Raw genomic sequence first — 57,671 nt, 5'->3', positions numbered from 1 at the left:
TTACGCTGAAATTTCAGGGAGTTACCTGTAATACGACGTGGCAACATTTTGCCCTGATCGTTCAGAAATTTCTTCAAAAACTCCGCGTCTTTGTAATCTACATACTTGATGCCCATTTTCTTAAAACGGCAGTATTTCTTCTGGCGTTTTTCAGTTTTTACGGCTGTTAAGTATTTGATCTCTTGTTTAGGTTTAACTGCCATAATTTTAAGCTTCAGTGGTTTTAGATTCAGCATTCGCACCATAGTTCTTGCGATTGTTATACGCTACAGCGTATTTGTCAAGCGCAGTCGTCATGTGACGTAATACATTTTCATCGCGGTTCAGCTGGATTTTCAGCTTCTCATTGAGGTCGGTTGGCGCAGTATATTCCAGAACAACATACATTCCTGTAGTTTTTTTCCGGATAGGGTACGCCAGTGATCTTAATCCCCAGGGATTTTCGTGCGTGATTACTCCGCCGTTATCTTTAATGATATCAGCGAATTTCTTTTGGGCGGCTTTGTAGTCGTCCTCAGAAAGCACAGGGGTAAAGATCACCATCAATTCGTAGTTCATAATTCCCTGTTTTTTGTTAGGTTTAATAAAAAAATTCGGACCGCAAAGATAAAGAACTATTCCCAATTTTAGGAGATAACCGGGTTTTATTATGGAATATTCTTTGTTTTCTATCTTGTATTTTGATTATCAGATAATTATATATTAATTTGGATTCTGGTGCCGAAGTTATTAGGAGGCAATCGCCAACGAAGGTGGCGATTGGGGAGGGCCCGCGCGTAGCGCGGTGCCAGCAGACTGCCAGCAACATAAAACGAATCCTTTGCTGCTTTGCGTGAAAAAATCCCGCCTCGCGTCAACTTGTCAGCCCCGCGGCGCTGGCACAACCTTTGACTCTCATCTCCCCGAAATATAAAATTTACTTTTCCCATGCAAAAAGGCGCTATACGTGTACAAACGGAAAATATCTTTCCGATCATTAAGAAATTCCTGTATTCCGATCATGAAATCTTTATCCGTGAGCTGGTGAGTAATGCCGTTGATGCTACCCAAAAACTCAGAACCCTGGCTAGTGTAGGTGAGTTCAAAGGCGACCTGGGCAACATCGATATCGAAGTAAGGCTGGATAAAGAGAAAAAGACAATCACCATCGCAGATCATGGTGTGGGTATGACTGCGGAAGAAGTGGACAAATACATTAACCAGGTGGCTTTCTCCGGTGCTGAAGAGTTCCTGAAAAAATACAAAGGCCAGGAAAGCGGAACCAACATCATCGGGCACTTCGGCCTCGGTTTCTATTCTTCCTTTATGATCAGCAACCAGGTGGAAATCTTCTCCAAGTCATGGAAAGAAGACGCACCAGCTGTTCGTTGGGAGTGCGACGGCAGTCCGGAATACAGTCTCGAAGAAACTACCAAAACAGAACGTGGTACTGAAATCGTGATGCATGTAAACGAAGAAAGTGAAGAATTCCTTGACGAAGGCCGCATCCGTTCCATCCTCACCAAATTCTGTAAATTCCTTCCGGTTCCGGTTAAATTTGAAGGAGAACAGATCAATAACGTAGCTCCTGCCTGGACTAAAAAGCCCAGCGAGCTCACCGCAGAAGATTACCAGAACTTCTATAAAGAATTATATCCCTTCGCAGAAGCACCGCTTTTCTGGATTCACCTGAACGTAGATTATCCTTTCAATCTCACCGGTATCCTGTATTTCCCTAAAATCAGCAAGAGCTACGAAATACAGAAAGATAAAATCAACCTGTACTCCAACCAGGTATATGTTACCGACGAAGTAAAAGATATCGTTCCGGAATTCCTGATGCTGCTGCATGGTGTGATTGATAGCCCGGATATCCCGCTCAACGTTAGCCGTAGCTACCTCCAGGGCGATCCGAATGTGAAAAAAATCAATGGCTATATCACCAAAAAAGTAGCGGATAAACTGGATGAAATGTTCCGCCAGGACCGCAAATCATTCGAGGAAAAATGGGAGTCCATCGGCCTGTTCGTGAAATACGGGATGATGACGGACGACAAGTTCCTCGATAAAGCCAATAAATTCCTCCTGCTGGAAGACGTTGCCGATGGCAAATTCTATACCCAGGAAGAATACCGCACTGCCGCTGCTGCCCTGCAAACCAATAAGGAAGGCAAGCTGGTAGTACTCTATTCTACCAATCCGGTGCAGCAGGACAGCTACATCCAGGCTGCCCAGAAAAAAGGCTTCAAAGTAATAAAAATGGAAACGCTGGTAGATGCCGCCTTCATCAACAACATCGAGATGAAGTGGGACAATGTACAGTTTACCCGCGTAGATGCCGATATCGCTAATAACCTGATTGATAAAGACGAAAATGAAGATACCCTCCTGTCTAAAGAACAGGAAGATACCCTAAAAAATCTCTTTACCCAGGAGGTTAATCAGCCCAATATTAAGGTAGATATGAAAGGCCTTACTGCTGATCTCCAGCCGGTGATCGTTACCCGTCCGGAGTTCATGCGCCGTATGAAAGATATGGCCAGTATGGGCGGTGGCGGAATGAACTGGTATGCCAATATGCCTGATGAAATCAATATGACCATCAACGCTAACCACCCGGTATACCTGCAAATTCTCCGTGAGAAAAACAACGGCCTGCAGCAAAAACAGATTAAGAATCTGGCGGACCTCGCATTGCTGTCGCAAAACCTGTTGACCGGCGCAGATCTTACTGCTTTCGTAAACAGAAGTGTAGAACTGATGAGTGCAGGAGAAGGGGAAGAAGAAGCATAATTTTTATTGTATAGTTATATTAACAAAGCAGAAAGGAACCTTCGGTTCCTTTCTGCTTTGTTATTTATGGCCGCTAATGGCGGCCTTAAACAATCGAATACAAGCAGAGTGTAGCGCACTTCGCACTGCAAACTGCACATGCTTACCGCATACCGCTTATCGCATACCGCTTATCGCATACCGCTTACCGCGCACCGCACACGGCTTACGGCTTACCGCTTACCGCTTACCGCTTACCGCTTACGGCTTACCGCTTACCGCATACCGCTTACTGCGCACCGCTTACCGCACACCGCGTACCGCTTACTGCTTACCGCACACCGCTTACCGCGCACCGCGCGGAACCACCCTACCGACACCGAAGGTGTCGGCTAACCTTTAAAATCACTTAAAAAAATATTCTACTAACTTATATGTATATACGAAATCGTACAACCCTGCCTTTGAACTTAAAAAACATGCAGATTATTTTCCTCTTATAAACAATCACTATATGTGCGCAAACCCGCATAAAATAAAAGGCTCCCGCCTCGCGTTAATTCCTTTATTTGCACCCCGCTGCGGGTAATTCACACCGCAGGAAAATATTGTAAAACCTGGTCCCGGCAACTGCCGGGACCTTTTCATTTGTAGCTGTTATATGAAAAAAAGAACAATTAAAAATTTATGCCATGTCTTTGTGCTGTTATCCATAGCACTGTTTTCCTGCTCTAAAAAAGAAACCTCCAAGCCAGCCAAGCCGGTCGATGAAGTATTTGATACGCAGCCCTTGGGAACCACCACACAAAAAATCAATACTGGTGGTAATATCAGTGATTACCTGCTGTATATACCGGATGAGTACAACAACAAAAAAGATTACCGATGGCCACTGGTTATATTCCTGCATGGAGTAGGAGAGATTGGTACCAACGTAGACATTCTTAAGAATGTAGCCTTGCCAAGGGTAGTAAAAGGGAAACCCTTTGTAATGGTGGCACCGCAGTGCAACAATACCTGGTGGAACAGGGAGGTGTTACAAAAGTTTTATAAGGAGATGATTGCAAAATATCATGTGGACACCAACCGGGTAATCGTGACAGGGTTGAGTATGGGAGGAATTGCCACCTGGGACTGGATCTGTGCCTATCCTAAAAATTTCGCGGCAGCAGTGCCTATCTGCGGTACCGGTTATGCGAATCTTATGCCAGCGGTGAAAACTTTACCCATATGGGCTTTCCATTGTGCGGATGATCCAACTGTAAGTGTAAATGGCTCGCGGGAACCAGTAAAAGCACTGCAAAGCATAGGAGGAAATATTAAGTATACCGAATATCCGACCGGTGGGCATGACGCCTGGACAAGGGCCTATGCTACCGCGGATTTATATACCTGGATGCTGAATCAGCACCGCTAGTAACAGTGAATCTCTTTACCATATCAATAAACCATTATCCGGCGCTCAGTAATGAGCGCTTCCCTACACCATAACGGCCCATAACAGGGCTGTTATGGTACTTATCACTTATCGGATGTCAATTACTTTTAATTGCAGGGTGGTTTGTCCGTTCCACTCGTTTTCATCCAGTGTAAACGTCATATCAAAAGGCTTTTTACTGCTGATAATGTCGAACTTTTCGGCCATGTAAAAGCCAATGCCCGACATCGTTTGGCCGCTATTACCCTGCCTTACGGAGAATTTGATGTGCTCCTCTTTTACCACCTTTGAGTACCCGGTATCCCGCAGGTTCCTGGCAAGAAATACCGGCCGGAGATTTTCAGGTCCCAGTGGTTCGAATTGTTTGAGGATATTATAAAAAGCGGGAGAGATATCACTAAAAAGTATTTCTGTGTCTATCACAATTTCAGGTACCAGCATTTCTGCGGAGATCGTGCTGGCCACCACCTCTTCAAATTTCTCCTGGAATGCCTGTACATTCTCAGGCCTTAGTGTCATACCGGCGGCATAAAAGTGCCCTCCATAGTTTTCCAGCAGGTCTTTACATTTATGCACAGCCTCGTATACGTTGAAACCCATTACAGATCTCGCTGAGCCGGCCACCATATCATTGGACTGTGTGAGGATAACGGTAGGCCGGTAATAAAATTTATCAATCAGCCGCGATGCTACTATGCCTACCACTCCTTTGTGCCAATGCGCCTGGAAAAGTACGGTAGATTTTCTGGCGGCCATCGTTGCATCATTTTGAATCAACGTGATGGCTTCCTGGGTGATAGTGCTGTCGATTTCTTTCCGGTCAAAGTTATCAGCATGCAAAGCTTCCGCTATTACCCTGGCTTTTTCCGGATCATTTTCTATAAAGAGATTTACTGCTTTCCTGGCATCGTCCATGCGTCCTGCGGCATTTACGCGGGGAGCAATCACGAAAACCAGGTTGGAAATGGTAAGCAGGTCTTTTTGTGCATTCAGTTGAATAAGCGCTTTTATGCCCGGCAGCGGGTCTTCGTTCACTTTCTTCAGGCCATGGAAGGCGAGTATTCTGTTTTCTCCCGTCATGGGCACAATATCGGCTGCGATGCTGGTAGCTACCAGGTCGAGATATTTATTGGGTGCGCTTTCGGGGAGCCCGCGTTTTAATGCTATGGCACTCACGAGTTTATAACCTATACCACAGCCACTTAACTCTTTATAAGGGTAGGGGCAATCGTACTGTTTAGGATTGAGTATGGCTACAGCCGGAGGGAGTATTGCATCCGGGAGGTGATGGTCACAGATGATGAATTCAATTCCTGCTTCTTTGGCGGCGGTGATCAGCTCAATGGATTTGATGCCGCAATCCAGGGCGATGATCAGACTGAAATCATTTTCTTTGGCGTAGGCGATTCCCTGTGTGGATATCCCATATCCTTCCCGGTACCGGTGAGGAATATAATACTCAATATGGCTGTAGAGCTGACGGAGAAAATCGTATACGGTGGCTACGGCAGTGGTGCCGTCTACATCATAATCGCCGTATACCAGTATTTTTTCATTACGGAAGAAGGCCAGTTCAATTCTGGCAATGGCCTTGTCCATATCTTTCATGAGCCAGGGGTCGTGCAGGTCTTTCAGTGTAGGTCTGAAAAACAGCCGGGCAGCCTCATAGGTGTGAACATTCCGTTGCACCAGTAATCTGCATAGCAAGGGATGTATGCGGAGGGATGATTGCAGCAGATGTTCCTGATTTGGTTGATAAGCTTTTACTGTCCAGCGTTTTTGCATTATATATGTTCAGGATTCTTTTACCATTATGTGGGCTTTGAGCCTAAGCTTTAAGCGGTCATTGCATTTTACATTTAATATTTTACATTTTCGAATTTCTTTTTAGAAAGTGCGGTCAGTAGTGTAGCGAACCATAGATTCGAGACCGTTTCTGATGGGGGATTCAGGGAACTGGCGAAGAATGGCAAGGGCTTCGTCGCGGTATTCGAACATTTTTTGCTGGGTATATTCAATACCGCCTGATGCTTTAACGAGCTGGATAACTTCTTCTACTTTTTCCTTATTCGTATTTTGATTTTTTACTATATAGATAATTCTTTTTCTAACTTCTGGCGTGGCGTGCTCGAGGGTATAGATGAGGGGGAGGGTCATTTTTTTCTCGCGGATGTCGATTCCTGTTGGTTTTCCGATTTTGGCGGTACCATAATCAAAGAGATCGTCTTTAATTTGGAATGCAATTCCTACTTTTTCTCCGAACAACCTCATTTGTTCTGTTGTTGTGTCATCATTAGTGGCGCTCCAGGCACCGGCAGCACATGCAGAGGCGAGAAGTGAGGCCGTTTTACGGCGGATGATTTCAAAGTATATATCTTCCTTGATATTGAGTTTCCTGGTTTTCTCTATTTGTAGAAGTTCCCCTTCGCTCATGGCCTGCACTGCGTCGGAAATGATCTTTAAAGCTCTGAATTCGTTGTTGTTAAGGGAGAGAGATAATCCTTTGGCGAGGAGGTAGTCGCCTACCAGCACCGCAATTTTATTTTTCCAGAGGGCATTGATGGAGAAAAAACCGCGGCGTTCGTTGGCGTCATCCACTACATCATCGTGTACGAGCGTAGCGGTATGGAGTAATTCCACAAACGCTGCAGCCCTGTGGGTACTTTCGGTCAGATTATCTGCGAAAAGCCGGGCAGAGAGTAACACGAACATGGGACGCATCTGCTTCCCCTTTCGCTTAACAATATAATGCATCACGCGGTCCAGCAGCGGTACATTACTTTTTACCGCTTCCGCGAATTTGAGCTCAAAATCTTGTAATTCCTTACCTATCAGGTATTTAATATCATCCATGGACTAAAATCAAAAGGATTGCTAAGCTAGGTTTAAAAAGTGAAACTTTAACATTTTGGCCTTTAATTTGTATATGGAGTATAACAAACCTTTAACAGCAGCAAAAGGTTTTGTTAACACGAGGATTGCAATACTTTAACTTACGCGTATTTAAGGTATATAAATACTTTTAGTTACGCGCTGCTTTTTAAGCACTTATCAATGAAAATAATATTGCAAGAAAAATTTGATTATTCGTTAATGATTTTTACCTTTGCTTGGTAAAAAACGGGTTATTAGTAAATTTTTAACAGTTTTTAAATAAAAAACAATTATGGCAAGCAAAAAGTACTTTTTACTGGCAGGCGCTGTGAGTTTATTAGCCGCGTCTTCTGGTTTTGCACAGGTTCAACCAACCGGCTATGATGCACTGGATTCGTCCAAAGTGTCTAGCAAGAAAATGGTACAACAGAATAACTTCATGAACCACACTTCCAACTTCCCTGCTAAACCTAGGGATATGTGGGAACTGGGTTTCCATGGTGGTCTGCATTTAATTAGCGGTACCATTCCTGCTCAACCAGGTTTTGGTGGTGGTATCTCCCTGAGAAAATCTCTGGGTCATACTTTCTCCCTGAGAGCTGAGTATACCGGTTCATTTGACTACGGTCAGGATTACAAACTGCGTCCGGTTCCTGCAACTGCTGACCCAGTTAACCCTTGGCTCCCTACCGCTTCAAGAAACGGTAACCAAATCATCGGTAACTACAAATCTGCTAACCACCAGCTGTCTTTAGACGTGCTGATGTCGCTGAGCAACATCATGTTCTACAAAGCTGAACCTAAAGCTAACTGGTACGTATTGGCTGGTTACTCTATCGTTCTGGCTGATGTGGACGTTGATGCATTGGACGGTAACGGTAATCCTTATGTTTACGACCAATCTCGTCTGACTGGCAAACGTTCTGACATTAAAGATTACATCAAATCTGTACAGGACAAAAAATACGAACAAAATGCGCCTGCACAGGGCAACCGCGTAACTATCGGCCGTAAGGACGATAACCAGTTGCTCCGTCACGCACTGGATCTGGGTACTGGTGTTGCGTTTAAAGTTTCTAAACGCTTCAACATCGGTATCGAAGAAAAAATCACCATGCCTTTTGATGCTTACCTCGATGGTTATGCTGGTCCTGGTGGTTCTTCCAAAGATTTCTACTCTTACACTAGTGTACGTCTGAACTTCAACTTAGGTAATCCTAACAAACGCGTTCAGCCATTATGGTGGATCAACCCGCTGGAATACGCTTACAGCGAGCTGTCTAACCCACGTCACATGAAACTGCCTAGCCCAGTACTGCCTGATGCAGACGGTGATGGCGTAACTGATCAGTTCGATCGCGAACCTAACACTCCAGCTGGTGCACCTGTTGATTCTCACGGTGTTGCTAAAGATACTGACGGTGATGGCGTTCCTGATTACAAAGACAAACAACTGATCACTCCTACTTACTGCCAGCCAGTTGACGCTGACGGTGTTGGTAAATGCCCAGATCCTGAGTGCTGCAAAAACCGCGTAGAAACTAACTGCGCTAGCCTTGTACTGCCTTCAGTTTCTTTCAAAGGTTCTTCTACCAAAGTAGCATCTGACAACGAAGCAATCCTCGCTAGCGTTGCTGCAACCCTGAAATCTAACCCATCTTGCAACGTTCTGGTTACCGGCCACGCTGGTGCTAAAGGCAAAAAAGGTGGTGTTGATCTGAGCAGCCGTCGCGTTGACGCAGTTATCGACTACCTGGCTGATAAACAAGGTATCGATCGCGGTCGCTTCATCAAACAAAACACTCCTGGTGAGTCTAACACTGTTGATTTAGCTCCTGCTAACTAATCAGTACACTCCCAAAGAATGATAATGCTAAAAAGTCCTCCAGCCACAAGCGGAGGACTTTTTAGTTTCCAATATCTCCACACACTGTACACTTACTGCGCCAATCCCGGGTTGACACCTTAAGTCCATTTTTTCCTTTCCTTTGCTCCATAACCCAAAAACATATAATTTTGGGGGCTTTTTAACAAACTATTTTTAAGTGGGTATAAACATTAACAGGGTCTCCCTGGCAGGTTTAGTCGTAGCGCTCGGAATTATCTACGGCGACATTGGAACCTCTCCGCTCTATGTGTTTAAGGCCATTGTAGGAGGTAATCCTATCAGCGACCTGCTTGTCATTGGTGGTATCTCCTGTATCATCTGGACGCTTACACTGCAAACAACCGTCAAATACGTTATCCTCACCCTCCGGGCTGATAACAAAGGTGAAGGCGGTATCTTCTCCCTCTACGCACTCGTACGAAGGCACGCCAAATGGACGGTTCTCTTCGGTATGATCGGTGGAGCCGCCCTCCTCGCAGATGGTATTATCACACCTCCCATTACCGTTACCTCCGCCATCGAAGGTTTACGTACCCTCGAGGTATTTAAAGATCTTAGCCAGCTTACGATCGTAAAAATAGTATTAGCCATCATCTCCGGCCTGTTCATCATGCAACAGTTCGGGACCGTTTCCATCGGACGCCTGTTTGGCCCCATCATGGTGCTATGGTTCTCTATGCTGGGTATCCTCGGAATCACCCACATCGCAGATGACCTGAGCATTTTCAAGGCTTTCAGCCCCCACTATGCGATCGAACTGCTCACCACCTACCCTAAAGGATTCCTTATCCTGGGCGCCGTCTTCCTTTGTACCACCGGTGCGGAAGCACTCTATTCAGACCTCGGCCACTGTGGTAAAGGAAACATCCGCATCTCCTGGATATTTGTAAAAACCTGCCTGATCCTCAATTACCTGGGTCAGGGTGCGTGGTTACTCACACAAAAGGGTCAGATCATTCCTAAAGATCAGAACCCATTCTTTACCATTATGCCTGAATGGTTCGTCATTTTTGGGGTACTCATCGCCACCATGGCCTCCATTATCGCCAGCCAGGCCCTCATTTCTGGTTCCTTTACCCTCATTTCTGAAGCGATGCGCCTCAATCTCTGGCCTAAGCTGCGGGTAAACTACCCAACGGAAATGAGAGGTCAGTTATATATCCCCGGTATCAACGTAATGCTATTTGTTGGCTGCGCCGCCATCGTACTGATATTCCAGGAATCCTCCCATATGGAAGCTGCCTACGGTCTGTCTATCACCATCTGTATGCTGATGACTTCCTGCCTGTTCGCCTTCTACCTGTATACCCGAAGGGTGTGGATAGGGTGGATACTGCTATACCTGGCCGTTTACTTTACCATCGAGTTCTCCTTCCTTTTCGCTAACCTGGTCAAATTTGCCCATGGTGGTTATGTAACCGTGATCGTAGCGGGAGCATTGTTCCTCGTGATGATGGTATGGTTTAAGTCCAGGAAAATCAAAAACCGCTATGTGGAATTTGTGCGGCTGGAAGACTACCTGCCTATTATGCAGGAACTCAGCAACGATACTACTATCCCTAAATATGCCACTCACCTGGTGTATATGAGCAGTGCCGATAATCCGAAGGAAATCGAACACAAGATTATCTACTCTATTCTCAATAAAAAGCCCAAAAGAGCCGATATCTACTGGTTTGTCCACGTAGATGTGGTAGATGAGCCTTACCTGAGCGAATACTCGGTGCAAACCATCATTCCAAACGAGGTAATCCGTGTGGAATTCCGCCTGGGTTTCAAAGTGGAACAACGCATTAACCTGATGTTTCGCATGGTAGTGGAAGATATGGTGCGTAACAAAGAAGTGAACATCACCAGCCGTTATGAGTCGCTCAGTAAGAACAATGTAGTAGGTGACTTCCAGTTTATTGTGATGGAGAAATTCCTGTCTCACGACAATGACCTGCCACTTTACGAAAGAATGATCATGAAAATGTACTTCTTCCTGAAAAAGATCAGCCTGTCCGAAGAGCGAGGTTTTGGCCTGGACTCCAGCTATGTGACCATTGAAAAATATCCGCTCGTGGTAGCACCGGTGACGAATTTGCAGCTCAAGCGTATCGTACACCGATTCTAGCTTTTCCATGAACGGTAAGCATATTTTGCCCGATATCTTAGAAAAAACGACGTTTTTTTAAGATATTGGGCAAATCTTTTTATGGGAAGTCCGCTGGTACTAACCCAAAGCAATGAAAATCTATTTAGTAATGGTGAACAAAATTTTCGGCGTGCTACTCCTCGTAGCATTGCAACAACACGCATTAGCGCAATCGCCGTTTACCCGCGATTATAAAGAGTTGTCAGACCCTCGCCCGGTTAATGAAGCCTCCTGGCAAGCCTACGATCAGCAAGTACATGTAGCCTTCGGTAATACCGATACCCGTTATGAAAAAAGAAACGCACCAGCTTCCTCCCAAACCGCCGACAGCTGGAAAGGAACCGCCTGGAAAGGGGAAAAAGTACATACACAGTTGCTCATATGGACTGCCAAACCACTGGATAAAGTAACAGTGCAGGTAACCAGTATTGCCGGCGGCCAGTTCAAGTTTCCTGCAAATGCTGCACAGGCAGGGTTTGTACGGTATGTCATGACAGATGAACTCAATAAAAACGGCGGTGGCTGCGGTTACCGTAAGCCACAGGACTTTGACTCTTCCCTCGTGGCAGATGGCATCGACCTGAAAAATTCAAATGCTATAGCCGGTAAAACCACGCAGCCGGTATGGATCAGTATCCAGGTGCCGGCTAATACGCCAGCAGGTACCTATACCGGCACCATAGAGGTGACCGCAGGAAAAAACAAGATCCGCAAACAGTTTCAGCTGGAAGTATTGAACCGTACTTTATCCACACCGGATAAATGGGCCTTCCACCTGGATCTCTGGCAAAGTCCTGATGCTGTGGCCCGGATGTACAACGTAAAGCCCTGGAGCAACGCGCACTTCGCCGCCATGAAGCCATATATGCAAATGCTGGCTGCTGCCGGTCAGAAATGCATTACTGCTACGCTGATTCATGACCCATGGAATAGTCAAACCCAGGATGTGTACGGCAGTATGATCAAATGGACCAAAAAGAAAGATGGTAGCTGGGCTTATGATTACACCATTTTTGATAAATGGGTGACCTATATGATGGGCCTGGGTATCAAAAAGGAAATCAATTGCTACAGCATGATTCCCTGGAACCTGAAGTTTTACTACTTCGACGAAGCCGCCAACCGCGATACATTTATTGTTGCCAAGCCTGGATCTCCTGAGTACAGCGCCCACTGGCAACCAATGCTGAATAGTTTTGTAAAGCACCTCAAAGAAAAAGGCTGGTTTGGAATTACCACCATCGCTATGGATGAGCGTCCGATGAAAGATATGCAGGAAGCGCTGGCGATTATCCGCAAGGCTGACAAGGACCTGAAGTTGTCGCTCGCAGGCAGCCACCACGGGCCGCTGGTAAATGAAATATATGATTACTGCATTGCCTCCGGCGAGTCATTTACCAAAGAGGAAATGGCCGCACGTAAGGCGAAAGGCTGGCCTACCACCTTCTATACCTGCTGCACAGAAGGCTATCCGAACACTTTTACCTTCTCCCCACCGGCAGAATCGGCCTTTATGGGCTGGTATGCAGCGGCAAAAGGATATGATGGTTACTTACGCTGGGCCTTTAACTGCTGGGTGAAGGATCCGCTGACAGATAGTCGCTTCAGGGCTTGGGCAGCCGGTGATACTTATTTCGTATATCCGGGACCGAGATCTTCTATTCGCTTTGAAAGATTAGTGGAAGGTATCCAGGATTTCGAGAAAATCCGGACTTTAAGGGCAGAATTTGAGAAAAATGGAGATAAAAGTAAGCTACAGCAACTGGAGGATTTATTGAAGCCGGTAGAAATAAGCGCATTGAAAACTACGCCTGCGGCGGAGGTGATTAATGCTGCGAAAGCGAAGTTGAATACACTATAAGAGAGTATTTTATTTTTTGCAGGCCCTTTTCAATCGCCTACGGCGATTGAAAAGGGCCTGCCTCGTAACAGGCCGCTGGCCTATTACGAGGCAGGAGAAATTAAAAAAAAATCCTCCGGGGAACCGGAGGATTTTCTTAACACAACTAAAAAACAATCAAATATTTACCGGAAAAGATAAAGGTTACTTTATCAATCGGGTTTCTTTCCATCTAAAAAAGTATTTATAGTATTTATTTCAGTTGGATTATTCTGTCCTGGCTCACCGCTTACGGTGTAGTTGGAGTAGAACTGTTCCGCAGAACCGGCACCATTATCCAGGTTCACGTTACGACGGAGGTAAGCAGGAACGTTTTCAATTTCAGCGTTATTATCCATGTTTTTCACATTGAAGCTGATGCTGCGGAGTTTTGCAACTCTTTCGGCCTGTTTACGTTTCTGTTCTTCCAGATCTTCGTAGGTGTTGTGCATTGGCACTTCTGGTGGCATAGGGGTATGATTGTGCTCATCCTCCTTGTATACCATCTTCATTTCCTGCTTTATTTCCTGTGGTGGGGTAGTACCAGGTTCCACATATATCGGATTTGGAATCGTCGTATATGCGCCGGCGTTACCTGTTTGTGGCTGAATCACGTTGATGTTATTCATGGCCGTGTTTACCGCAGGATTAGGCAACGGCTGCTGTATGGGCTGCTGTTGTACCTGTTGCATTGGCTGCAGGGGTTGTACTGTTTGCTGTGGCTGTGCAACTGGCTGTACCGGTTCAGGTACAGGTTGTACAGGTGTTTGCTGGATATTCAGTACATAATTCTGACGGGAAGGTGCAATCGGTGCCTGTTGATTGGTAGGTTGTACCGATGGCTGTGAATATGGAATTACCGGCTCAGGGTGGTCCATGAGGCGGGGTGCCATCAGGTCCTGAGGTTCCTGAAACAGGAGGCCTTGTGCCTGTTGCATATTCATTTTTCTTTCATCACCATCTTTACCCAGTTGCATTACGATTTTAGGCTCTACTCTTTCAGGGCTGGAGGGTGTCATCTTTTGTTGCTGAATTGGTTTTTGTTCAAAACCGGTAGCAATGATGGTAACGCCCAGGTTTCTGTCGAGTGCCGCATCGTAGCCCACACCGAGGATAACGTCGCAATCCTCACCGGCCTGGCTTTGTACATAAGCCTGGATAATATCCATTTCATCGAGGGTGTGTTCGAATTCACCTTCGGAGGAAGAGATATTGATGAGGATCCATTTAGCGCCGCGGATATCGTTGTCGTTCAGCAATGGAGAGGTCAGCGCATCTTCAATAGCGCGCTGCGCACGGTTTTCACCTTCTGCCAAAGCGGAGCCGAGTATCGCTACACCACCGTTACGCATTACAGTGCACACATCGGCGAAATCGACGTTGATCTGGCCGGTGGAGTTGATAACATCTGTAATACACTTCGCAGCGGTAGCGAGTACGTTATCTGCTTTTTCGAATGCGGCCTTGAATTTAAGGTCGCCGAATTTTTGACGCAGTTTATCATTTGAAATGATCAGCAGGGTATCTACAAATTCTTTCAAACGTGCGATACCTTCATCTGCCTGACCCATTCGTTTTTTTCCTTCGTAAGAAAATGGGGTGGTAACAATACCAACGGTGAGGATACCCAGCTCTTTACATATCCGCGCGATGATAGGAGCGCCACCGGTTCCGGTACCGCCGCCCATACCTGCAGTGATGAAAGCCATTTTGGTGTTCACCTCCAGTATTTTTTTGATTTCTTCAAAGGACTCTTCTGTAGCCTGTTTGCCGATTTCGGGGTTGGCACCGGCACCTAATCCTTGCGTGAGATGGGGGCCCAGCTGGATTTTGTTGGGGACAGGACTATTTGCAATAGACTGCGCGTCGGTATTGCAGATTATAAAATTCACGCCATCAATGCGCTGGCTGTACATATGATTCACCGCATTGCTTCCGCCACCACCAATACCGATGACCTTGATGATAGAAGATTTTTCCTTAGGAAGATCAAAATGTATCATGACTCTGTCTCTTTTATGGGTTAGTACGATTTGTTAATAATGAACACTTAAGAATTAAGTCTGCTTTTACTATGTTGTTACTATGGTTCATTTGCCTAATCATTATTAACGGTCGTTCTTAATTCTTATTTGTTTTGTTTTAGTCGGCGCAATTGTTGTCGGAAGGGCTACTAACACAACAATTGCGCCATCTCTTATAGTTTAGCGTCTTCTTCTTCGGTGAACATGTCAATGATCTTTGTTTTCATCTTGTCGAGGAAATTTTTCAAAGAAGCATTTCTTTCTTTAGCCTTTCTATCCTGGATTTCCTGACTGCTGGGTGCATCTTCTTCTATCCATGCATCCTGTTCTGCCATTGATTGTGCTGCCTGTTCTTTTGCGAGATAGCTGGTATTTATTTTTACGTAGTTTTCTTCCAGCGACTTGCGATCATTTTCATAATCGTTATAGCCTTTTAGAATCAAACCTACGCAGGTAGCATACATTGGTTTGGTCAGTTCGTCGATATGTCCGCTTGCCAGATGCTCGTTAGGGAAACCTATGCGTGCACTTACACCGGTGGTATATTCTGTGAGCTGAATCAGGTGTTTCAGCTGTGAACCTCCCCCGGTAAGTATAATGCCGCCATTGAGCATTTTATTGTCCATACCGATTTGTTTCAGGTGATATACTACGAAATCGAGTATTTCACTCATGCGCGCCTGGATGATATGGGCCAGATTTTTAACAGAGATTTCTTTAGGACTCTGTCCGCGTAAGCCAGGTATAGTGATGTAAGCATTGCTTTTCGCTTCGTCTGCCAGGGCGTAACCGAATTGCACTTTCATCTGTTCAGCCTGGGTTTTAAGTACACCCAAACCGTTTTTTATATCGTTGGTAATATTTTCACCACCATAAGGAATCACTGCTGTGTGTTTCAGTATTCCTTCATAAAATACGGCGAGGTCTGTGGTACCACCACCAATATCTACAATGGCTACACCGGCTTCGAAATCCATATCGCACATTACCGCGGCAGCAGAAGCCAATGGCTGTAACACCAGGTCACGGATTTTCAGACCTGATTTTTCCACGCTGCGGTTGATGTTACGAATGGCGTTTTTATCGCCGGTGATGATGTGAAAGTTTGCACCCACCTTCACCCCCGACATACCAATGGGGTAGGTGATATTCTGCAGACTATCCACAATATACTGCTGCGGGATCACATCGATGATCTGATCGCTTGCAGGAATAACAGTTTTGTACTGATCGTTGATTAACTGATCAATATCTTTCTGGGATATTTCCGCTTCCACATCATTGCGTACTATATCTCCGCGGGTTTGCAAACTTTTAATATGATGTCCGGCAATGCCTACATATACTTCGTTAATCTCCAGGTTGGGGTTGGATGCATAACAATTTTCCAGGGCCTGCCTGATCGCCTTTATTGTTTGGTCGATATTCAGCACCATACCATGCTGAACGCCAAACGATGTGGCTTTACCGAATCCCAGGATTTCCAGTTTCCCGAATTCATTCTTCCTTCCTGCTATGGCAGCAATCTTCGTAGTGCCTATGTCGAGACCTACAATGATGGGAGCTTCCTGATTCATGGCGTTTTTTGTTTTTTTGATGTGTTAACAGATTTATTCCCTGGCTTATACACTGCTTTAGGTTGTTGCTTGGGCTTTTCTGCAGGAGCCTTTTCCTTCTTCTTCACTTCTTTCTTCACTGGCTCCTTTTTCACTCCCTTAGCTTTTGATTCCGTAGAAGGCTTTGCTGCTGCGGGTTTCGGTTTTTCCGCCGCTACTGCCTCTGCTTTTTTGCTGGTAACAGCTGATGCTGAGTCATTGTTTTCATATACAGGCACTTCATCTGCTCCGTTCACTTTCACACTGTCGGAAGTGATGACAGGTTGCAAAGGAGCAACACCATCTTTCCTTGTACACACCACCTGGTCTTCAAATGCTACGTTGATGCGTGAATAATTATTCCAGCCAACTTTATTCAGTCCTTCTTTATAAAATGCCAGTAGTTTGGTGAATTTTTTGTCTATCCCTGTGCCATCACCGATTGCTATTATATGATCTCCAAGTTGCGGGATGAATTCGAACTTGTGATCCGGTGTGATCATCAGTTGTTCTACCTGTGCGGACCAAAACGCATTGCCATTGATATAGGTACCCAAATCTACAATCTGCGCAGTGAGCAGGCTATCTGCCTGCTGCAGCTTTTCCGCATCTGTAGGGAAGCCAGTGAATACCGGTACTTTGGCGGCATATCGGGTAGAAACCGGAATTCTTTCTCCCGTTTCGTCCAGGTAAAAACTATTGCCTGTAAAGGTAAATACTCTTGCTACCGGCTCCCGCTGTTTGATTTTAATATTCAGCTGTTGCTGGTTATCAAAATACAGTTCGGAGTTTTTTACCCATGGATCGGTATCAATCAGCTTTTCCAGCTGTGCCACGTTAATAGATCCAATAGGTTTTCCAACCGGATTAATGCTTTTATCTTTCGTTATCAGGGACTTGATATCCTTTGTTTCGATGAAGAAATTGTCATCTTTTCCTTCGAACTTAACGATGATCTTTTTGCACTTGCTTTCGTCCTTTACATTATTGGCAGCTACCAGCAAAATGACAAAGCCTGTCATCACTCCTACCCAAAGGGTAGCAATGCCCAGCTTCTTCAATATGTTGGTAGTTTTAGACATAAACTATTTTAAAATTTCTTTTATCGGTTCTTTCAACTGGTCAATATCGCCTGCACCTGCTGTGATCAGTAAAGGTGCCGGTGTTGACTTCAGCCATTGTAGTACTTCGTCTTTCTGCAGGATGCGTACCGGTGCGGTAATTTTACCGGCAATCATCTCGCTGGTAACACCCTCGATCGGTAATTCGCGCGCCGGGTAGATAGGTAACAGTATTACCTCATCTGCCAGTGACAGGCTGGAGGCAAAGCCATCTGCCAGATCACGGGTACGGCTAAACAGGTGTGGCTGGAAGACAACCGTAGTTTTTCTTCCCGGAAAGAGCGCTTTGGCACTGGTGATCAGTGCTTTCAACTCTTCAGGATGGTGTGCATAATCATCAATGTAAATCTGATGATCATTTTTTACCACATACTCAAACCTGCGTTTGATGCCTTTGAAAGAACTAAGTGCTGCACGGATTTTATCGGTGCCGATGCCCAACAGGTGTGCTACGGTGACTGCCACCACTGCATTTTCCACGTTGTGCATGCCGCCGATGTGCATTTCCAGATTGTCAATCATCCAGTCTTTATGCATCACATCAAACTCATAACCGCCGTTTTTCATGCGGATGTTTTTGGCGTATGCATCGGCTACATCGTTTTGTAAACTGTAGAGCAATTTGTTGGTTGCGTTCAGTTCATTATCACGGTGAAGGCCGAAACGAGCAATCAGCGTGCCATTTGGTTTAATATTGTGCGTATACTGAATAAAAGCGTCTTCCATTGCCTCCGGTGTGCCATAAATATCCAGGTGATCTGCATCCATGGCAGTCAGTACCGCGATATCAGGACTTAATTTCAGGAAAGAACGATCGTACTCATCTGCTTCAATCACTGCTACCTGTTTATCGCTGCTCCAGAAATTTTTATCATAGTTGACACTGATGCCACCCAGGAAAGCGTTGCAACCATAACCGCTGTCTCTCAGCAAATGAGCGATCATAGTAGAAACTGTGGTTTTACCATGCGTGCCTGCTACGGTGATGGCGAACAGGGAGCGGGTGATTTCCTGCAATACATCGCTGCGTTTTACCACTTCGATGTTGTTATTGCGGTACCAGGTCAGTTCTGTATGTGATGCCGGAATCGCCGGCGTGTATACGACCAGGTTAGTGTCCTTATCCAGCAGGTTCATATCATCTGTATAATGAATTTGCATACCCTCTGCTTCCAGCTGCCTGGTAAGCACTGTAGACGTACGGTCATAGCCACTCACTTTCACACCCTTTTCATTAAAGTAGCGTGCAATGGCGCTCATCCCGATTCCGCCGATCCCAATAAAATAAACCCTATGTATGTTATTCAAATCCATATACTCTCTATAACGGAAGATATACGCTGATATATCTGTTTAAGTTTTTTATTTTCAATATTTTCTGGAGATTATTTGCATAATTCTCCTTTTCATTGCATTAGTATAGGTCGATGTTAACCTATCATGGAATGATCCCCAGTACCTGCCGGGCGATGTCCATATCTGCATTCGGATGCGCCATAGTGCCTATGTTATGCTCCATATTCTCCATCAGTGCCTTGTTCTGGAGGAGACTGAAAAGCACGCCTTCCAGCTCTGTTCCTACCGCATCATTTTTGATCAGCAGGCCAGCGTCTTTGTTTACCAGGTTCATAGCGTTGGACGTCTGGTGGTCTTCCGCTGCGAAAGGGTAAGGAACAAAGATGACCGGCTTTTTCACGATGCACAGCTCCGCGATGGCCAGGGCACCTGCCCTGGAGAGCACTACATCTCCCGCCTTATATGCAAAATCCATTACGTTGATAAACTCGTGGACTTTTACATGTGATGCGTAAGGGGCTGCAGCTGCTTTAGCCGTTTCGTAAAACGGCTTTCCCGTTTGCCAGAGTAACTGAATATCTTTCTTTACAAAAGTTGCCAGCAATGGTACCAACGCTTCATTGATGGCTTTAGCTCCCAAACTGCCACCTACTGCAAATACCGTTTGTCTGCCGGTAGTCAGGTCAAAATGTTTCAGCGCATCTTCTTTGGTAACGGCTGATTGGGTGATATTATTCCTTACCGGATTGCCCGTTAATATCAACCTGTCGGCCGGGAAAAAACGTTCCATACCATCGTATGCCACGCATATTTTCTTTGCCTTCTTTCCCAGAATTTTATTGGATTTTCCGGCAAATGAGTTTTGTTCCTGAATCAGCGATGGGATCTGCATACGCTGTGCTGCCCGCAGGATAGGAAAGCTGGCATAACCACCAACCCCAACCACTGCATCCGGTTTGAATGCTCTGATAATGGCCTTTGCATGGCGCAGGCTTTTCCAGATTTTAAAGGGCAGTAATATATTTTTGAAAAGATTGCTTCTGTTGAATCCTGCTATTTCCAGTCCTTCAATGCGATAGCCTGCCTGTGGTACTTTCTCCATCTCCATTTTGCCTTTGGCACCTACGAAGAGGATTTCAGTATCCGGTTGAATCTTTTTCAACGCATTGGCAATAGCAATGGCCGGGAAGATATGTCCTCCGGTACCGCCGCCAGCTATGATAATTTTGCGTTGCATCTGTGTTTTCGTTTCTATTTTGTCTTTGTTATATTATGCTACTGCTTCGTTTTCACGTGCAGCCATTACACGTTCGAGTCTTTCTTTTTCTGCCTGCTTGCCTTCCATTTCTTCCACATTTCTGGCCACACTAAGGATAATACCGATAGAGAGGCTGGTGAAAATCACCGATGATCCTCCCATACTTACCAGCGGCAGGGTAACCCCTGTTACCGGAAAGAGGTGCACATTTACCGCCATATTGGTCAGCGCCTGTATCACCAGTGTTACACTGAGCCCGACGGCCAGGAAGGCACCAAAGGCGTATGGGCATTTCCGGTAGATGCGGATGCTTCTGAGCAATAGCAGCATGTAAGCCGCCAGTATCAGGAAGGCACCTACCAGTCCATATTCTTCAATGATGGTAGCGTAGATATAATCCGAATAGGCATGTGGTAAGAAGTTACGTTGTGTACTGTTACCCGGGCCTTTTCCCATCATACCGCCGCCAGCGATGGCGATGTTCGCCTGTTGAACCTGGTAGGGTGTTTCGGTATGATCATCATGTAAAAAGCTGTCGATACGCTTTTGCCATGTTTTGGTACGCATGTCCATTCCTATCAGCTGGGCTACCAGAAACAGCATTACTACGCCTACCGCTCCTGCTGCCACCATGCCGGCAAGAAATTTTATTGGCACTCTTCCGATGAAGAACAGGATCATGCAGCTGGCACCTAAGAGTAAAGCGGTACTCATATTTGCCGGCATGATCAGCAGGCAGGTAATACCCACCGGAATCACGATCGGAAGAAATCCCTTTTTGAAATCGTTGATGATATGCTGACTCCTGGATAACTGCCTGCTTACATACATGAAGATGAAGAGCTTAGCTACATCCGATGTCTGGAAGGTGAGGTTAATGATCGGGAGACTGATCCACCGGCTGGCCTGGTTGATATTGGAACCGAATGCCAGCGTGTACACCAGCAGTGGTATGGATATCAGGAAGCCTACCTGCGCTACGCGGGAGTAAATCGTATAGTTTACCCGGTGTGCAAAATAGATGATCAGGAGCCCCATCACGAGTACGGAAAGCTGTTTCAGCAGATAATACTCTGTATGTCCGCCTCTTTCGCGATATGCCAGTGATCCGGTTGCGCTATATACCGACAGCAAGCTAACCAGCGACAGGAAAATCACTATCGTCCAGATAACTTTATCGCCTTTGGTTCTATAGAGCAGATTATTCATTTTCGTTTATTAGTTATTGTTACAATACCTCTTACCCATTATATTATAACTCTCTTACCGCATCTTTAAACTGCCGGCCTCTGTCTTCATAATTCTTGAAGAGGTCGAAGCTGGCGCAGGCCGGGGAGAGTAATACCACATCACCTTTAGCTGCGAGCTTGAGTGCGGTGGTTACCGCTTCCTTCATGCTGGTGGTGTTTACCATCACCGGTGTATCGTTGCGGAGCGCTTCTTCGATGGGTTTGTTATCCACACCCAGGCAAACGATGGCTTTCACCTTTTCCTGCACGAGGGAGCGAATAGCGCTGTAGTCGTTGCCTTTATCCACACCACCCATGATCAGTACGATGGGCTTCTCCATGCTTTCCAGTGCAAACCATACGGAATTGACGTTGGTCGCTTTGCTGTCGTTGATGAAGTCCACGCCTTTAACGGTGGTTACATATTCCATTCTGTGTTCCAGGCTTTTGAAACTGGTGAGGCTTTCGCGGATTTTCTCCTTGCGGATGCCCATTGTTTTGCCGGCGATACCGGCAGCCATGGAGTTATACAGATTGTGTTTTCCTTTGAGTGCCAGGTCATAGATACTGACTATCACCGGTTCCTCGTCTACCTTTATGTGCAACTGGTCGTTTTCGACGTAGCCGCCTGCTTTCAGTCGTTTCATGATGGTAAAAGGTATTGATGTTGAATTAATGGGTTGCTGCGGTAAATGCTGCATGATCTCGGGATCATCTTCACAGTAGACGAATGTATCGTCCTGGGTCTGGTTCATGACAATCCTGAATTTAGACTTCACATAATTCTCCATTTTGTACTCATACCGGTCCAAATGATCAGGCGTAATGTTCAGCAGGATGGCTATATTGGGTTTGAACTCCTTAATGTCATCCAGCTGAAAGCTGCTAACTTCAATCACATAATACTCCGCTGGTGCGGTGGCCACCTGGCGGGCATAGCTTACTCCGATGTTTCCTACCATGGCCACGTCATAACCTGCGGTTTTGAAGAGGTGGTAGGTAAGGGCGGTGGTGGTGCTTTTGCCGTTGCTGCCGGTGATGGCAATAATCTTTTTACCTGTCGAAAAACGGTAGGCCAGCTCAATCTCAGAAATTACGGCCACGCCTTTTTCGCGCACCTTTTTCATCAGTTCAGATTTTTCGGGGATACCAGGGCTTTTCACGATTTCGTCTGCGCCTAGTATGATATCCCAGGAATGATGACCTTCTTCGAATGGTATCTGGTTAACCGCCAGTTCCTGCTTATAAATGTCTTTGATCGGGCTTCCGTCTGACACAAAAACTTCATATCCCTGCTGTTTACCCAGCAAGGCCGCGCCAATTCCACTTTCTCCGGCTCCTAATATGATCAGTTTATGTGCCATTTCGTTTAGTCTTCTACGTTATTTGATATATTAATAAATCTCTTATCTCATTTTGAATGTAGCTATGGCAAATACCACGCACATGATGGTTACAATCCAGAAGCGAACGGAAATTTTGCTTTCGTGGTAACCCAGTTTCTGGTAGTGGTGATGGAGGGGCGACATTTTCAGTAGTCTCCTTCCTTCCCCGTATTTCTTCTTGGTGTATTTGAAGTAGGACACCTGCACCATTACGGATACCAGTTCTACCAGAAATACGCCGCAGAAGATAGGGATCAGCAGCTCTTTGCGTACGATGAATGCCAGGGAGGCGATAATACCACCGATGGCGAGACTGCCGGTATCTCCCATAAATACCTGTGCAGGATAAGCATTGTACCAGAGGAAGCCTACGCAGGCCCCTACGAATGCCGCAATAAAAATGGACAATTCCCCGAGGTAGGGGATGTACATCACATTGAGGTATTCAGCAAACTGGATGTTACCGGATACATAGGCGAAGATGCCGAGGCCTACCCCTATAATCGCCGAAACGCCCGTTGCCAGGCCGTCCAGTCCATCCGTTATGTTGGCGCCGTTGGAAACGGCGGTGATCACAAATATTACGATCAGGATATAGAGTACCCAGGTATACTTTTCAGCGCCTGGTATCCAGGAGATCAGTTTGGAATAATTGAACTCATGGTTTTTTACGAACGGAATGGTGGTGATAGGTGTTTTCACATCCACAAACCGGTGTCCGTCGCGGGTTACTCTTTCCGGATGATTTTGTACCGGTCTTTCGTAGGCGGCGATTTTTTTCGGTCCTACTACTTCGCGGGATACTACCACATCGTTATTGAAATAGAGGGTACAGCCTACGATCAGCCCCAGACCTACCTGGCCCATGATTTTAAATCTGCCGGCGAGGCCTTCTTTATTTTTCTTGAAGACTTTAATGTAGTCGTCCAGGAAGCCGATCAGTCCCAGCCACACGGTGCTCAGCAGCATGAGCCAGATGTAAACGTTGGCTACCTGTGCGAATAATAAGGTCGGGATGACGATGGCAGACAAGATGATGAGGCCTCCCATGGTTGGGGTGCCTTTCTTGGAATTTTCTCCCTGCAAACCGAGCTCGCGGATGGTTTCCCCGATCTGGCGGCGCTGGAGCAATCTGATAATGCGTTTACCCAAAAGCAGGGAGATCACCAGCGACAATAGGAGTGCCATGGTAACACGGAAGGTGATGAACTGGAACATTCCACCGCCGATTACGCTGATGTTGAATTCTGTTTTCAGATAATTTAAAAAATAATATAACATACCGTTTTAGTCGTACCTGCTTCGCCCTGCCATAGCGGCGTTGCAGGCTATTAAGTCATTGAGTTATTCAAATAATTTACATCCACTGCACACTTCCTTATTTCTCGAGCATTGTCATCATCTCGTGTAATACCTTTTTATCATCGAAGGGATGTTTGACCCCATGGATTTCCTGGTATTTTTCGTGGCCTTTACCGGCTACGAGGATGATATCATCTTTACCGGCGAGGGACACAGCTGTTTTAATAGCTTCTTTCCTGTCGACGATAGCGATGTATTTTTTTCTGAGATGCACGGGTACGCCTTTTTCCATTTCCTGGATGATGGCGGTAGCGTCTTCGGAGCGTGGGTTATCAGAAGTGAAGATAACCTTGTCGCTGCTTTCCACTGCTACGTCCGCCATGATAGGTCGTTTGGTGGTATCTCTGTCGCCTCCGCAGCCTACTACCGTAATCAGTTGCTCATTGCCTTTGCGGAGGTTTTGTATGGTGGCCAGTACATTTTTCAATGCGTCTGGTGTGTGTGCGTAATCAACGATAGCGATGATCTGGTCTTTGTCGGACACGAAATAATCGAAGCGACCTTCGGCGCCCTGTATATCACTCAGTGCCTGGAGAACTTTGGACTTATCTTCACCCAGTAGTCTGGCGGCACCGTATACTGCCAGCAGGTTATAGGCGTTGAACTCACCGATGAGGCGGAAGTGAACTTCTGTATCATCGATGGACATGATTAGTCCGGTGAGGTTGTTTTCAAGGATTTTCCCTTTGAAATCAGCCAGGGTATGTAAGCTATATCCTGCTTTATGGGCTTTGGTGTTTTGGAGCATTACGTTACCTCGTTTATCATCGAGGTTGGTGAGTGCAAAAGCGGCGTTGGGCAGGTTATCAAAGAACGATTTCTTCACGCGGATGTACTCATCAAAAGTCTTGTGGTAGTCCAGGTGATCGTGTGTGATATTGCTGAATATGCCGCCTGCGAACTGCAGTCCCGCAATGCGGTGCTGGTGGATTGCGTGGGAGCTTACTTCTATAAAGGCGTACAGGCAGCCATCTGCTACCATCCGGGCCAGCAGTTCATTGAGACTGACAGGATCGGGGGTGGTGTGGGTAGATGGGATAACGGTATCGCCTATCTGATTTTGCACAGTGGAGAGTAATCCACAGTGGTAGCCCATTTTGGTGAACAATCGGAACAGCAGGGTAGCGATGGTTGTTTTTCCATTGGTACCGGTTACACCCACGAGTTTTAATTGGTGGGAGGGGTTATCATAGTAGTTGCCGGCTATGATACCACTTGCTGTGGCGCTGTCTTTCACCTGTACGTAGGTGATATTTTCGACCATGGAGGCCGGCATATCTTCACAGATAATGGCGGTAGCTCCTTGTGCTATTGCTTTATCGATATATTGGTGACCATCTGCGTGAACGCCTTTAACGGCGATGAAAGCATCGTTTTTACCAATGGCTCTTGAATCAATTGCAATCGCGTTCACGGTAATATCGGTATTACCCTGAACGGCGGTGATGCCTACGTTGTATAATATGTCGCGCAGCGTCTTCATTAGCTGAGTTCTATTACGATTGTTTGTTCGTTTCCAATTTTAGTTCCTCCGGGGAGTGATTGTGTTTTCACTTTTCCGGCACCTTTAACGACTACACGGAGTCCTGCATTTTCGAGCAGGTACAGTGCGTCTTTGAGTCCCATTCCGGTAACATCCGGCACGGCGCCGCGTTGGTGCGTCACCTGCTGGAAGTTGACTTTCTGGTTAGTCACTTTTGCGCTTACCCAGGCGTTTGCGGCTGGGGTGATGGCGGTGGGGAGCTGCAGGGTATGGAGAATTTCGTTCCATTCTGCGGCTTTCCCTGTTTTCATGGCAAGCATGGTGTCTAGTTTGACATTTGCCTGCATGGGTGCTTGTTTTTCAACAGCGAGTGCATAGATTTTATCTGCCACTTCTCTAAACACAGGACCCGCTACACTGGCGCCGTAAAAGCGGAGTGCATGCGGTTTATTTTTTATTACTACCACACAGGTGTATTGTGGGTCATTGGCGGGGAAGTACCCAGCGAATGATGCCTGGTAGATTTTATCGGCATATCCTCTGCTACCGTTGGCAACGAGGGCGGTACCGGTTTTTCCGGCGAAGGTGTAGTATTGGTTTTGCAGTTTTTTAGCTGTTCCGTTGGTGACTACCCCTGCCAGCATGGATTGTACCTGGCGCAGGGTGTGCTGGGAGCAGATGCTGTCCATTACTACCGTTGGTTCAAATTGTTTTACTACCTGGCCAAATTCCATGATGGAGTTGACGAGGTAGGGTTTCATCATTTTCCCGTTATTGGCCACTGCGTTATACAGCATTGCTGTTTGCAGCGGGCTGATAAGCACTTCATAACCGAAGGCCATCCACGGGAGGGTGGTATTGGACCAGGTACGTGCGGACGTGTTTTTGATGATCGGGCGTCCTTCACCTACGAGGTCGATACCGGTGATAGTATCGAGTTTCAGCCTTTTCAGGTTGTTGACGAAGCTATTCGGTTTTTTGCTGTAGTACTGCACGGCGAGTTTGGCCATACCTACGTTTGAACTGAGTTCGAACGCATGTTTGATGGTTACGTTCTGCGGACCAGGGTGTGGTTCGGAGTCGAATACCGTTCTGCGGCCTACGCGCCATTTACCGCCTTCCATGTCTACCATGGTATTCATGGTGGCGTATTTATCTTCCAGCACTGCGATGACGGTGGCCAGTTTAAAAGTGGAACCTGGTTCACCTACCTGCAGTGCGTAGTTCATGTTTTCCCAGTAGCTGCCGTCCGGTTGTCTGCCGAGGTTAGCCATGGCTTTTATTTTACCGGTTTTCACTTCCATGAGGATACAGGTGCCGTGGTCACATTCATTTTGCACCATCATGTTCATGAGAGCTGTTTCCACAACATCCTGCATGTTTACATCGATGGTGGTAACGATATCGCGTCCGTTTTCTGGTTCGATATCGTAGCCTTGCACGGGAACGTAGGTTCCTCCGGCGATGCGTCGCATGAGTCGTTTACCGGTAACGCCTTTGAGGTATTCGTCGTAGGTTCTTTCGAGGCCTACGCTTTGTGAATTCTCGCGGGCGAGTCCGATGGTTCTGTTGGCGAGCAGTTTAAAGGGGTTGATGCGTTTACTTTTGGTTTCTGCGATCATGCCACCTTTATTTTTGCCGAGCCGGAACATCGGTAATGTTCTCAGGATCTGGTACTGGTTGAACGGTATATCTCTTTTCAGGAGGAAGTACCGGTCTTTGGATTTATACCCTTCTCTGAGCATTGTTTTATATTCCTCTTTGGAGCGGTCGTTAAACAGCTGTGAGAGGGATAGGGCAAGGGAGTCCAGGTTTTCCTTGAAGACTTTTCCTTGTTTATCTCTGAGTCCGTCGGCGGCAAAATCTATTCTGATATCGAAATAGGGGATAGAGGAAGAGAGCATTCTTCCTTCTTCAGAATAGATGGTACCTCTGTCGGCGTCGAGGGCTACGTATCTGGTATGCAGGCTGTCGGCTATACTTCTCCAGTAGCTTCCCTGAACGTTTTGGATATAAAAGACTTTAGCGAGGATAGCGACGCTAAACAGCGCCATGCCGATAACGCATAGATAAACCCGCCATAATATGTCTTTTTTTACATCCACTTTTTTGTTGTTATGCTCCTTTTGGGGAGCTATAATAAAGTATGATACCTGACACTGGCGGTTTTATTGAGATGCTTGCCATATGATATTTACCAGCATCCCCGCCTATACAGATATGTAAGGGCGGGCAGTATCAGGTATCAATGTGTTAATCATTTTTTTCTGTTTCATTTTTCAGCACAATTTTTCGAGGGGGGGAGTTCAGTTGTTTGAGTCCCAGTTGCTCTACGGATTTGCTGACTTCACTCATTTTGCTTTGGAACATGAGCTCACTCTTCACGTTGATATATTCCCACTTGAGCTCTTTAATTTCTTTGCTAAGCTGATTGATACGGCGTATTTTTTTTTCAGCGAGGTGGCTGTTGGCGATATAGATAAGCGCCAGGGCAGCAAGAAACAGGATACGCGGCATGTTCTGCACCAGCATTGAATAGTTGATGCGGAGCCGCCATTCCTTTTTAGGTTCCTGCAAAGGGATATGATCTTCGCTGGGGGCCTCCTGGTTTTTATCGATTATTTCTTCCTCGGACACGCGCTATGCTTTTTAAGGATTATGAAATGGATAGACGCCTACGCCATCATCAGTTAAAGCCTTCACAGTGAATAGGAATGATAGGATTGGAGCTGCGTTGTAAGGCGCGGTGCTACAAGTTTTTTTCGGCTACACGCAATTTTGCACTTCTGGATCTGCTGTTAGTTCTCAGTTCTGCGTCGCTGGCGGTAACCGGCTTTTTTGTGATTAATTTGAACAATTTAGGGGGTGTTTCCAAGCCAAACGGATCGTCTTGTGCTTCCTCGAAACTGCCAGATTTCATAAAGTTCTTAACCATTCTGTCTTCCAGTGAATGGAAGGTGATGATAGCGAGTCTTCCGCCTGGTTTCAATACTTCGGCAGATTGTGACAGTATATCTTTCAAAGCTCCCAGCTCATCGTTAACGGCTATACGCAGTGCCTGGAATACCTGGGCCAGGTATTTCTGCGGATTCCCCTTTACGATGGGTTGGATGACAGATTTGAACTCTGCAATGGTACGCATGGGGTGTGCTTTCCTGTTTTTGACGATGGTTTGGGCCAGTGTTTTCGAGTTAGTTACTTCTCCGTATTCCTGGAACAGGAGATGTAGTTTAGCCTCGGACCAGGTTGCCAGCAATTTTGCTGCGGTGAGGTCGGTTCTGGTATCCATACGCATGTCCAGATCTGCATCGAAACGAATGCTGAATCCTCTTTCTGCAGTATCAAACTGATGGGAGGATACGCCGAGATCTGCCAGTATACCATCGACAGGCTCTGCTTTATGTAATTTCAGGAAACGTTGCAGGTGCCTGAAGTTCTGTTGTACAAAAGTGACGCGGTCGTCTATAATCCGGTTACGGTAGGCATCTTCATCCTGATCAAACACAATCAGTCTGCCGTTTTCTCCTAGTCTTTCCAGTATGGCTCTTGAATGTCCTCCGCCTCCAAACGTCGCATCCACATATGTTCCGGATGGATTGATGTGAAGTAGCTCCGTTGTCTCCTGCAGCAGAACAGGTAAATGATATTGCTGTTCGCCCATACGCTACAGATTTAAATTGTGTTGTTTTGATCTCCTCCTCCCATAACCTGTTGTGCCAAATCACTGAAGGCTGATGGTGAGAAATTTTCAAAGAACTCCTGGTATTTACCACTATCCCAGATCTCGATTTTATTGGTGGCCGCAGCCAGAATAATATCTTTCTCCAGATTGGCGTAAGAGAGCAGGTTTTTAGGTACCAGCAACCTCCCCGCGCTATCCAGCTCCAGTATGGTAGCCCCGTTGAGAAAGTAACGCTTGAATTCCCTCACTTTTGGATCAAAGTCATTCAGCTTACTGATTCTTTCGAAAATGGGCTGCCATTCATTCATCGGATACAGGGACAAACATTTCTCAAACCCTCGGCAAATCACAAACTGTCCTCCGGCACTTTCCTGCACCTGCTTTTTGAATCCGGCAGGTAACAGAAAACGCCCTTTTGCGTCCAGCGTTGCTTCGTATTCACCGAGAAAACCAGTCATACCATGGGGTAAAGTCCTTGAAATCCATTTTCTAACACAAAATAACACTTTTTCCCACTTTTTTACGAAAAAATGCTTTATAAATTTTTTCCACAGGAACAAAAGCCCTTGGGTGTTGATTTTATATGGGATTATGTGTAGGGAGATGTGAATTACGCAGGAGTAAATGTGCGCAATGTGTTAATAAGTTTCAGAGAGGGATGAGCCTGAGGCAAATAAGGCCATGGACCTGCGATTCGGGCGACATAAATTTTTCCATTTTTTTCTGGCCATCTCAAATTATACTTAGTTTTTAATTTTAATTCGTTTTCCGGCCCCGTCAAAATTTTATCATCCAAAAATTTTTTTTGAATATTTCATTTCTTTTTTTAAATCACCATTAAATTTTGCCGGTTTGTCGACTTATTCGTCCCTTTTGCAAAATTTTAACAGCAACGAAAATCTCTCTACCTTACATTTACATTTAATTCTTAATTTTGCCACTCTTTTATGCGGAAATTTTTATTGTTCATTGGTGTCCTTTTGATTGCTGTAATTTCTTTCTCCTCCTGTAACAACGAGTTACGTAGGATAGAAAAAAGCAATAACTTCGAAAAGAAGCTGGCATACGCCGATAAAATGTACCAGAAGAAAAAATACAATACAGCACTCACGCTGTATAGTGACCTCATGCAGGTGTATAAAGGTACCGACAAGTTCGAAGGACTCTACTACAATATGGCTTATTGCTCTTACTACCTGAAAGACTACGTACAGGCCAGTTTTAACTTTAAAAACTACCTGGACCTCTTTCCGAACAGCCCAAGAGCAGTAGAAGTAGACTATATGCAAGCCTACTGCTACTATAAGCAATCGCCTAAAGTGTCGCTGGACCAAACCAACACCACCAAAGCCATTGCCGCCATGCAAACATTCGTTAACAACTACCCTTCCGCCCCTAAAGTGGCTGAAGCTAACCTGGTAATCGAACTCTGCCGCCGTAAACTGGAAAAGAAAGAATTCAATGCAGCCGAACTATATTATAACCTCGGCTACTTCAAAGCAGCTGGTATCGCCTTTAAAGGTCTCATGCGTAACTACCCTGATTCCGATAAATCCGACAGCTATAAAATCATGGCTATCAAGGCTTACTACTCCTACGCCAAAAACAGCGTACTGGATAAACAAAAGGAACGATATGAAACCGTGGTAACTGAATACCTCGACTTCAACGACCACTATCCAAACAGTAAACTTAAGCCTGATGCCGAAAAATTTTATACCTTAGCGCAATCAAACATTAAAACTCTGGAAAATGAGCAAAATAAAGCGAAGTCTAACCAGTAGCCTTAATCCATGGGTAGAAACCAGAAATACTACCGATATTAAGAACAGAACTGGGAATTTATATGAATCTATTGCCGTGATCGCAAAACGCGCCAATCAGATCAATATTTCCGTGAAAGAGGAGCTCCATTCCAAACTGGAAGAGTTTGCCAGTCATACAGACAACCTCGAAGAAGTACACGAAAACAAAGAGCAGATCGAAATCAGCCGCTTTTACGAAAGACTGGCTAACCCAGCGATCCAGGCTACTCACGAATTTCTGGATAATAAAATCTATTTCCGTAAAAACGATGATGACCTGTTCAGCTAATCGTTACGGGAATAAATAAAAATATTAATTTCATGGCGGCAGATATTTTTCTGCCGCTTTTTCGTTTTATACACGTCCATGGACACTACTAAAATATTACACGGCAAAAAAATACTGCTCGGCGTGTCCGGTAGTATTGCCGCCTATAAGGCCGCTACCATCGTACGGCTCCTCGTAAAAGAAGGAGCGCAGGTTAAAGTTGTCATGACCCCGGCAGCCGCCGGCTTCATTACGCCACTCACCCTCGCCACCCTCTCCAAAAATGAAGTGCCCCTGCAAATCAGTGACCACGACAGCTGGAATAACCACGTAGCCCTCGGCAGATGGGCGGATGTCATGCTCATCGCCCCCGCATCGGCCAATACCATCGCCAAAATGGCCAATGGCCTTTGCGATAACCTCCTCCTCGCCACCTACCTATCGGCCACCTGCCCGGTAATATTTGCACCCGCTATGGACGAAGACATGTGGCACCATCCGGCCACCCGCAATAACATCGAAAAACTCATCTCTTATAAAAATATCCTGATCCCGGTAGCCAACGGCGAACTCGCCTCCGGCCTCGTAGGAGAAGGCAGAATGGCCGAACCGGAAGAAATCCTCGTTTTCCTCCGCCGCCATTTCAGCAAGTCCGGCAGCCCTAAGCCACTCGCCGGTAAACTGGCCGTAGTTACCGCCGGCCCTACCATCGAGCATATCGATCCGGTACGCTACATCAGCAACCACTCCAGCGGTAAAATGGGTATCGCCATCGCCGAAGCCCTCGCCGATGCCGGCGCCCAGGTGAAACTGATCCTCGGACCCACCCACCTCAGCACCAACCACAGCAGCGTAGAAATTATCCGGGTGCAGTCCGCCGAAGAAATGTTCCACGCTGTTATCGCCGCATACCCACTGTCAGACCTGGTAGTGGCCGCCGCCGCCGTAGCCGACTACCGCCCGGCACAAGTGGCAGACAAAAAAATCAAGAAAGGAGAAGAACAGCTTAATATCCCGCTGGAAAAAACGCACGATATCCTGCGTACCCTGGGTAATAACAAAGGGCCGCAGCAAATGCTCGTTGGCTTCTCCCTGGAAACAAATAACGAAAAAGAATATGCCCTCAAAAAGCTAAGGGAAAAACACCTCGATATGATCGTGATGAACTCCCTGGCCGACCCAGGCGCAGGTTTTAATTATGATACGAATAAGGTAACCCTCTTCGACCGCAAAGGCCGCGAAAAAAGTTTGCCCCTGAAATCGAAGCAAGAGGTAGCCCAGGACATTGTTTCAGCTATAATTGAACTACAAAATGCTTAAACGCTTTTCCGTAATCCTCCTCCTATGCAGCGCAACCCTGTTTGCCAGCGCCCAGGAGTTCCGCGCCAACGTAACCGTGGTGGCCACTCAACTGACCGGTGTGGATAAAAAGATTTTTACCACCCTGCAAAACTCCCTCAAAGAGTTTATCAACAACCGCCACTGGGCCAGCGATGCCTATTCCCCGGCTGAACGCATCGAATGCAATATCATGCTGAACCTCACCGGTGTGGTAAGCTCCGACATCTATCGCGGCACCCTTACCATCCAGGCCACCCGCCCGGTATACAACGCCAGCTACGTGACCAGCCTGCTCAATATCCAGGATAACAACGTGCTGTTTCGCTACACGGAATTCCAACCCATGGAATTCAACGATAACCGCGTAGCCGGAAGCGACCCGCTGGCAGCAAACCTGACCGCCATCTTCGCGTACTATGCCTATGTGATGCTGGGAATGGATGCTGACTCCTTCTCCCCCAGAGGAGGCGACGCTTTCTTCAAAAAAGCCCAGAACGTAGTCAACAATGCACCTGACGGTAAAGATGTATCGGGATGGAAAGCCTTTGAAAGTCAGCGTAACCGCTACTGGCTTACCGATAACCTGCTCAACGTGAAGTTCAATAACTTCCATGATGTGATGTACCAGTACCACCGTATGGGGCTTGATCTCATGTACGATGACGTAAATACTGGCCGCGGTGCCATCATGAACTGCATTAACCTGCTATACGCTATCTATCAGGATGTACCTAATTCCATGCTCATGCAAACCTTCTATTCCGCCAAAGGAGAGGAATTGCTGAAGATCTTTTCCAAAGCCATGCCACAGGAAAAATCCCGGGCCGCAGAAATGCTGGCAAAAATGGATATCCCTAACGCCGCTAAATACCAGCAGATGCGATAGCACTGCTGCCGCCTATATTATTTTATCAGCAAATGTTGATAGCTTTACGCTTTCTACAACGCAGCCATTAACATGCATTATATTAAGAAACTCAGTGTAGTCGCATTCCTGGTAGTATTGTTCGCCTGCGGCGATAAAGACCGTATCCCCGGGAATATCATGAAGCAGGAAGAAATGAGTGCCGTCCTTGCGGACCTGACCATCGCGGAAGCGTATGGCAATAACCTGGTGATGAATAACAATCCGGGGAGCTACGATTCCTTACGTCAGGAAAAAATTAAAGTCTACTCAAAACAGGTACTGGACCTGCACCAGGTATCTGTGAAAGATTTTTATAACAGCTATACCTGGTACGAGCAGCATCCGGATAAACTCACGGCAGTACTGAACCAGGTGACTGCCAATCTCACCGAAAGAAAAAATAAAGCCCCGGACATGGGCGAGCTGTCGGCCCCGGTGGCCTACCGCCTGCGCACCATTTTCCCGAATGCCGAAAAGGCCATCCTGTTATCGGCCAACAGCGATACCACCAAGCCATTTATCAAACGTCAGAAATAAAAGAAAAACACCAAAACATGAACAAAGTATTCGCAAATGCAGACGAGGCCATACGCGACATAGGAGATGGAGCCGTGCTGATGCTGGGAGGGTTTGGTTTATGTGGTATTCCTGAAAACAGTATTGCTGCACTGGTGCGAAAAGGTATTAAAGATCTTACCTGTATATCCAACAACGCCGGTGTGGATGATTTTGGACTGGGACTGTTATTGAAAACCCGCCAGATCCGTAAAATGATGTCGTCCTACGTGGGCGAAAATGCGGAATTTGAAAGGCAGTTGCTGGCCGGAGAGCTGGAGGTGGACCTGATTCCGCAGGGAACCCTGGCAACGCGCATCCAGATGGCAGGCATGGGCATCCCCGCCTTTTTTACCCCTGCCGGCTATGGCACCGAGATCGCGGAAGGTAAAGAAGTACGCGTATTCGACGGGAAGCACTACCTGATGGAAATGGCCCTGCACGCAGATTTTTCCATCGTTAAAGCCTGGAAAGGTGATACGATGGGCAACCTCGTTTTCCGCAAAACCACCCGTAATTACAGTGTACCAATGGCGAAGGCCGGGAACGTGACTATCGTAGAGGTAGAGCACCTGGTGCAGCCCGGAGAGCTGGACCCGGACCAGATCCATGTTCCGGGAATTTACGTGCATCGTATTTTCCAGGGAAGTAATTATGAAAAAAGGATTGAACGTAAAACGGTAAAAATCTAAACTATGGCGCTTGATAAATATGGCATCGCCAAAAGAATTGCACAGGAACTGCAGGACGGTATGTATGTGAACTTAGGCATCGGTATACCCACACTTGTTTCCAATTATGTGCCGTCGGGTATCAGCATCATGCTGCAGTCTGAAAACGGCATGCTGGGCATGGGCCCTTATCCTACTGAAGAAGAAATAGACGCAGACCTCATCAATGCCGGTAAAGAAACAGTTACCGTATTGCCTGGAGGCAGCTTCTTCGACTCAGCGGAAAGCTTCGGGATGATCCGTGCCGGGAAGGTAGACCTTACCGTACTGGGCGCCATGGAGGTTTCTGATAAAGGCGATATCGCTAACTGGAAAATTCCCGGTAAAATGGTGAAAGGCATGGGTGGTGCTATGGACCTGGTAGCCTCTGCCCGCAATATTATTGTGGCTATGATGCATACCAATCCTAAAGGCGAAAGCAAATTGCTGCCTGCCTGTACACTGCCACTTACTGGGGTCAGCTGTGTAAGAAAAATTGTTACTGAGCTGGCTGTACTCGAAGTAACACCTGATGGCTTCCTCCTGCTGGAGAGAGCGCCGGGCGTGAGTACAGAAGAAATTAAAGCAAAGACTGCAGGTCGCCTGGTGATAAATGGCGAGGTGCCTGAAATGAAGATATAAGTAGTTTACTTTACTGGCGTTCGTTTTGGCGGATTACAACGTAAATAATTTTTTGTTGAGATGCAGCCGTTTTGTTACAAAAAGCAGACATTATCTTTAACAAAAATGCTGCATCTCAACTTATCTTAATCGGAAATTATTGGGTAACTTACAACTTGCTAAAAGTCATCGAAGTGCAAGTTGGATTCCTTTGTTATAACGGCAAATTTATACCTGCGGGAGAGCCTATTTTTACAGCAGACAACCGTTCATTCAGATATGGTGACGGTTTTTTTGAAACGCTCAAGGTCCACCAGGGAACTGTGCTGCTGGCTGATCTCCACTATGAACGACTCATGGCCAGTCTGCACCTGTTGCATTTTGATATTCCCCCTTCCTTTACCAAAACATTTTTCATAGAATCTATTCTGGAATTATGTGCCAGGAATAAATACGACGATCTTGCACGTGTGCGCTTTGCCGTATTTCGTTCGGATGGTGGGTTGTATGATCCGGTGAATAATCTTCCCAACTACGTAATACAGGCATGGGAGCTCCCCAAAACAGTGCTGGAATTGAATGAAGCTGGCCTGGTGACCGATATTTTTCCGGATGTAAAGAAGAGTGCCGACAAGCTTTCTTCGATTAAATCCAACAACTGTTTACCGTATGTAATGGCGGCTATGTATGCACGTCAGCACCGTTTGAATGAGGCTATTCTCCAGAATCCGTATGGCCGTATTGCGGACAGTACCATCGCTAATGTGTTTATAGTAAAAGGTAAGGAGATATTTACGCCACCGTTGACGGAAGGCCCCGTATGTGGGGTGATGCGGAAGTACTTATTGCAGGCCGATCTCCCTTATCGATTCCAGGAAAAGCCACTTGAAATTGAAGACCTGGAAAATGCCGATGAAATATTTCTGACCAATGCGATCTATGGCATCCGTTGGGTAGGCACTTTCAGGGACAGCAGCTATGGCAACGCCACCGCTGCAGTTTTACATGAACTCCTCCACGAAAATATTTTTTAAATGGCAGCTCCTGTTGTGAATTTATGCTGGTTCCGCCGCGATCTGAGGTTGGACGATAACGCCGCATTGTATCATGCTTTGAAGTCGGACCGGCCGGTATTGCCGGTGTTTATTTTTGATACCAATATCCTCCGGGATCTGGAAGATAAGACCGATGCACGGGTGACTTTCATTCACCAGACATTGATGGAGCTACAACACCAGCTGCGTAATTACGGTGCCAATATGGAAGTGTTTACCGGCACGCCAGAAGCGGCTTTTCGTTACTGGACCGGCAAGTACACGATTGGGGCAGTATATACCAATCATGATTATGAGCCGTATGCGCGGCAGCGGGATGCCGCTATTGCAAAGCAACTGGCGCTGGAAGGCATCGGTTTGCTTACGTTCAAGGATCAGGTAATTTTAGAAAAAAATGAAGTCCTGAAAGATAACGGTGAGCCCTATACGATATTTACACCTTACAGTAAAAAATGGCAGCAGGTACTGACGCCTTTTCACCTGAAACCCTATCCTGTACGGCGTTATATGTCGCACTTGTTTAAAGCTGCTGCTACTGCTATTCCTTCCCTGGCATCTATCGGCTTCGAAAAAACTGCTATTGAATTGCCATCCCCGGAGTTGAATGAAGCTATTGTGTCACACTACGATCAAACCCGTGATTTTCCTGCGCTGGAAGGCACTTCCAGGATGGGTTTACACCTGCGGTTTGGTACGGTGAGCATTCGCAGGCTCATGAAAGACGCACTGGCGTTGAACGCTACGTATGTAAATGAGTTGGTGTGGAGAGAATTTTACCAGATGATTCTCTGGCATTTTCCGCATGTAGTAGGGCATTCCTTTAAAAAGGATTATGATAAGATTCCATGGAGAAATAATGAAGCAGAGTTTCGGCGCTGGTGTGAGGGGCAAACGGGTTATCCGATTGTAGATGCAGGAATGCGGGAGCTGAATGCCACCGGCTATATGCATAACCGTGTACGCATGATTACTGCCAGTTTCCTGACCAAGCACCTGCTGATAGACTGGCGATGGGGAGAGGCCTATTTTGCGGCTAAGTTGCTGGATTACGATCTGGCGGCCAATAATGGTGGCTGGCAGTGGGCAGCTGGTTCCGGCTGCGATGCAGCACCTTATTTCAGGGTGTTTAATCCCACGTTGCAAACGCAGAAATTTGACAAGGAATTAAAGTATATACGGAAGTGGGTGCCTGAGTTTGACAGCTTTAATTATGTGAAGCCGATGGTATCACATGAGATGGCGAGGAAGCGGGTGCTGGAGGTGTATGCCAAAGCATTGAAGTAATTAGTATTGAACATCGGGCCGTTCGGGCCCGATGTTCAATACTGGTCCGTCACCGCAGGTGACGGACCAGTATTGAAACGGAGGTTATCTCCTGGCGGCAGCCATCAAGGCATCCACTGCCCTATGCCCTTCTTCTCCCAAATCCAGGCTGAACTGATTTACATACAGGTCGATATGCTGGCGCATCACCTGCTCGTCCATTTCCTGTGCGTGTGATTTTACATAGTCGGAGAGTACCGGATATTCACTGTAGGCGTGCTGTAGGCTTTGGTGAATAAGCTGATCCAGTTCAGCACGTTTTTCGGGTGCAATATCTTTTTTTATGAAGATGCCACCGAGCGGGATGGGATTGCCCGTCGTTTGTTCCCAGTATTCACCCATGTCCATTACCTTTTTGAGGCCTTTCAGCTGGTAGGTAAAGCGGTTTTCATGGATGATCACGCCGGCATCAGCTTCTCCGTTCAGTACAGCGTTTTCGATTTCAGAAAACACCATGATCTTTTTGTTTTTAGCTTCCGGGAAAGCGATGGAGAAGAGGAGGTTAGCGGTAGTGTTTTCGCCTGGGATGGCGATGGTTTTATTTTTTACGTCTTCCAGCGTCATGGGTTCTTTGGAGATGAGGAGTGGTCCGCATCCGCGACCCAGGGCGCTGCCGCTGTTGAGCAGATCATATTGATCCCTTACTTTCAGGTATACGGCAAAGGAGAGTTTGGTAACATCCAGTTTACCCTGAATAGCCCAGTTATTGAGCGTTTCCACGTCTTCGAGGTGGGTGTCAAAGCTAAAGCCGTCCGTGTTGATCTTGTTATTCACCAGTGCGTCGAAGATGAAGGTATCATTCGGGCAGGGTGAAAATCCGAGCGTTAAGTTCATATCAAAAGTTTTTTATTGCGGTGGTGTAGTGGGCACAGAGCTGTTCAACGGTACGAACGAGTTCATCGTTCAGGTTTTTGACAGCTGTTGGGATTTGCCATTTGGATTTATCCCTGATTTCCACGTAGTTAGATATACTTCTTATTTGTAAGAAGGGAATGTTTTCCTGGAGGCAGGCGTAGTGAAATGCGGCGCCTTCCATGCTTTCGGTGTCTGGCTGGTATTTAGCTTCCAGGAGGGCGATGGTGGGGGCGCTGCCGCTGACCCGGTTTACGGATACGCCGCTGGCTGCTGGCAGGTCTTGTGTGAGCGGCCATGCATGAAAAGTATTGACCAGGCTGGTGCCGGTAAAGGGATGCTGGGATTCTTTCCAGAGACTGATATCAAATAAATCTTTAAACTGATCATTGTCCTCTGCGCCCAGATCGGCCAGGTGCTCCCGTTCCACGGCCACTACGGCGCCCAGGTGCCAATCCTTCCGGAAGGTACCACATATACCGGCTTGTATGGCCACGTGCGGGGTATGCAGGGTAAGGTATTTACCAAGACTAAAAGCCGTATGCATCATACCGATGCCGGCAATGAGTACATCTACTTCGCATCCGGTTAATCTGAACCGGTAATCCGACACCTGCTGACTATGTTGCTCCAGGTATTGCAGAAAGGGCTTAATTTCCAGGCTGGTAGCCGCTGTAACCAATATTTTCATGCGATAAAAGTACGGTAAAATCAGGTTTTTGAAGTGTAAAACAATTGACAGGAATAAGGATAATTGGATTCCCTCGCGGAATAGTGGTATTTTTGCGAAAATTTTGTTGCAATAATGATTTATTTAACGCGAGTAGAGAACTTTAATGCCGCGCATAAGTTATCTAACCCGAACTGGAGTGCAGAAAAGAACGAAGAGGTTTTTGGAAAATGCGCCAACGTAAATTGGCATGGACATAATTACGAACTGCACGTTACGATAAAAGGCAATCCTGATCCTGAAACGGGATTTGTTTTCAATGCTAAAACTTTAGGAGTAATCATTAAAGATGTAGTCATTGAAAAGATTGACCACCGCAATCTCAATATGGACGTGGATTTTATGGCAGGTAAGTTTACCTCCGCTGAAAACCTGGCTATCGCCATCTGGGACCAGTTGTCGCAGCATTTGCCAGCTGAAGTAATGCTGCATTGCATTAAGCTGTACGAAACTCCACGCATTTACGTGGAATACTATGGAGGTAAGTAACCACGCTTCGTAGTATACAGGCAAGCAATTTTCGAACTAAAACATATAAGGATGGCGTATAATAAGATTGAAAGCTATGACGAAAAGATCACGGCCGATCTGAAGGATAATTACAAGCGATGCCTGGAACTGTTGGGAGAAGATTCGGAAAGGGAAGGCCTGGAAAAAACGCCGGAACGTATGGCCAAAGCCATGCAGTTTCTCACACAGGGCTACCAGCAAGATGCAAAGGAAATCCTGTTGGGCGCACGGTTTACCGAATCATACAGTGAAATGGTTATAGTGAAGGATATTGAGTTGTATTCGATGTGTGAACACCACATGCTGCCTTTCTTCGGAAAAGCACATGTTGCCTATATCCCGAACGGTTATATCACTGGTTTGAGCAAAATCGCCCGCGTAGTGGATGTTTTTGCCCGCCGCCTGCAAGTACAGGAACGCCTTACGCACCAGATCCTGGACGCTATCCAGGATGCCCTGCAACCAGAAGGTGTGGCCGTGGTTATCGAAGCACAACACCTCTGTATGATGATGCGTGGTGTACAGAAACAGAATTCTATTACCACTACTTCCGCCTTTAGCGGTCAGTTTGCGGATGGTACCACCCGCGATGAGTTCCTGAAGCTGATCGGCAGATAATAACTGCCCCCCTTTTTACCTCATTTTAAATGAACGCTGCCCATCAGTAGCGTTCATTTCATTTTTATGCCCGGTTTTTCTTTTATTTGCAAACTGAAAAATCAATGCAGTCGATGATTTTGTTATAAACTAATTGATTGTATATTTGATATAATTTTAATTTGAACGCAAACTTATAACATAACCAACATGAAGCATGCTTACGTATTCCCCGGACAAGGATCTCAATTTCCGGGAATGGGCAAAAACCTGTATGACACCAACGCAAAAGCAAAAGAGCTGTTTGAGCGCGCAAACGAAATTCTGGGTTTCCGCATTTCTGATATCATGTTCAGCGGAACGGAGGAAGATCTGAAACAAACCAAAGTTACGCAGCCAGCGGTTTTCCTGCATGCGGTAATCGCTTTCCTGTGCACAGAGCATGGTCAGCCCGACATGGTAGCAGGTCACTCCCTGGGTGAGTTTTCTGCCCTGGTAGCCAACGGTGCGCTGTCGTTCGAAGAAGCCCTGAAGCTGGTAGCCATCCGTGCTAATGCCATGCAAAAAGCATGTGAACTGCAACCATCTACCATGGCCGCTGTGCTGGCACTGGATGATGCAAAAGTAGAAGAAATCAGTGCTGCTGTTTCCGCCGAAACCGGCGAAGTGGTAGTAGCTGCCAACTATAACTGCCCTGGCCAATTGGTGATTTCCGGAAGCCTCAAAGGTGTGGAAATTGCCTGCGAAAGAATGAAGGCTGCCGGCGCTAAACGTGCGCTGATACTGCCTGTAGGTGGCGCTTTCCACTCTCCGCTGATGGCGCCTGCCAAAGAAGAACTGAAGGCTGCCATTGAAAAGGCTACCTTCAACACGCCTTCCTGCCCTGTTTATCAGAACGTTGTAGCAAAAGCTGTTACCAGCCCGGATGAAATCAAGCAGAACCTGATCGATCAGCTCACCGGCGCGGTAAGATGGACACAGTCCGTACAGGCGATGGTGGCAGATGGTGCAACTGAATTCACCGAAGTAGGCCCTGGTAAAGTATTACAAGGCCTGGTGCAGAAAATTTATAAAGAGGCCGTGGTAAACGGTATTGAAAATAAATAGTGCATTTCCCGCGGATGTATCAACAATAAACCAACATCCGGGGATTTGCGTAAACGACTACCAGCGTCCATCAGGGTACGCAAAAAAAAGCGGCTGAACTACAGCCGCTTTTTTTATCCCCTACAGTTAGGGAAAGCAATTCAAGGGATCAAATAGCCGCTACCATTTCATACTGCGTAATATAATTATTTAGCCCTGCCTGCTCCAGAAAGCGGCAAATTCCCTGAAAACGATCGTCGATATTAATCACGGTGAGGGTGCCTGGCAGCGCTGCTGCCGTGTGTTTCAGCAGGGCATTCCCTACACCGCTACGCCTGTAATGCTGATCCACCGCTATGCTCCTTACCCTGCGGGTCAGTATGTTCACTGCAATAAAGCCAATCACATCATTGTCCTGTACCGCCTCCCACACCATGGTTGTTTTTTCGCGGCTGGCACTGGATAACAGGTTACACCAGCTGGGTTCCATATCCAGGAAAGTTTGATAAAACGCCCAGTTGGGATGACGCTGCTCCCGGATAAGAACGGGGACTGCCGGCAGGCCGGCTCTGACATCTCCCTTAAAACACTCCAACACCCTGTTTTTTTCAAACCCGCTGTTTTTATAGGCCTTGATAGCAGGGAGATTAGAAGTAAGCACTTCGAGGATAATCCTGCGCACGCCGGCATCCTGGTACCTGGGAATATAAGCCTCATACATTTTTTGCACAAGATGCTGACCACGGTACGCCGGCACTACGCCCGTGCCACCATTATACAGCACCATTGGTGCTTGTTTGTCATCCACGCCATGCAATATAAAAGCGCCCAGTTCCGCGCCTTTAAAGGCACCGATCGACCATTCCAGGCTGGTATTTTCCCCCTGGAATTTTTCTTCCATCACGGAAGGCGTCAGGTTAACCGGAACGAGATAGTCGCTGAATGCCAGGTTAAACGTATTACACAGGCCTACAGTCGATTGGCCCTGCAGGTCGTGGAAATCATTCAGATAAGTCATAACAACCAGGATATCACCAATATTAGCAAGTAAGCTGCATATACCGGCAATGATTTATACGAACGGAAAATTTACACCAGCTCAATGCTCACATTGATCCACTCCGGATCAAATTTCGCCTGGAATTTTTTGTAGAAGTTGATGGCAGGTTCATTCCACTCCAGTACCTGGAACGTAATACCGCTGAATTGCTTTTCTTTAGCCTCCTTAAACAGTTGCTCAAACAGCAGCTGGCCGATTTTCTTTCCCCTCCATTTTTCTGTAACGATGATGTCCTCCAGGTAGAGGCGACTTCCTTTCCAGGTAGAATAGCGAACGTAATACAGCGCAAAACCTACAATCTGGTCATCTGCCACAGCCACAAATGCTTTCCACACCGGGTTAGGGCCAAATCCTGCCTGTTCAAAATGTTCCAGGGTAACCGTTACTTCCTGAGGCGCCTTTTCATATTCTGCCAGTTCACGAATCAGTTCCAGCAGGCGTGGACAGTCTTCTTTCCGGGCAACGCGCAGCGATATATTCTCCATAAGTCTGATTATTTGTGCAAAGCAAATATCGGTGCTCGCAAAATGATTAACAATATTGTAAATTGAATGATTTTTCGGGAGATATTAATCCTGCTTTGCATGAAACCGATCTTACAGCGCTATACGGCCTATCATCTCTGGGCCAATAAAGAGATAGGGAAGGCCCTGACGAAACTGACGCCTGAGCAGGTGACTACTCACCTGGGAGGAAGTTTTGAACATATGCGCGCCCTGGTATGGCATGTGTGGGACAGTGAAAGTATCTGGTATCAGCGCTTACAACTGCAGGAAAAACCGCTGCGGCCGTCGGAGCGTTTTACCGGCAGCTTTGCGGAAGGTTGTGCTGCCTGGCTGCGGCAATCAGCACTGCTGGCCGAATGGGTGGCTGCCGCTACCCCTGCCCGCATCAATCACATCGTTGCTTTTACCCGCAAAAAAAACGAGCATTATAAAATGGCGGTAGCGGATATTATTATGCATACCTGTAACCACAGCACGTTTCACCGGGGACAGCTGGTATTTATGCTCCGGCAACTGGGCATCACCAAAATACCATCCACGGATTTCAGCACGTTTAGCCAGAAGAAATAGCGGGTTTTAATATTCATTATATTATTTTTGATCCTACATTATCAGATAAAAATATGAACGCGGCTTCTTTTTATGCGAAGGCCCCAAGGCACCTGGTGGCTGTGGATTGTATCATCTTCGGTTTCGATGAGGGTAAGCTCAAACTATTGGTCATCAAACGTAAAGTGGCTCCTATGGCCGGCGAATGGTCGCTGGTAGGTGGCTTCGTACAACCGGAGGAAAGTACCGATGATGCTGCCGCCCGGGTATTGAAACTGACTACCGGCCTGGATGACATCTACATGGATCAACTCCATTGCTATGGGGATGTAAACCGCGATTCCGGTGCCCGTGTAATTTCCGTGACCTATTACGCACTCATCCGTATTAAGGATCATGATAAGCCGCTGGCGCAGGAGCACGGTGCTCACTGGCTGGAACTGGAAAATATGCCGGAGTTGATTTTTGATCATAAAAAGATGATTGAGGACGCGCTGGTAAAGCTCAGAGATAATGCGCAATTCCACCCGATAGGGTTTGAACTCCTGCCGCAGAAATTTACCCTGTCACAACTCCGTAGCCTATACGAAGAAATCTATGGCCGCACTTTGGATAAACGTAACTTCCGCAAGAAGATACTCTCCCTCGATGTGATGGAGAAACTGGAAGAAAAAGATAAAACCTCTTCCAAAAAAGGTGCGCACCTGTACCGCTTCGATCCGGAGAAGTATGAACAACTGAAAAAGAAAGGGCTCGTATTCGAAATCTAATGCTGCCCTGCACTCAAATTTTGGCTGTTCATTTTGTTCATTTTGCCGGTAAGGCGAAGTAAACCCTGATTTCCTTACATTTTCGCAATTTTTTGATTATTTTGAGTCATGCAATAAACCATGCATGTTCGAGTTGTTTCCATATCTAAAGAAAACTTCCTTAGTACTTTTATTTCTGTTGTTTTTTTTCCAGGACTCGAGAGGGCAACAAGCGGAGATAGTCCGTGCTAAAGCATTGCTGCAACAGGTTAAAGACAGTGCTTCCTATGTGGATGTACTTAACAGACTGACTGTGCTGTACCAGGCGTGTCAGCTGGACAGTTGTGGGCATTACGCAAATCAAGCCATGGAAGTTGCTACCCGGCTGCATTACAGCACAGGTCTTACCATCGCACTGAAAAATCTGGGTAGTTACTACGCCTTTAAACCCAACCGGTATCTCTCCTACCTTTTTTATAATGAAAGTCTGGCCAACGCCAGGGAAACAGATGATCTGTCTAATGAAGCCATCAACCTGATGAACATTGGTATATATCACCAATACCTGGGTCATTCCGCTGAGGCTGTGAAGATGGCAGATACGGCCATGGCGATTGTAAACAAGTCCGGCAACGATTCCATCAGGGCGCTGGTGCTGGCCAACTATTACAGTATTCATCGCAACGATACGGCATTGTCCGCACATATGGCGGCAGTAGCAGCGCTGGAAGAAGCGGCGGTGCTGGCAGTGAAATACGATGACTACCGCCAGATCCTTTACACCAGGCTGTTTAAAGCCCATGAATTGCAGCGCAGCGGCCAATTGCAGGATGCGATAAGTGTTATACATGAAGTAGTGGATTCTTCAAAGTCTTCCGGATTGAATTACCTGGTGGTGTATGGAGATTTCATGCTGGCTGCCTATAAGTCGGCCCTTAAACAGCCGGATAGTATCCGTTATAGCAGGGAAGCGCTGGAATATGCGCTCAAAGGAGGTTACCTGGGCCTGATGCGTCCTACGCTGATGACACTGTATCGCAACAGTATGGATAACGGGGACACCTCACGCGCAGATTATTATGCGGGACTGTTGTGGACCATTCTGCAGCAGGAGCGGGCTGTGCAACAGGCCGGGGCCACTATCTATATGAACTTTGCATCTGCCGACAGGCAACTGGATAGTATGCGTATGCAGCATGCTCATCAGCACCGGCTGTTGGAAAAGAAAAGCCTGGAAAACATCTACTGGCGCTACCTCCTGATATTTCTGCTGGCCGTATTGATACTATTAACTTCTTTGCTGATACACGTGTTTCAGGCTTACCGCATGTCGCGTTCCAACAGCCGCAAGCTCGCTTTCATGCAACGGGAGCTGGAGCAAAGTACGGCGCAGATGCGCGTGAACGACGATTTTAAAAACAAGCTGATTTCACTGATAGCACACGATTTCAGGAGTCCGCTCAATAATATTATCAGCATCAGCAGCTTTGTAAAAGACGAGGCCATTTCACTGGATGATGCGAAGGATATGATTCAGCAGGTGGATAACCGTGCACGCAATACACTACAGGTATTTGACGGCATTCTGCGCTGGATGAAAACGCAGCTCACCGGATTTAGTTATCAGCCCAAACCTTATGTGATAAAGGACCTGATGACTATTTCTGCCAATAATATTCAACACCTGCTGACAGATAAAAATCTGCAGCTGGTGATCGATGAATCTACGGACCTGCCGGTGTATGCTGACTTTGAAATGCTGCAATTCGTAAACAGGAACCTGCTGCATAATGCGACAAAGTATTCTGCATCCGGAAAGAAGATAACGGTTACGGCTACACGTAATGAAAATATGGTGACGGTAGTGATCACTGATGAAGGTAGTGGTATTGATCCGGCAGTATTACCGGGATTGTTTTCGGTAGAGCAAACAACTACTGCCAAAGGACGTAAAGGCAAAGGAGCAGGTATTGCCTTGATAATTTGTAAAGACTTTATTGAAAAAATGAACGGGACCATCGGGGCGGAAAATAATGAAGACAAGGGCGCAAGGTTTTTTTATAGTCTACCATGGGCCACAATGAACCAGGATGCGGGTAACTAGGAAATTATACATATCAGTATGGATGCTGCTGTGTCTGACAGCGGCGTTGCAGGCATTTGCCCGCCCTTATCCGGATACGCTTACCCGGGAGGATATCTACCGGATGGCACAGGGGGAGGATACCACTGCTGATAGCATCAACTACCTGCAATACCTGGTGAAGGAGCGCGCTGCGGAGGCGCTGGCCCGTAAGAACACGCGGCAACGTGAGCAGTTACAGCAGCGCATACAGGATAAGAAGAATACGCAGCTGCTGACCATAGGGGTGATTTCTGTAGCCATACTATTGCTGGTGCTGATCATGACGCGTTATTATCACTTCAGGAATTCGCGGCGGCAGGAACAGCAGCTGGCGAAAGGCTATGCGGAAATATCGGAGAAGAATGCAACGCTGAAAGCGACAGATGATTTCAAAAATAAGTTGATCACCATTATAGCCAACGATTTCAGGGAGCCGCTGCTGCACATCAATGAGGTGGCTGAAAAGCTGGAACATGGCGGCATGAGCAGGCAGGAGATGTTGGAGGAGATGGAGAAGATTGGTGTGTCGTCCCATAAAACCCTGGATGTATTCGACTATGTATTGCGCTGGATTAGGCTGCAGTTGGCGGGGTATACATATACACCAGTTATTTGCAGGTTAAGGGAGATGATGAACTACCTGGCAGATAATCTTAATTACCTGACCAGCGATGCTTCGCCGCGTGTGGTAGACAGAATTCCCGATGATACTACCGTACTGGCAGATGCAGAAATGCTGCAGTTTGTATTAAGGCAGATTCTTTTAGCCGCTTACCGGCATGGCCTGCCGGGTAGCCTGGTAATTGCAGATGCCTGGCCGGATGAAAACAATGTCCGTATTTCCATTGCATTGGATGCCGGGGAAGCGGCCATTGAGGTAAGCGAGAGCTTGTTTGCGTGGCAGCGCGACACTGTTGCCTTAGGTATGGCGGTAAGCCGTGATTTTGCACGCCGGATGCAAGGCGATATTCAGGTGGAGGTCAGCGCTGGTAAATACCTTAACATCTCCCTGGTATTACCAAAATAGTTCATGGGGATGCTACCCGCCTCGCCCTTGAGCCTGGTTGCTGAAAGTTTGGTTTTTATGGCAACTATTTAGGGGACCTGCGCGTATAATAATAAACACCTAATCCACACCTGTATGCATATACGTACTTTTTGCACCGCCATGCTGCTGTTTGCGGCCTGCAGCAATGATGATGATGCGGTGGTAGCCCCTCCGGTAGACCCTAACGCGCCCAGCTCCGGTACCTGGAAAGTAGCGCTGTTTTCCGAACGGAATGAGGATAATACGAGCGACTTTAATGGCTATACGTTTACGTTTAGCAATACCGGTGCGGCATCTGCTATAAAGGGTAGCACTACCACTAACGGCAGCTGGAGTATTACCAACAACTCAGCCAGGTTTAATATTGATTTCGGCGTGAAGACGGACGCTAATAAGCCGCTGGGTGAGCTTACGGACGACTGGCGTATTATCAGCGTTACCAGTACTACTATTCAGCTGGCAGATGATAATACTTCCAGTGCGGAGGTGCTGACGTTTACCAAGATTTAACCGTATAAAAATAAAGGGGCTGACCAAAGTGTAAACTTTGATCAGCCCTTGTTATTTCAAACATTTTTTCAGCTTAGTTGCCTACTGCACTTTATCGCCGTCGTATGCCCATTTGATATAGCTGGAACCCCAGGTGAAACCACCGCCAAATGCAGCGAGGATGAGGTTGTCACCTTTTTTGAGTTGTTTTTCGTAGTCCCAGAGGCAAAGCGGGATAGTACCTGCGGTAGTGTTACCATAACGATGAATGTTCATCATTACTTTTTCGTCTGGCAGGTTGATATATTGCGAGGTAGCGTTGATAATGCGTTTGTTGGCCTGGTGAGGTACTAACCATGCGATGCTGTCTGCCGTGAGGCCATTACGTTTCATGACATCACCGGCGGCTTCAGCCATATTGGAAACGGCATATTTAAATACCATTTTACCTTCCTGGTACACGTAATGTTCGCGGTTCTGCACTGTTTCGAGGGATGCTGGTTTTACAGATCCGCCGGCTTTCATGTGCAGGTATTCACGACCATGGCCATCGCTTTTCAGGATGCTGTCGATTAAGCCGTAGCCTTCTTCATTAGGCTCGAGCAGTACGCCACCGGCGCCATCACCGAAGATGATGCAGGTAGTTCTGTCGGTATAATCAATGATAGAGCTCATTTTATCGGCACCGATTACCATTACTTTTTTGTAACGGCCACTTTCGATGAAGCGTGCACCTGTATCCAGTGCATACAGGAAACCGGAACAGGCAGCGCTGATATCAAAACCGAATGCATTTACAGCCCCAATTTTATCAGTAACTACGTTGGCAGTAGCCGGAAAGGTCATATCTGGTGTAACAGTTGCAACAATCAGCAAGTCAATTTCCTCAGGGGAGATGCCTCTTTTTTTGCAAATTTCTAAAGCTACAGGCACACAAAGATCGGATGTGCCTTTACCTTCACCCTTCAGAATCCTTCTCTCAGAAATTCCAGTGCGGGTAAGAATCCAATCATCTGTTGTGTCGACTAATTTCTCCAGTTCCTTATTGGACAGAACATAATCCGGAACATAGCCACCCACCGCTGTAATTGCGGCTGTAATTTTATTCATATGAACTAAATGTGTGTTTAAATCGAGGCGTAAAAATACGACATAAAGCAATATTTCCTAAAAAAGTCGCATATGATGCAATCCTGAAGGTTGACAATCCGTTAAAAGTTAGCATCTTTGCCGGTATTTCAGGAGATATGAATTTCATATTTTTCCATAAGTTTTACTAAATTACTGAACCTTTACCTTCTATGATCGCTTATTTGAATGGAAAATTGGCTTACAAATCACCCGCACTGGTGCATATTGACATCAACGGGGTGGGGTACGAAGTCCAGATAAGTTTGAATACCTATTCCCGTATTCAGGGTCTGGAAGCCTGTAAGCTGTTAACCTGGTTACATATAAAGGAAGATGGTCATACCCTGTACGGTTTTTTTGAAGAATCCGAAAGAAGCCTTTTCCTGCTGCTAATCAGCGTTTCCGGTATCGGTGCCAGTACGGCCAGAATGATGTTGTCTTCTCTTCAACCGGAAGACATTACCCGGGCTATCATGATGGAAAATGAGAAGATGCTCGAAAGTGTAAAAGGAATCGGCGCTAAAACAGCCAAGCGCGTGATCCTCGAGCTTAAAGACAAAGTGAAGAAAGGGAAGGACACTCCTGCACATTTATCTTTACCTGTAAACAATACAATCCAGGAAGATGCGTTAAATGCACTGGTGACATTGGGAATTGCACGTAATATGGCAGAAACGGCAATCACGAGAGTTATGAAAAGCGATCCACTATTGCAAAACTTGGAAGAGTTAATCAAAAAAGCTCTGAAAAGCCTATAAATACGATTATACCTCTATAAAAACCTATTTTTTTGGCTATAAAGACATATTACGGTGTTTTTGCAGTAATAGGAATAGTATCTTTTATCATTGTTGACACTGCCGCCAGGGACCGTTCAGGAAAAATGCATTTGTCCACTGCTGTGAACGAAGCCCGGGTTTTGGAACAGGATACCACTGTTCCGGCGAAAACTACCCCGGACTCAACCAGAAAGAAAGATACCTTGAAATATCCCTTGCATGACAGACGTGGCCCCGGTATCACAGATCAGGCCCCGTCTAAAACTGCATTGGACCTCAAAGATCCTGCAAATATCAACAAGACCGTTGAATACGACCCTGTAACAAAACAATATACCGTTACCGAAAAAATCGGTAACCAATACTATCGCAACCCCACTTATATGAGTTTCGACGAATTCTATAAGATGCAGGCGGCGCAAAGTGAGCAAAACTACTGGCAAAAAAGAGCTTCTACCCTCGGTAATCTTAACCAGAAAGGTAACGGCCCCACCATGTACAACGGCAATAACCTGTTCGACAGGCTCTTTGGCGGCAGCAAGGTGGATATCAAGCCACAGGGAAGTCTCGATCTTACATTCGGCTACCAGGGACAAAATATCAAAAACCCCGTACTCGTAGAGCAAGCCCGCAGAAATGGCGGGTTCAACTTTGATATGGGTATCAATATGAACGTAACCGGTAAAATCGGTGAAAAATTAAAAATCCTCACTAACTACAATACCCAGTCAGCCTTCGATTTCGAAAACCAGATCAAACTGGAATATACCGGCTACTCCGACGAAATTATCAAGAAGATTGAAGCAGGTAACGTAAGTTTCCCCCTCCGCAGCTCCCTCATATCAGGGGTGCAGTCGCTGTTTGGGGTAAAAACACAACTGCAGTTCGGCCGACTCACCGTTACCAGCGTGCTCTCTAACCAGAAATCGCAGAAGCAAAACCTCCAGCTCAAAGGAGGTACCATGGTGCAGGACTATAACATCCGCGCCGATGAGTACGAGGATAACCGCCACTTCCTGATGGCGCAGTTTTTCCGCGATACCTTTAACTACGCCATGCGCAAACTTCCCATCATCCAATCCCTGGCTAATATCACCAGGCTGGAGGTGTGGGTAACCAATAAAACCGGCGTCACCACCCAAACCCGCGACATCGTTGGGTTGATGGACCTCGGTGAACACGAGCCCTACAACACAGGCCTGTCCGTGCTCACCGCCAACCGGCTGCCCGACAATAACGTCAATGACCTGTACCAGAAACTGATCAATGACCCTAGCAGTCGCGCCACCGGAACAGCCGTAAGCCGCCTCCTGGCCCTGGGGCTCGCACCCGTTTCAGAGTTTGAGAAAACGTTTGCCCGAAAGCTCGACTCCACAGAATATACGGTCAACAAACAACTGGGTTTCATCTCCCTAAACCAACAACTGCAGCCAGACGAAGTCCTGGCTGTTGCCTTTCAATATACCTACAACGGTAAAGTGTATAAAGTGGGTGAGTTTTCACAGGATGTACCACCAGATCAGAACAACTCCGCCAATCAGCCGGTACTGTTCCTCAAACTCCTGAAAGCCACTTCCGCCCGCCCGGTACTCCCTATCTGGGACCTGATGATGAAAAACGTGTATAACACCGGCGGTTATGCACTCAATAAAGAAGATTTCAAACTCGATATCTATTATAAAGATCCCGGTGCGGAAGGACGCCCGCCAAGCGATAAACGCTACATCCCTGATGCACAGGGCAGCCTGGCAGGTGCACCGATCATCACCATCCTCAACCTCGACCGCCTCAACAACCAGCTGGACCCTCAGCCGGATGGCGTATTCGACTATGTGGAAGGCTTTACAATCAATTCCCTCAACGGCCGCGTGATGTTTCCAATGCTGGAACCTTTCGGAGATGGCCTGAAACCGGCATTCAACGGCAACGTGGGACTGGAAAAGCAGTACCTCTATCAAGTACTGTACGATTCCATCAAAGTAGTAGCACAACAGTTCCCGCAACTGAACAGGTACGTGCTGCGTGGGTCATATAAGTCCGCCAGCTCCTCAGAAATAAGCCTGGCACCCAATATCCCGCCGGGTTCTGTAACCGTGACCGCAGGTGGACAGTTGCTGAGAGAAAACGTGGATTATATCATCGACTACAACATGGGCCGGCTGAAAATTATCAACGGCGGTGTACTCAATGCAGGTGTACCTATCAACGTACAGTATGAAAATAATTCCCTGTTCGGGCAACAGGTACGTAACTACTTTGGTACACGATTCGACTACCTGGTGAATGATAAACTGAGTCTCGGTGGTACCATCGTGCGTATGAGCGAACGTCCCTACTACCAAAAAGTGAACTACGGCGATGATCCGATCAAAAACACCATGGTAGGCCTCGACGTGAACTATAATTCCGAATGGAAAGGGCTCACCAAGTTCCTGAATAAACTACCGAACTATAATTCCACCGCACCGTCCAGCATCATATTCACCGGTGAGGTGGCCCGCCTGTTCCCTGGCCATAGCAAGCTGATTAACCAGCCAGGCAGTAAGGAAGGTACCACCTATATCGACGACTTTGAAGGGGTGAAAAGTGGCTACGACCTGAAATTCCCTGCTACCAACTGGGCTTTGGCGTCTACGCCGAAAGGCGCTACCAATGCGGCCGGACAAATCATGTTCCCGGAGGCAGAATACAATAATATCCTCGATTACGGTAAAAACAGGGCGAAACTTGCCTGGTATATTATCGAGCCCACCCTGCAGATTCCTAAATCACCGAACCTGCCGGCAGGTATTGATGTAGACCAGCAATCCGATCCGCGTGTGCGCCTGGTATATCAGAATGAGGTGTTCAAAAACAAATCTACCGACTTCGGACAAAGCCAGCTGAGTACCCTCGATCTGGCCTATTATCCGAAAGACCGTGGCCCGTACAACTTCACCTCCAGCCAAATGTCAGTAGACCGCAACGGTAAACTGATGCAGCCGCAAACCCGGTGGGCGGGTATCATGCGGGCGCTGGATAACAGTGACTTTGAAACGGCGAACATTGAATACATCGAGTTCTGGGTGCAGGACCCGTTTAACGCCATGACCAACCAGGCAGGTGGCCAGCTGTATATCAACCTCGGTAACGTATCAGAGGATATCCTCAAGGATTCTAAAAAATTCTTTGAGAACGGTTTGCCTAACCCAACTGAAACCAATAAACTGGATTCTTCCAAGTGGGGCCGCATTCCTAAATTCCAGCAGCAGATTACGCAGGCATTCGATAACGACCCTGCCATCAGAGCCTTTCAGGACGTAGGTTACGATGGTTTGCAGTCCGCCGATGAGCAGGCCTTTTTCAGAAGTTATCTCGACTCCATTGATATGGTGTTTGGTTCCACTTCTCCGATTGGTCAGCAGGCACACGGTGACCCGTCCAACGATAACTACAGACACTACCGCGACGCTGCTTATAACGGTTCCTCTATTCTCTACCGATATAAAAATTATAGTAATCCGGAAGGAAACTCCCCGGCATCAAGCGGTAACTCCACGTATTCATCCGCAGCTACCAATATTCCGGAGTCGGAAGACCTGAACCGGGATAATACCCTCAATGAAACAGAGGAGTATTTCCAGTACCGTGTGGACCTGAAACCTGATATGGTAATAGGGCAGAACTATCTGGTAGATAAAATTCCTGCCAACGTAAAACTGGCCAACGGTAAGGATACGGTGGAATACTGGTACCAGTTTAAAGTGCCTATCCGCCAGTACGATACCCGGGTGGGTAACATCCCCGATTTCAAATCCATCCGCTTCATGCGTATGTATGTGACCAACTGGCAGGACTCTGTAGTACTGCGTTTCGGTAAGCTGGAACTCGTGCGCAGCCAGTGGCGTAAATATGATTATGAGCTGAAAGCCGGTGATCCGATTCCTTTGGATAACAGCGTGACCTTTAACCAGACGGCCGTAAACATCGAGGAAAACTCCAGCCGCCTGCCTATTAACTACGTACTGCCTAACGGGGTAGTGCGCCAGAACACGATCAGTACCAATAACACCACGCTGCAGCTCAACGAGCAGTCGCTGTCGTTACAGGTTTGTAACCTGAAAGACGGTGATATCAGAGCGGTTTATAAAACCCTCAACATGGATATGCGTCAGTATAAGAAGATGCAGATGTATATCCACGCAGAAGGTTCCGGTACTTCCATGGACCTGAAAGATGGGGACTTGCAGGCCGTTATCCGTATTGGTAGCGACTTTGTAAGCAACTACTACGAATACCGTATTCCGCTGAAAGTAACCAACCCTAACACCGGTAAAACTGATCCGAACCAGATCTGGCCGGAGCAAAACAACATGGAGCTGGTGCTGGCCAACCTCAGTAAACTGAAGCAGCTCCGTAATATGTGCGACTCCTGTTCGCCATTGCTGCCATATCCGGCCGTTCCGGTGAAAGATGAATATGGTGGTTATATGTCGATCATGGGTAACCCTAGTTTGGGTGATTCCAGAACGATGATGATCGGTATTCAGAACACGAAAGATGATGGGTTGCCCAAATGCGGAGAGGTATGGCTCAATGAGCTGCGCCTGTCTGACTTTGATGAAAAAGGTGGTTATGCAGCTTTAGGCAGGGTAGATGTGCAACTCTCCGATCTCGGTACTATTTCCGTATCAGGTAATATGCACACGGCAGGATTCGGAAATATTGACCAGCGCGTAAATGAGCGTTTCCGCGATAACTTCCTGCAATACGATGCGGCTGCCAACCTGGATCTGGGTAAACTGTTACCAAAAAATGCAGCGATATCAATACCTGTATATGCCGGCTACTCGCAATCTGCCAGCAATCCGGAGTATGACCCGTACGACCTTGACATCAAACTAAAAGATAAACTCAGCCTGGCCCGCAGTAACCATGAGCGTGACTCTATCCGCAAAAATGCCCAGGACTTTACCTCCATTACGAGTCTGAACTTTACCAACGTAAGGAAGATGAGTACTAAAAAAGGTAAGCGCCAGCTGTGGGATATCGAAAACTTTGATGTGAGTTACTCCTTCTCCCAGATCAACCGGCATAACCCGATCATTCAGAATGATGTACTTACGAAACATCGTGGAGGACTGGGCTATAACTTCTCCGGAGAACAAAAATATATAGAGCCGTTTAAGCGGATGATCAAATCCAAAACCAAGTGGCTTGACCTGGTGAAGGATTTCAACTTCAACTATGTACCCAGCATTCTCAGTTTCAGGGCGGATATCTCCCGTCAGTTCGGGGCAACCAGGGTACGTAACGTGGGCGGCGATACGAAATATCAACTGCCGGAAACCTACAATAAGTACTTTACTTTCGACAGGTATTACAGTATGAAGTGGGACCTGAGCCGCAGCATCAACTTTGAGTTTAATGCGGTGAACCGTGCCCGTGTAGACGAACCGGATGGAAGGATCAACAGTTCAGAGAAGAAGGATACTCTTTGGAAAAACTTCTTCAAAGGTGGTCGCACTACCAACTATTCGCAAAACGCGAATATCCTGTATGTGCTGCCAACGGCTAAATTCCCGGCACTGAGCTGGACCAGCGCCACTATTTCCTATGGTACAGAGTATTACTGGAATGGTGCTTCCCGCCTGGCATTGTACCTGGGTAACGCTATTGAAAATGCGAATACCAAGCGGTTTACCACAGAGTTGCGTTTTACGGACCTGTATAACAAATCTAAGTTCCTGCGGGCAGTCAACAGTACCCGAAGACCGGCTAACAACAATAATAACAAGCAGCAAAACAATAAAGATCCGAAAGATCCGAAGGCCGCTAATAATAACAACACCCAGAACAACGCTGAAGAGATTTCAGGCTTCGTGAAAGCGGCCTTTAAAGCGTTGACCATGGTGAAAATGGTGACCTTCAACTACGATGAAAATGCAGCTACCCGCATGCCGGGTTACCTGGATAGTACGAAGATCCTGGGTATGAACTGGCAGTCGATGGCACCGGGACTGGATTTCGTATTCGGTTATCAGCCTGACAAGGCCTGGATGGACCGCTTTGCGGCCAAAGGCCTCGTAACGCCTGATCCGTTGCTGAACATCCAATTCCAGCAGCAGTATACACAGCGCTGGAACCTGCAGGCACAGCTGGAGCCGATCAGCGATCTGCGTATCGACCTGAACATGAGTAAGTCATTCTCAAAAACGCATTCTGAGCTGTTTAAACGGGTAGATGACACCTCCGGCTTCGCTCACCTTAGTCCGTATGATGCGGGTGGATTTGAGATCACTTATATCGCCGTTAAAACGATGTTTGGGGATATTCAGACTGCCGAGGGGGTATCGCAGACATTCCGCCGGTTTGAAAGTTATCGTAATATCATCTCCCAGCGTTTGGGGGCTTCTAACCCTTACAATGCTGACGCTGGAGTGCCTTACTACGATCCTAAAGATCCTACTTACCGTTATGGTTATACCAGGTATGCACAGGATGTATTGATACCTTCTTTCATGGCGGCTTATACCAATAAGAGTCCGGAAGACATTCCGCTGCTGAAGCAGGGTAATGATAATGTGAAGAGCAATCCGTTTAGTAAGTACTTCCCTAAACCAAACTGGAATATTACTTATAACGGGCTGACTAAGATTGAACCATTTAAGAGTATACTTACCAACTTCACGCTGTCGCACAAATACACCGGTACGCTGAGCATGAGTTCCTTCAATACGAGTATGTATTATGAAGATCCGCGCATTGCAGGTTATCCGGCATTCAGGGACACAATCAGTGGTAACTACTATCCATATTTCATGGTGCCGAACCTGACGATGACGGAAGCTTTTGTGCCGTTGCTGGGTATGGATATGACATTTACGAACACGCTGAATCTGCGGCTGGAGTTTAAGAAATCACGCAGTCTGAGCCTTAGCCTGATCGACTATCAGCTGACGGAATTACGTTCCACGGAAGTGGCCGTAGGCGGTGGTTACCGTATCCGTGGTATTTCCCTGCCATTTGCCGTGAATAAAGAAGGTAGCAAGCGTTTGCAGAATGACCTGAACATTAGGCTGGATGTGAGTTTGAGAGATGATAAGACCGTGAATAACAGGTTGGATGCGGACCAGGTAATTCCTACCAGTGGTCAGAAGGTATTGCGTATTGCACCGAGCATTGATTATGTAGTGAACAACCGTTTGAATCTGCGTTTCTTCTACGACAGGGCACAAACGATTCCGGCGATATCGTCAGCGTATCCGATTACGAATACACGTGGTGGTTTGACATTACGATTTGTATTATCACAATAATAAGTTTAATAGATGGTATGATATATCGCAAAAAAGGGGAGCCAACAGCTAGTCATGGTCGGAAGAAATTTCTTCCGACCATTTTCTTTTATATATTTTCTTTTGATTTTTTAACAAGATACTGACAACCATTTATTTATGATTACATATCACTATTTTAGTGATTGATGTATCA

Annotated in this window: 47 protein-coding genes (1 of these 47 running past the window's edge); 25 read left to right on the top strand and 22 right to left on the bottom strand. The window is 46.7% G+C overall.

The window, feature by feature from the left end; all coding sequences use genetic code 11:
* Nucleotides 1-203 carry the 5' portion of a 30S ribosomal protein S18 gene (gene rpsR / locus KW844_RS24685; protein ID WP_073077706.1) on the bottom strand. It extends 70 nt beyond the left edge of the window, so the window shows 203 of its 273 coding nt (coding positions 1-203); it begins with the start codon at nucleotides 201-203; the stop codon falls past the left edge of the window.
* A 4-nt stretch (nucleotides 204-207) separates the two neighbouring features.
* Nucleotides 208-558: a 30S ribosomal protein S6 gene (rpsF, locus tag KW844_RS24680; protein ID WP_255578615.1), complete on the bottom strand. Its 351-nt coding sequence runs from the start codon at nucleotides 556-558 to the stop codon at nucleotides 208-210.
* Between the two features lie 369 nt (nucleotides 559-927).
* On the opposite strand from rpsF, the gene htpG reads away from it, so the two are divergent.
* The 3 genes from htpG (at nucleotide 928) to KW844_RS24665 (ending at nucleotide 4,168) form a co-directional block, all read left to right on the top strand.
* A complete protein-coding gene (gene htpG / locus KW844_RS24675) occupies nucleotides 928-2,772 on the top strand; it encodes a molecular chaperone HtpG (RefSeq protein WP_218379463.1) in 1,845 nt (614 codons plus the stop codon).
* A 138-nt stretch (nucleotides 2,773-2,910) separates the two neighbouring features.
* On the top strand, nucleotides 2,911-3,147 hold the full coding sequence (locus tag KW844_RS24670) for a hypothetical protein (RefSeq protein WP_218379462.1): 237 nt from the start codon (nucleotides 2,911-2,913) through the stop codon (nucleotides 3,145-3,147).
* 265 nt (nucleotides 3,148-3,412) lie between these two features.
* Complete coding sequence (locus KW844_RS24665) at nucleotides 3,413-4,168, top strand: hypothetical protein (RefSeq protein ID WP_218379461.1); 756 nt, start codon at nucleotides 3,413-3,415, stop codon at nucleotides 4,166-4,168.
* Between the two features lie 108 nt (nucleotides 4,169-4,276).
* Here KW844_RS24665 and recJ read toward each other — a convergent pair whose 3' ends face one another.
* Nucleotides 4,277-5,974 carry a single-stranded-DNA-specific exonuclease RecJ gene (recJ, locus tag KW844_RS24660; RefSeq protein WP_218379460.1) on the bottom strand — a complete coding sequence of 566 codons (1,698 nt, stop codon included), beginning with the start codon at nucleotides 5,972-5,974 and terminating at the stop codon, nucleotides 4,277-4,279.
* A gap of 102 nt (nucleotides 5,975-6,076) precedes the next feature.
* Entirely contained in the window at nucleotides 6,077-7,042 is a 966-nt protein-coding gene (locus KW844_RS24655; RefSeq protein ID WP_218379459.1) for a polyprenyl synthetase family protein, read from the bottom strand.
* Between the two features lie 313 nt (nucleotides 7,043-7,355).
* On the opposite strand from KW844_RS24655, the gene KW844_RS24650 reads away from it, so the two are divergent.
* The 3 genes from KW844_RS24650 (at nucleotide 7,356) to KW844_RS24640 (ending at nucleotide 12,949) form a co-directional block, all read left to right on the top strand.
* Nucleotides 7,356-8,909, top strand: coding sequence for an OmpA family protein (locus KW844_RS24650; RefSeq protein WP_218379458.1), 1,554 nt, complete (start codon nucleotides 7,356-7,358; stop codon nucleotides 8,907-8,909).
* A 199-nt stretch (nucleotides 8,910-9,108) separates the two neighbouring features.
* Nucleotides 9,109-11,067 carry a KUP/HAK/KT family potassium transporter gene (locus KW844_RS24645; protein ID WP_218379457.1) on the top strand — a complete coding sequence of 653 codons (1,959 nt, stop codon included), beginning with the start codon at nucleotides 9,109-9,111 and terminating at the stop codon, nucleotides 11,065-11,067.
* Nucleotides 11,068-11,179: 112 nt separating this feature from the next.
* Complete coding sequence (locus KW844_RS24640; protein ID WP_218379456.1) at nucleotides 11,180-12,949, top strand: DUF4091 domain-containing protein; 1,770 nt, start codon at nucleotides 11,180-11,182, stop codon at nucleotides 12,947-12,949.
* Nucleotides 12,950-13,140: 191 nt separating this feature from the next.
* Here KW844_RS24640 and ftsZ read toward each other — a convergent pair whose 3' ends face one another.
* The 13 genes from ftsZ to mraZ all read right to left on the bottom strand — a co-directional run bounded on the left by ftsZ (nucleotide 13,141) and on the right by mraZ (nucleotide 29,860).
* Nucleotides 13,141-14,970: a cell division protein FtsZ gene (gene ftsZ / locus KW844_RS24635; protein ID WP_218379455.1), complete on the bottom strand. Its 1,830-nt coding sequence runs from the start codon at nucleotides 14,968-14,970 to the stop codon at nucleotides 13,141-13,143.
* A 194-nt stretch (nucleotides 14,971-15,164) separates the two neighbouring features.
* Entirely contained in the window at nucleotides 15,165-16,568 is a 1,404-nt protein-coding gene (ftsA, locus tag KW844_RS24630) for a cell division protein FtsA (protein ID WP_218379454.1), read from the bottom strand.
* On the bottom strand, nucleotides 16,565-17,668 hold the full coding sequence (locus KW844_RS24625) for a cell division protein FtsQ/DivIB (protein ID WP_218379453.1): 1,104 nt from the start codon (nucleotides 17,666-17,668) through the stop codon (nucleotides 16,565-16,567). Before KW844_RS24625 ends, ftsA begins: the two co-directional genes overlap by 4 nt.
* Nucleotides 17,669-17,671: 3 nt before the next feature.
* Nucleotides 17,672-19,021 (bottom strand): UDP-N-acetylmuramate--L-alanine ligase, encoded by a 1,350-nt coding sequence (gene murC / locus KW844_RS24620; protein WP_218379452.1) that lies wholly within the window; start codon nucleotides 19,019-19,021, stop codon nucleotides 17,672-17,674.
* A 124-nt stretch (nucleotides 19,022-19,145) separates the two neighbouring features.
* Nucleotides 19,146-20,240 carry an undecaprenyldiphospho-muramoylpentapeptide beta-N-acetylglucosaminyltransferase gene (gene murG / locus KW844_RS24615; RefSeq protein WP_218379451.1) on the bottom strand — a complete coding sequence of 365 codons (1,095 nt, stop codon included), beginning with the start codon at nucleotides 20,238-20,240 and terminating at the stop codon, nucleotides 19,146-19,148.
* 33 nt (nucleotides 20,241-20,273) lie between these two features.
* The gene (locus KW844_RS24610; protein ID WP_218379450.1) at nucleotides 20,274-21,470 is read right to left on the bottom strand and encodes an FtsW/RodA/SpoVE family cell cycle protein; all 1,197 of its coding nucleotides are present in this window, start codon (nucleotides 21,468-21,470) and stop codon (nucleotides 20,274-20,276) included.
* A gap of 43 nt (nucleotides 21,471-21,513) precedes the next feature.
* On the bottom strand, nucleotides 21,514-22,854 hold the full coding sequence (gene murD / locus KW844_RS24605) for a UDP-N-acetylmuramoyl-L-alanine--D-glutamate ligase (RefSeq protein WP_218379449.1): 1,341 nt from the start codon (nucleotides 22,852-22,854) through the stop codon (nucleotides 21,514-21,516).
* 42 nt (nucleotides 22,855-22,896) lie between these two features.
* Nucleotides 22,897-24,156, bottom strand: a complete 1,260-nt coding sequence (gene mraY, locus KW844_RS24600; RefSeq protein WP_218379448.1) for a phospho-N-acetylmuramoyl-pentapeptide-transferase — start codon at nucleotides 24,154-24,156, stop codon at nucleotides 22,897-22,899.
* A gap of 97 nt (nucleotides 24,157-24,253) precedes the next feature.
* Nucleotides 24,254-25,720 carry a UDP-N-acetylmuramoyl-L-alanyl-D-glutamate--2,6-diaminopimelate ligase gene (locus tag KW844_RS24595; protein ID WP_218379447.1) on the bottom strand — a complete coding sequence of 489 codons (1,467 nt, stop codon included), beginning with the start codon at nucleotides 25,718-25,720 and terminating at the stop codon, nucleotides 24,254-24,256.
* The gene (locus KW844_RS24590; RefSeq protein WP_255578614.1) at nucleotides 25,720-27,774 is read right to left on the bottom strand and encodes a penicillin-binding protein; all 2,055 of its coding nucleotides are present in this window, start codon (nucleotides 27,772-27,774) and stop codon (nucleotides 25,720-25,722) included. The genes KW844_RS24595 and KW844_RS24590 overlap by 1 nt, the downstream gene beginning before the upstream one ends.
* Before the next feature lie 199 nt (nucleotides 27,775-27,973).
* On the bottom strand, nucleotides 27,974-28,357 hold the full coding sequence (locus tag KW844_RS24585) for an FtsL-like putative cell division protein (protein ID WP_083549277.1): 384 nt from the start codon (nucleotides 28,355-28,357) through the stop codon (nucleotides 27,974-27,976).
* Between the two features lie 112 nt (nucleotides 28,358-28,469).
* Nucleotides 28,470-29,381, bottom strand: a complete 912-nt coding sequence (rsmH, locus tag KW844_RS24580; protein ID WP_218379445.1) for a 16S rRNA (cytosine(1402)-N(4))-methyltransferase RsmH — start codon at nucleotides 29,379-29,381, stop codon at nucleotides 28,470-28,472.
* An 11-nt stretch (nucleotides 29,382-29,392) separates the two neighbouring features.
* On the bottom strand, nucleotides 29,393-29,860 hold the full coding sequence (gene mraZ / locus KW844_RS24575; RefSeq protein WP_218379444.1) for a division/cell wall cluster transcriptional repressor MraZ: 468 nt from the start codon (nucleotides 29,858-29,860) through the stop codon (nucleotides 29,393-29,395).
* A gap of 489 nt (nucleotides 29,861-30,349) precedes the next feature.
* On the opposite strand from mraZ, the gene KW844_RS24570 reads away from it, so the two are divergent.
* From KW844_RS24570 to KW844_RS24530, 9 genes are all read left to right on the top strand, one after another.
* Complete coding sequence (locus KW844_RS24570; protein WP_218379443.1) at nucleotides 30,350-31,186, top strand: outer membrane protein assembly factor BamD; 837 nt, start codon at nucleotides 30,350-30,352, stop codon at nucleotides 31,184-31,186.
* Nucleotides 31,155-31,496, top strand: a complete 342-nt coding sequence (locus KW844_RS24565; protein WP_073077665.1) for a DNA-directed RNA polymerase subunit omega — start codon at nucleotides 31,155-31,157, stop codon at nucleotides 31,494-31,496. Before KW844_RS24570 ends, KW844_RS24565 begins: the two co-directional genes overlap by 32 nt.
* Nucleotides 31,497-31,574: 78 nt before the next feature.
* Complete coding sequence (gene coaBC, locus KW844_RS24560) at nucleotides 31,575-32,795, top strand: bifunctional phosphopantothenoylcysteine decarboxylase/phosphopantothenate--cysteine ligase CoaBC (RefSeq protein WP_255578613.1); 1,221 nt, start codon at nucleotides 31,575-31,577, stop codon at nucleotides 32,793-32,795.
* The gene (locus KW844_RS24555) at nucleotides 32,788-33,702 is read left to right on the top strand and encodes a DUF4835 family protein (protein ID WP_218379442.1); all 915 of its coding nucleotides are present in this window, start codon (nucleotides 32,788-32,790) and stop codon (nucleotides 33,700-33,702) included. The genes coaBC and KW844_RS24555 overlap by 8 nt, the downstream gene beginning before the upstream one ends.
* Before the next feature lie 72 nt (nucleotides 33,703-33,774).
* Nucleotides 33,775-34,260, top strand: coding sequence for a DUF4296 domain-containing protein (locus KW844_RS24550; RefSeq protein ID WP_218379441.1), 486 nt, complete (start codon nucleotides 33,775-33,777; stop codon nucleotides 34,258-34,260).
* Between the two features lie 17 nt (nucleotides 34,261-34,277).
* Entirely contained in the window at nucleotides 34,278-34,970 is a 693-nt protein-coding gene (locus tag KW844_RS24545; RefSeq protein WP_073077659.1) for a CoA transferase subunit A, read from the top strand.
* 3 nt (nucleotides 34,971-34,973) lie between these two features.
* Complete coding sequence (locus tag KW844_RS24540) at nucleotides 34,974-35,630, top strand: 3-oxoacid CoA-transferase subunit B (RefSeq protein ID WP_218379440.1); 657 nt, start codon at nucleotides 34,974-34,976, stop codon at nucleotides 35,628-35,630.
* Between the two features lie 173 nt (nucleotides 35,631-35,803).
* A complete protein-coding gene (locus tag KW844_RS24535) occupies nucleotides 35,804-36,643 on the top strand; it encodes an aminotransferase class IV (protein ID WP_218379439.1) in 840 nt (279 codons plus the stop codon).
* Nucleotides 36,644-37,948 (top strand): deoxyribodipyrimidine photo-lyase, encoded by a 1,305-nt coding sequence (locus tag KW844_RS24530; protein WP_218379438.1) that lies wholly within the window; start codon nucleotides 36,644-36,646, stop codon nucleotides 37,946-37,948.
* 84 nt (nucleotides 37,949-38,032) lie between these two features.
* Here the strand turns inward: KW844_RS24530 and KW844_RS24525 are convergent, their stop codons facing one another.
* Nucleotides 38,033-38,821 carry a 1,4-dihydroxy-6-naphthoate synthase gene (locus KW844_RS24525; RefSeq protein WP_218379437.1) on the bottom strand — a complete coding sequence of 263 codons (789 nt, stop codon included), beginning with the start codon at nucleotides 38,819-38,821 and terminating at the stop codon, nucleotides 38,033-38,035.
* 1 nt (nucleotide 38,822) lies between these two features.
* On the bottom strand, nucleotides 38,823-39,530 hold the full coding sequence (gene mqnB / locus KW844_RS24520; protein WP_218379436.1) for a futalosine hydrolase: 708 nt from the start codon (nucleotides 39,528-39,530) through the stop codon (nucleotides 38,823-38,825).
* Nucleotides 39,531-39,644: 114 nt separating this feature from the next.
* On the opposite strand from mqnB, the gene KW844_RS24515 reads away from it, so the two are divergent.
* The 3 genes from KW844_RS24515 (at nucleotide 39,645) to fabD (ending at nucleotide 41,783) form a co-directional block, all read left to right on the top strand.
* On the top strand, nucleotides 39,645-40,058 hold the full coding sequence (locus KW844_RS24515) for a 6-carboxytetrahydropterin synthase (RefSeq protein ID WP_073077622.1): 414 nt from the start codon (nucleotides 39,645-39,647) through the stop codon (nucleotides 40,056-40,058).
* Between the two features lie 51 nt (nucleotides 40,059-40,109).
* Complete coding sequence (gene folE / locus KW844_RS24510; protein WP_218379435.1) at nucleotides 40,110-40,697, top strand: GTP cyclohydrolase I FolE; 588 nt, start codon at nucleotides 40,110-40,112, stop codon at nucleotides 40,695-40,697.
* Nucleotides 40,698-40,886: 189 nt separating this feature from the next.
* Entirely contained in the window at nucleotides 40,887-41,783 is an 897-nt protein-coding gene (fabD, locus tag KW844_RS24505) for an ACP S-malonyltransferase (RefSeq protein ID WP_218379434.1), read from the top strand.
* 148 nt (nucleotides 41,784-41,931) lie between these two features.
* Here fabD and KW844_RS24500 read toward each other — a convergent pair whose 3' ends face one another.
* Together KW844_RS24500 and KW844_RS24495 are read right to left on the bottom strand one after the other, a co-directional pair.
* Nucleotides 41,932-42,780, bottom strand: a complete 849-nt coding sequence (locus KW844_RS24500) for a GNAT family N-acetyltransferase (RefSeq protein ID WP_218379433.1) — start codon at nucleotides 42,778-42,780, stop codon at nucleotides 41,932-41,934.
* Between the two features lie 71 nt (nucleotides 42,781-42,851).
* Nucleotides 42,852-43,307: a GNAT family N-acetyltransferase gene (locus KW844_RS24495; protein ID WP_218379432.1), complete on the bottom strand. Its 456-nt coding sequence runs from the start codon at nucleotides 43,305-43,307 to the stop codon at nucleotides 42,852-42,854.
* 99 nt (nucleotides 43,308-43,406) lie between these two features.
* Between KW844_RS24495 and KW844_RS24490 the strand changes: the two genes are divergently transcribed.
* From KW844_RS24490 to KW844_RS24470, 5 genes are all read left to right on the top strand, one after another.
* Complete coding sequence (locus KW844_RS24490) at nucleotides 43,407-43,898, top strand: DinB family protein (protein WP_218379431.1); 492 nt, start codon at nucleotides 43,407-43,409, stop codon at nucleotides 43,896-43,898.
* 53 nt (nucleotides 43,899-43,951) lie between these two features.
* Nucleotides 43,952-44,647 carry an NUDIX domain-containing protein gene (locus KW844_RS24485; protein WP_218379430.1) on the top strand — a complete coding sequence of 232 codons (696 nt, stop codon included), beginning with the start codon at nucleotides 43,952-43,954 and terminating at the stop codon, nucleotides 44,645-44,647.
* Between the two features lie 124 nt (nucleotides 44,648-44,771).
* Entirely contained in the window at nucleotides 44,772-46,730 is a 1,959-nt protein-coding gene (locus tag KW844_RS24480; RefSeq protein WP_218379429.1) for a HAMP domain-containing sensor histidine kinase, read from the top strand.
* 22 nt (nucleotides 46,731-46,752) lie between these two features.
* Nucleotides 46,753-47,778, top strand: coding sequence for a sensor histidine kinase KdpD (locus tag KW844_RS24475; protein WP_218379428.1), 1,026 nt, complete (start codon nucleotides 46,753-46,755; stop codon nucleotides 47,776-47,778).
* A 114-nt stretch (nucleotides 47,779-47,892) separates the two neighbouring features.
* Complete coding sequence (locus KW844_RS24470) at nucleotides 47,893-48,309, top strand: hypothetical protein (RefSeq protein ID WP_218379427.1); 417 nt, start codon at nucleotides 47,893-47,895, stop codon at nucleotides 48,307-48,309.
* Between the two features lie 81 nt (nucleotides 48,310-48,390).
* Here the strand turns inward: KW844_RS24470 and KW844_RS24465 are convergent, their stop codons facing one another.
* Nucleotides 48,391-49,398 (bottom strand): beta-ketoacyl-ACP synthase III, encoded by a 1,008-nt coding sequence (locus KW844_RS24465; protein WP_218379426.1) that lies wholly within the window; start codon nucleotides 49,396-49,398, stop codon nucleotides 48,391-48,393.
* 191 nt (nucleotides 49,399-49,589) lie between these two features.
* Here KW844_RS24465 and ruvA point away from each other — a divergent pair, with 191 nt between their 5' ends.
* Together ruvA and sprA are read left to right on the top strand one after the other, a co-directional pair.
* Nucleotides 49,590-50,177: a Holliday junction branch migration protein RuvA gene (ruvA, locus tag KW844_RS24460; protein ID WP_218379425.1), complete on the top strand. Its 588-nt coding sequence runs from the start codon at nucleotides 49,590-49,592 to the stop codon at nucleotides 50,175-50,177.
* A 32-nt stretch (nucleotides 50,178-50,209) separates the two neighbouring features.
* Complete coding sequence (sprA, locus tag KW844_RS24455; RefSeq protein WP_218379424.1) at nucleotides 50,210-57,496, top strand: cell surface protein SprA; 7,287 nt, start codon at nucleotides 50,210-50,212, stop codon at nucleotides 57,494-57,496.
* Nucleotides 57,497-57,671: the final 175 nt, after the last annotated feature.

It is taken from the genome of Chitinophaga sp. sic0106, assembly GCF_019219075.1.
Classification (GTDB): domain Bacteria; phylum Bacteroidota; class Bacteroidia; order Chitinophagales; family Chitinophagaceae; genus Chitinophaga.
The sequence above is the reverse complement of the archived record's forward strand: the minus strand, read 5'-3'. Positions and strand labels throughout refer to the sequence as shown.

Bases quoted from the DNA above. Each gene is read 5' to 3' on its own strand.
- KW844_RS24665 (WP_218379461.1), top strand. From the start codon at position 3,413: ATGAAAAAAAGAACAATTAAAAATTTATGCCATGTCTTTGTGCTGTTA.
- KW844_RS24500 (WP_218379433.1), bottom strand. From the start codon at position 42,780: ATGACTTATCTGAATGATTTCCACGACCTGCAGGGCCAATCGACTGTA.
- folE (WP_218379435.1), top strand. From the start codon at position 40,110: ATGGCGTATAATAAGATTGAAAGCTATGACGAAAAGATCACGGCCGAT.
- KW844_RS24595 (WP_218379447.1), bottom strand. From the start codon at position 25,720: ATGAAGACGCTGCGCGACATATTATACAACGTAGGCATCACCGCCGTT.
- KW844_RS24485 (WP_218379430.1), top strand. From the start codon at position 43,952: ATGAACGCGGCTTCTTTTTATGCGAAGGCCCCAAGGCACCTGGTGGCT.
- KW844_RS24655 (WP_218379459.1), bottom strand. From the start codon at position 7,042: ATGGATGATATTAAATACCTGATAGGTAAGGAATTACAAGATTTTGAG.
- KW844_RS24465 (WP_218379426.1), bottom strand. From the start codon at position 49,398: ATGAATAAAATTACAGCCGCAATTACAGCGGTGGGTGGCTATGTTCCG.
- rpsF (WP_255578615.1), bottom strand. From the start codon at position 558: ATGAACTACGAATTGATGGTGATCTTTACCCCTGTGCTTTCTGAGGAC.
- mqnB (WP_218379436.1), bottom strand. From the start codon at position 39,530: ATGAAAATATTGGTTACAGCGGCTACCAGCCTGGAAATTAAGCCCTTT.
- KW844_RS24490 (WP_218379431.1), top strand. From the start codon at position 43,407: ATGAAACCGATCTTACAGCGCTATACGGCCTATCATCTCTGGGCCAAT.
- KW844_RS24470 (WP_218379427.1), top strand. From the start codon at position 47,893: ATGCATATACGTACTTTTTGCACCGCCATGCTGCTGTTTGCGGCCTGC.
- htpG (WP_218379463.1), top strand. From the start codon at position 928: ATGCAAAAAGGCGCTATACGTGTACAAACGGAAAATATCTTTCCGATC.
- KW844_RS24540 (WP_218379440.1), top strand. From the start codon at position 34,974: ATGGCGCTTGATAAATATGGCATCGCCAAAAGAATTGCACAGGAACTG.
- KW844_RS24670 (WP_218379462.1), top strand. From the start codon at position 2,911: ATGCTTACCGCATACCGCTTATCGCATACCGCTTATCGCATACCGCTT.
- mraZ (WP_218379444.1), bottom strand. From the start codon at position 29,860: ATGACTGGTTTTCTCGGTGAATACGAAGCAACGCTGGACGCAAAAGGG.
- mraY (WP_218379448.1), bottom strand. From the start codon at position 24,156: ATGTTATATTATTTTTTAAATTATCTGAAAACAGAATTCAACATCAGC.
- KW844_RS24625 (WP_218379453.1), bottom strand. From the start codon at position 17,668: ATGTCTAAAACTACCAACATATTGAAGAAGCTGGGCATTGCTACCCTT.
- KW844_RS24555 (WP_218379442.1), top strand. From the start codon at position 32,788: ATGCTTAAACGCTTTTCCGTAATCCTCCTCCTATGCAGCGCAACCCTG.
- KW844_RS24550 (WP_218379441.1), top strand. From the start codon at position 33,775: ATGCATTATATTAAGAAACTCAGTGTAGTCGCATTCCTGGTAGTATTG.
- KW844_RS24570 (WP_218379443.1), top strand. From the start codon at position 30,350: ATGCGGAAATTTTTATTGTTCATTGGTGTCCTTTTGATTGCTGTAATT.
- KW844_RS24515 (WP_073077622.1), top strand. From the start codon at position 39,645: ATGATTTATTTAACGCGAGTAGAGAACTTTAATGCCGCGCATAAGTTA.
- KW844_RS24475 (WP_218379428.1), top strand. From the start codon at position 46,753: ATGCTGCTGTGTCTGACAGCGGCGTTGCAGGCATTTGCCCGCCCTTAT.
- KW844_RS24640 (WP_218379456.1), top strand. From the start codon at position 11,180: ATGAAAATCTATTTAGTAATGGTGAACAAAATTTTCGGCGTGCTACTC.
- ftsZ (WP_218379455.1), bottom strand. From the start codon at position 14,970: ATGATACATTTTGATCTTCCTAAGGAAAAATCTTCTATCATCAAGGTC.
- ftsA (WP_218379454.1), bottom strand. From the start codon at position 16,568: ATGAATCAGGAAGCTCCCATCATTGTAGGTCTCGACATAGGCACTACG.
- ruvA (WP_218379425.1), top strand. From the start codon at position 49,590: ATGATCGCTTATTTGAATGGAAAATTGGCTTACAAATCACCCGCACTG.
- rsmH (WP_218379445.1), bottom strand. From the start codon at position 29,381: ATGGGCGAACAGCAATATCATTTACCTGTTCTGCTGCAGGAGACAACG.
- murD (WP_218379449.1), bottom strand. From the start codon at position 22,854: ATGGCACATAAACTGATCATATTAGGAGCCGGAGAAAGTGGAATTGGC.
- KW844_RS24480 (WP_218379429.1), top strand. From the start codon at position 44,772: ATGTTCGAGTTGTTTCCATATCTAAAGAAAACTTCCTTAGTACTTTTA.
- KW844_RS24530 (WP_218379438.1), top strand. From the start codon at position 36,644: ATGGCAGCTCCTGTTGTGAATTTATGCTGGTTCCGCCGCGATCTGAGG.
- recJ (WP_218379460.1), bottom strand. From the start codon at position 5,974: ATGCAAAAACGCTGGACAGTAAAAGCTTATCAACCAAATCAGGAACAT.
- KW844_RS24590 (WP_255578614.1), bottom strand. From the start codon at position 27,774: ATGGCGCTGTTTAGCGTCGCTATCCTCGCTAAAGTCTTTTATATCCAA.
- fabD (WP_218379434.1), top strand. From the start codon at position 40,887: ATGAAGCATGCTTACGTATTCCCCGGACAAGGATCTCAATTTCCGGGA.
- KW844_RS24495 (WP_218379432.1), bottom strand. From the start codon at position 43,307: ATGGAGAATATATCGCTGCGCGTTGCCCGGAAAGAAGACTGTCCACGC.
- coaBC (WP_255578613.1), top strand. From the start codon at position 31,575: ATGGACACTACTAAAATATTACACGGCAAAAAAATACTGCTCGGCGTG.
- murC (WP_218379452.1), bottom strand. From the start codon at position 19,021: ATGGATTTGAATAACATACATAGGGTTTATTTTATTGGGATCGGCGGA.
- murG (WP_218379451.1), bottom strand. From the start codon at position 20,240: ATGCAACGCAAAATTATCATAGCTGGCGGCGGTACCGGAGGACATATC.
- KW844_RS24610 (WP_218379450.1), bottom strand. From the start codon at position 21,470: ATGAATAATCTGCTCTATAGAACCAAAGGCGATAAAGTTATCTGGACG.
- KW844_RS24545 (WP_073077659.1), top strand. From the start codon at position 34,278: ATGAACAAAGTATTCGCAAATGCAGACGAGGCCATACGCGACATAGGA.
- KW844_RS24650 (WP_218379458.1), top strand. From the start codon at position 7,356: ATGGCAAGCAAAAAGTACTTTTTACTGGCAGGCGCTGTGAGTTTATTA.
- KW844_RS24565 (WP_073077665.1), top strand. From the start codon at position 31,155: ATGAGCAAAATAAAGCGAAGTCTAACCAGTAGCCTTAATCCATGGGTA.
- KW844_RS24525 (WP_218379437.1), bottom strand. From the start codon at position 38,821: ATGAACTTAACGCTCGGATTTTCACCCTGCCCGAATGATACCTTCATC.